Annotated in this window: 53 protein-coding genes and 2 tRNA genes (2 of these 55 running past the window's edge); 31 read left to right on the forward strand and 24 right to left on the reverse strand. The window is 67.3% G+C overall.

The features are described from left to right. Positions 1-385 carry the 3' portion of a TorF family putative porin gene (locus VIL42_06445; GenBank protein HEY8592489.1) on the forward strand. 323 nt of this gene lie to the left of the window's left edge, so the window shows 385 of its 708 coding nt (coding positions 324-708); the start codon falls outside the window, past its left edge; its stop codon occupies positions 383-385. 13 nt (positions 386-398) lie between these two features. On the opposite strand, the gene VIL42_06450 is transcribed toward VIL42_06445, so the two are convergent. From VIL42_06450 to rpsM, 4 genes are all read right to left on the reverse strand, one after another. Beyond that, a complete protein-coding gene (locus VIL42_06450) occupies positions 399-581 on the reverse strand; it encodes a phage terminase small subunit-related protein (GenBank protein HEY8592490.1) in 183 nt (60 codons plus the stop codon). Between the two features lie 104 nt (positions 582-685). Beyond that, entirely contained in the window at positions 686-1,759 is a 1,074-nt protein-coding gene (locus VIL42_06455; GenBank protein ID HEY8592491.1) for a DNA-directed RNA polymerase subunit alpha, read from the reverse strand. A 90-nt stretch (positions 1,760-1,849) separates the two neighbouring features. Beyond that, positions 1,850-2,239 carry a 30S ribosomal protein S11 gene (gene rpsK / locus VIL42_06460; GenBank protein ID HEY8592492.1) on the reverse strand — a complete coding sequence of 130 codons (390 nt, stop codon included), beginning with the start codon at positions 2,237-2,239 and terminating at the stop codon, positions 1,850-1,852. Between the two features lie 68 nt (positions 2,240-2,307). Continuing rightward, the gene (gene rpsM, locus VIL42_06465) at positions 2,308-2,676 is read right to left on the reverse strand and encodes a 30S ribosomal protein S13 (protein ID HEY8592493.1); all 369 of its coding nucleotides are present in this window, start codon (positions 2,674-2,676) and stop codon (positions 2,308-2,310) included. A 283-nt stretch (positions 2,677-2,959) separates the two neighbouring features. Between rpsM and VIL42_06470 the strand changes: the two genes are divergently transcribed. The 7 genes from VIL42_06470 to VIL42_06500 all read left to right on the forward strand — a co-directional run bounded on the left by VIL42_06470 (position 2,960) and on the right by VIL42_06500 (position 10,502). Beyond that, positions 2,960-3,892: a bifunctional riboflavin kinase/FAD synthetase gene (locus VIL42_06470; protein HEY8592494.1), complete on the forward strand. Its 933-nt coding sequence runs from the start codon at positions 2,960-2,962 to the stop codon at positions 3,890-3,892. A gap of 90 nt (positions 3,893-3,982) precedes the next feature. After that, positions 3,983-5,665, forward strand: coding sequence for a serine hydrolase domain-containing protein (locus tag VIL42_06475; protein ID HEY8592495.1), 1,683 nt, complete (start codon positions 3,983-3,985; stop codon positions 5,663-5,665). A gap of 53 nt (positions 5,666-5,718) precedes the next feature. Further along, on the forward strand, positions 5,719-8,583 hold the full coding sequence (gene ileS, locus VIL42_06480; protein ID HEY8592496.1) for an isoleucine--tRNA ligase: 2,865 nt from the start codon (positions 5,719-5,721) through the stop codon (positions 8,581-8,583). Next, positions 8,576-9,094, forward strand: a complete 519-nt coding sequence (gene lspA / locus VIL42_06485; protein ID HEY8592497.1) for a signal peptidase II — start codon at positions 8,576-8,578, stop codon at positions 9,092-9,094. Before ileS ends, lspA begins: the two co-directional genes overlap by 8 nt. Further along, complete coding sequence (locus VIL42_06490; protein ID HEY8592498.1) at positions 9,087-9,488, forward strand: DUF3035 domain-containing protein; 402 nt, start codon at positions 9,087-9,089, stop codon at positions 9,486-9,488. The genes lspA and VIL42_06490 overlap by 8 nt, the downstream gene beginning before the upstream one ends. A 28-nt stretch (positions 9,489-9,516) precedes the next feature. Next, complete coding sequence (locus VIL42_06495) at positions 9,517-10,068, forward strand: winged helix-turn-helix domain-containing protein (protein HEY8592499.1); 552 nt, start codon at positions 9,517-9,519, stop codon at positions 10,066-10,068. 74 nt (positions 10,069-10,142) lie between these two features. After that, positions 10,143-10,502: a hypothetical protein gene (locus VIL42_06500; protein ID HEY8592500.1), complete on the forward strand. Its 360-nt coding sequence runs from the start codon at positions 10,143-10,145 to the stop codon at positions 10,500-10,502. On the opposite strand, the gene VIL42_06505 is transcribed toward VIL42_06500, so the two are convergent. Next, entirely contained in the window at positions 10,495-11,322 is an 828-nt protein-coding gene (locus VIL42_06505) for a sulfurtransferase (GenBank protein HEY8592501.1), read from the reverse strand. The two genes, VIL42_06500 and VIL42_06505, sit on opposite strands and share 8 nt — an antisense overlap. A 48-nt stretch (positions 11,323-11,370) precedes the next feature. On the opposite strand from VIL42_06505, the gene queF reads away from it, so the two are divergent. Together queF and VIL42_06515 are read left to right on the forward strand one after the other, a co-directional pair. Further along, on the forward strand, positions 11,371-11,817 hold the full coding sequence (gene queF, locus VIL42_06510; GenBank protein ID HEY8592502.1) for a preQ(1) synthase: 447 nt from the start codon (positions 11,371-11,373) through the stop codon (positions 11,815-11,817). A 3-nt stretch (positions 11,818-11,820) separates the two neighbouring features. Next, positions 11,821-12,840: a 2-dehydropantoate 2-reductase gene (locus tag VIL42_06515; protein HEY8592503.1), complete on the forward strand. Its 1,020-nt coding sequence runs from the start codon at positions 11,821-11,823 to the stop codon at positions 12,838-12,840. Here the strand turns inward: VIL42_06515 and VIL42_06520 are convergent. The 6 genes from VIL42_06520 to hflK form a co-directional block, all read right to left on the reverse strand. Beyond that, on the reverse strand, positions 12,829-14,802 hold the full coding sequence (locus tag VIL42_06520) for an oligopeptide transporter, OPT family (GenBank protein HEY8592504.1): 1,974 nt from the start codon (positions 14,800-14,802) through the stop codon (positions 12,829-12,831). The genes VIL42_06515 and VIL42_06520 overlap by 12 nt on opposite strands. Before the next feature lies 1 nt (position 14,803). Beyond that, on the reverse strand, positions 14,804-15,205 hold the full coding sequence (locus VIL42_06525) for a nuclear transport factor 2 family protein (protein HEY8592505.1): 402 nt from the start codon (positions 15,203-15,205) through the stop codon (positions 14,804-14,806). Between the two features lie 72 nt (positions 15,206-15,277). Beyond that, positions 15,278-16,834, reverse strand: a complete 1,557-nt coding sequence (locus tag VIL42_06530; protein HEY8592506.1) for a helicase HerA-like domain-containing protein — start codon at positions 16,832-16,834, stop codon at positions 15,278-15,280. Positions 16,835-16,889: 55 nt separating this feature from the next. Beyond that, complete coding sequence (locus VIL42_06535) at positions 16,890-18,464, reverse strand: Do family serine endopeptidase (protein ID HEY8592507.1); 1,575 nt, start codon at positions 18,462-18,464, stop codon at positions 16,890-16,892. 93 nt (positions 18,465-18,557) lie between these two features. After that, positions 18,558-19,421 carry a protease modulator HflC gene (locus VIL42_06540; protein ID HEY8592508.1) on the reverse strand — a complete coding sequence of 288 codons (864 nt, stop codon included), beginning with the start codon at positions 19,419-19,421 and terminating at the stop codon, positions 18,558-18,560. Beyond that, entirely contained in the window at positions 19,418-20,521 is a 1,104-nt protein-coding gene (hflK, locus tag VIL42_06545; GenBank protein ID HEY8592509.1) for an FtsH protease activity modulator HflK, read from the reverse strand. The genes VIL42_06540 and hflK overlap by 4 nt, the downstream gene beginning before the upstream one ends. Before the next feature lie 73 nt (positions 20,522-20,594). Here hflK and VIL42_06550 point away from each other — a divergent pair, with 73 nt between their 5' ends. Both VIL42_06550 and VIL42_06555 read left to right on the forward strand, forming a co-directional pair. Beyond that, positions 20,595-21,533 (forward strand): Mrp/NBP35 family ATP-binding protein, encoded by a 939-nt coding sequence (locus VIL42_06550; GenBank protein ID HEY8592510.1) that lies wholly within the window; start codon positions 20,595-20,597, stop codon positions 21,531-21,533. A gap of 21 nt (positions 21,534-21,554) precedes the next feature. Beyond that, entirely contained in the window at positions 21,555-21,992 is a 438-nt protein-coding gene (locus tag VIL42_06555) for a CoA-binding protein (protein ID HEY8592511.1), read from the forward strand. Here VIL42_06555 and VIL42_06560 read toward each other — a convergent pair. Together VIL42_06560 and ubiA are read right to left on the reverse strand one after the other, a co-directional pair. Further along, positions 21,989-23,335: a TldD/PmbA family protein gene (locus tag VIL42_06560; GenBank protein HEY8592512.1), complete on the reverse strand. Its 1,347-nt coding sequence runs from the start codon at positions 23,333-23,335 to the stop codon at positions 21,989-21,991. The genes VIL42_06555 and VIL42_06560 overlap by 4 nt on opposite strands. 11 nt (positions 23,336-23,346) lie before the next feature. Continuing rightward, positions 23,347-24,261, reverse strand: a complete 915-nt coding sequence (gene ubiA / locus VIL42_06565) for a 4-hydroxybenzoate octaprenyltransferase (GenBank protein HEY8592513.1) — start codon at positions 24,259-24,261, stop codon at positions 23,347-23,349. Between the two features lie 367 nt (positions 24,262-24,628). Between ubiA and VIL42_06570 the strand changes: the two genes are divergently transcribed. From VIL42_06570 to pip, 3 genes are read left to right on the forward strand one after another with little or no spacing between them, the layout of a single operon-like run. Next, entirely contained in the window at positions 24,629-25,369 is a 741-nt protein-coding gene (locus tag VIL42_06570; protein ID HEY8592514.1) for a 16S rRNA (uracil(1498)-N(3))-methyltransferase, read from the forward strand. 57 nt (positions 25,370-25,426) lie between these two features. Continuing rightward, complete coding sequence (locus VIL42_06575) at positions 25,427-26,797, forward strand: glutamate--cysteine ligase (protein ID HEY8592515.1); 1,371 nt, start codon at positions 25,427-25,429, stop codon at positions 26,795-26,797. Then, positions 26,797-27,765 (forward strand): prolyl aminopeptidase, encoded by a 969-nt coding sequence (gene pip / locus VIL42_06580; protein HEY8592516.1) that lies wholly within the window; start codon positions 26,797-26,799, stop codon positions 27,763-27,765. Before VIL42_06575 ends, pip begins: the two co-directional genes overlap by 1 nt. Here pip and VIL42_06585 read toward each other — a convergent pair whose 3' ends face one another. Next, on the reverse strand, positions 27,766-30,012 hold the full coding sequence (locus tag VIL42_06585; GenBank protein HEY8592517.1) for a penicillin acylase family protein: 2,247 nt from the start codon (positions 30,010-30,012) through the stop codon (positions 27,766-27,768). A gap of 96 nt (positions 30,013-30,108) precedes the next feature. On the opposite strand from VIL42_06585, the gene VIL42_06590 reads away from it, so the two are divergent. Next, positions 30,109-31,182 carry an AI-2E family transporter gene (locus tag VIL42_06590; protein ID HEY8592518.1) on the forward strand — a complete coding sequence of 358 codons (1,074 nt, stop codon included), beginning with the start codon at positions 30,109-30,111 and terminating at the stop codon, positions 31,180-31,182. Here the strand turns inward: VIL42_06590 and ligD are convergent. The 6 genes from ligD to trpD form a co-directional block, all read right to left on the reverse strand. After that, positions 31,179-33,683 (reverse strand): DNA ligase D, encoded by a 2,505-nt coding sequence (ligD, locus tag VIL42_06595; GenBank protein HEY8592519.1) that lies wholly within the window; start codon positions 33,681-33,683, stop codon positions 31,179-31,181. The two genes, VIL42_06590 and ligD, sit on opposite strands and share 4 nt — an antisense overlap. A 91-nt stretch (positions 33,684-33,774) precedes the next feature. Further along, positions 33,775-34,704, reverse strand: coding sequence for a Ku protein (locus VIL42_06600; protein HEY8592520.1), 930 nt, complete (start codon positions 34,702-34,704; stop codon positions 33,775-33,777). Between the two features lie 34 nt (positions 34,705-34,738). Then, positions 34,739-35,509: a tryptophan synthase subunit alpha gene (gene trpA / locus VIL42_06605; GenBank protein ID HEY8592521.1), complete on the reverse strand. Its 771-nt coding sequence runs from the start codon at positions 35,507-35,509 to the stop codon at positions 34,739-34,741. Then, entirely contained in the window at positions 35,506-36,666 is a 1,161-nt protein-coding gene (gene trpB / locus VIL42_06610; protein ID HEY8592522.1) for a tryptophan synthase subunit beta, read from the reverse strand. Before trpB ends, trpA begins: the two co-directional genes overlap by 4 nt. Continuing rightward, positions 36,657-38,042: a bifunctional indole-3-glycerol-phosphate synthase TrpC/phosphoribosylanthranilate isomerase TrpF gene (gene trpCF / locus VIL42_06615; protein ID HEY8592523.1), complete on the reverse strand. Its 1,386-nt coding sequence runs from the start codon at positions 38,040-38,042 to the stop codon at positions 36,657-36,659. The genes trpB and trpCF overlap by 10 nt, the downstream gene beginning before the upstream one ends. Next, complete coding sequence (gene trpD, locus VIL42_06620) at positions 38,035-39,111, reverse strand: anthranilate phosphoribosyltransferase (protein ID HEY8592524.1); 1,077 nt, start codon at positions 39,109-39,111, stop codon at positions 38,035-38,037. Before trpD ends, trpCF begins: the two co-directional genes overlap by 8 nt. 252 nt (positions 39,112-39,363) lie before the next feature. Between trpD and VIL42_06625 the strand changes: the two genes are divergently transcribed. The 8 genes from VIL42_06625 to VIL42_06660 all read left to right on the forward strand — a co-directional run bounded on the left by VIL42_06625 (position 39,364) and on the right by VIL42_06660 (position 43,349). Beyond that, a tRNA-Gly gene (locus VIL42_06625) sits at positions 39,364-39,437 on the forward strand. A gap of 194 nt (positions 39,438-39,631) precedes the next feature. Further along, a tRNA-Tyr gene (locus VIL42_06630) sits at positions 39,632-39,717 on the forward strand. Between the two features lie 280 nt (positions 39,718-39,997). Continuing rightward, positions 39,998-40,603, forward strand: coding sequence for a helix-turn-helix transcriptional regulator (locus tag VIL42_06635; GenBank protein HEY8592525.1), 606 nt, complete (start codon positions 39,998-40,000; stop codon positions 40,601-40,603). Positions 40,604-40,666: 63 nt separating this feature from the next. Next, positions 40,667-41,008 carry a hypothetical protein gene (locus VIL42_06640; GenBank protein ID HEY8592526.1) on the forward strand — a complete coding sequence of 114 codons (342 nt, stop codon included), beginning with the start codon at positions 40,667-40,669 and terminating at the stop codon, positions 41,006-41,008. Between the two features lie 49 nt (positions 41,009-41,057). Further along, the gene (locus VIL42_06645) at positions 41,058-41,498 is read left to right on the forward strand and encodes a hypothetical protein (GenBank protein HEY8592527.1); all 441 of its coding nucleotides are present in this window, start codon (positions 41,058-41,060) and stop codon (positions 41,496-41,498) included. Between the two features lie 33 nt (positions 41,499-41,531). After that, positions 41,532-42,275, forward strand: a complete 744-nt coding sequence (rlmB, locus tag VIL42_06650) for a 23S rRNA (guanosine(2251)-2'-O)-methyltransferase RlmB (protein ID HEY8592528.1) — start codon at positions 41,532-41,534, stop codon at positions 42,273-42,275. After that, on the forward strand, positions 42,275-42,892 hold the full coding sequence (locus tag VIL42_06655) for a DNA-3-methyladenine glycosylase 2 family protein (protein ID HEY8592529.1): 618 nt from the start codon (positions 42,275-42,277) through the stop codon (positions 42,890-42,892). Before rlmB ends, VIL42_06655 begins: the two co-directional genes overlap by 1 nt. Positions 42,893-42,959: 67 nt before the next feature. Then, positions 42,960-43,349 (forward strand): hypothetical protein, encoded by a 390-nt coding sequence (locus VIL42_06660; protein ID HEY8592530.1) that lies wholly within the window; start codon positions 42,960-42,962, stop codon positions 43,347-43,349. Here VIL42_06660 and VIL42_06665 read toward each other — a convergent pair whose 3' ends face one another. Both VIL42_06665 and VIL42_06670 read right to left on the reverse strand, forming a co-directional pair. Further along, positions 43,350-44,573, reverse strand: coding sequence for a hypothetical protein (locus tag VIL42_06665; GenBank protein HEY8592531.1), 1,224 nt, complete (start codon positions 44,571-44,573; stop codon positions 43,350-43,352). Between the two features lie 134 nt (positions 44,574-44,707). Then, on the reverse strand, positions 44,708-45,400 hold the full coding sequence (locus tag VIL42_06670) for a pirin family protein (GenBank protein ID HEY8592532.1): 693 nt from the start codon (positions 45,398-45,400) through the stop codon (positions 44,708-44,710). A gap of 218 nt (positions 45,401-45,618) precedes the next feature. Here VIL42_06670 and VIL42_06675 point away from each other — a divergent pair, with 218 nt between their 5' ends. The 3 genes from VIL42_06675 to VIL42_06685 all read left to right on the forward strand — a co-directional run bounded on the left by VIL42_06675 (position 45,619) and on the right by VIL42_06685 (position 48,448). Then, positions 45,619-45,963: a hypothetical protein gene (locus VIL42_06675; protein HEY8592533.1), complete on the forward strand. Its 345-nt coding sequence runs from the start codon at positions 45,619-45,621 to the stop codon at positions 45,961-45,963. A 140-nt stretch (positions 45,964-46,103) separates the two neighbouring features. Then, on the forward strand, positions 46,104-47,516 hold the full coding sequence (creD, locus tag VIL42_06680) for a cell envelope integrity protein CreD (protein HEY8592534.1): 1,413 nt from the start codon (positions 46,104-46,106) through the stop codon (positions 47,514-47,516). A 32-nt stretch (positions 47,517-47,548) separates the two neighbouring features. Beyond that, positions 47,549-48,448 carry a TIGR00730 family Rossman fold protein gene (locus VIL42_06685; GenBank protein ID HEY8592535.1) on the forward strand — a complete coding sequence of 300 codons (900 nt, stop codon included), beginning with the start codon at positions 47,549-47,551 and terminating at the stop codon, positions 48,446-48,448. A 12-nt stretch (positions 48,449-48,460) separates the two neighbouring features. Here the strand turns inward: VIL42_06685 and VIL42_06690 are convergent, their stop codons facing one another. Both VIL42_06690 and VIL42_06695 read right to left on the reverse strand, forming a co-directional pair. After that, on the reverse strand, positions 48,461-49,186 hold the full coding sequence (locus VIL42_06690; protein ID HEY8592536.1) for a cytochrome c family protein: 726 nt from the start codon (positions 49,184-49,186) through the stop codon (positions 48,461-48,463). A gap of 70 nt (positions 49,187-49,256) precedes the next feature. Continuing rightward, the gene (locus VIL42_06695) at positions 49,257-50,249 is read right to left on the reverse strand and encodes an A/G-specific adenine glycosylase (protein HEY8592537.1); all 993 of its coding nucleotides are present in this window, start codon (positions 50,247-50,249) and stop codon (positions 49,257-49,259) included. Between VIL42_06695 and VIL42_06700 the strand changes: the two genes are divergently transcribed. The 4 genes in view from VIL42_06700 to smc are tightly spaced (at most 24 nt apart) and all read left to right on the forward strand, a layout consistent with a single transcriptional unit that may run on beyond the window. Continuing rightward, positions 50,250-50,825 (forward strand): DUF721 domain-containing protein, encoded by a 576-nt coding sequence (locus VIL42_06700; GenBank protein HEY8592538.1) that lies wholly within the window; start codon positions 50,250-50,252, stop codon positions 50,823-50,825. Positions 50,826-50,829: 4 nt separating this feature from the next. Next, positions 50,830-51,585 (forward strand): thioredoxin domain-containing protein, encoded by a 756-nt coding sequence (locus tag VIL42_06705; GenBank protein ID HEY8592539.1) that lies wholly within the window; start codon positions 50,830-50,832, stop codon positions 51,583-51,585. Next, a complete protein-coding gene (locus VIL42_06710) occupies positions 51,582-52,292 on the forward strand; it encodes a thioredoxin domain-containing protein (protein HEY8592540.1) in 711 nt (236 codons plus the stop codon). The genes VIL42_06705 and VIL42_06710 overlap by 4 nt, the downstream gene beginning before the upstream one ends. Before the next feature lie 24 nt (positions 52,293-52,316). Beyond that, positions 52,317-55,610, forward strand: the 5' portion of a protein-coding gene (smc, locus tag VIL42_06715; protein HEY8592541.1) for a chromosome segregation protein SMC. 129 nt of this gene lie beyond the right edge of the window; only the first 3,294 of its 3,423 coding nucleotides appear in the window; the start codon lies at positions 52,317-52,319; its stop codon lies off the right edge, out of view.

A 55,610-nucleotide genomic window follows, 5' to 3' on the forward strand; every position in this document is an offset into this window, starting at 1 on the left:
CAGCGCGGCAATGAAGCGCGCCATCGATCCGGCTCCGGGATCGGACAAGACGGCACTCGAAGTCGCCGGGTCCGCGTCGCGCAAGCTCGGGCGCCTGACGCCGAAGCTGTCGGCGGTGTGGAGCCCGGACGACGTGGGCAGCACTCGCCGCACGCTCTTCGTCGAAGGCGGCGCCAGCTACGCGATCGCAAAGCCGCTGTCCTTCAGCGCCGCGATCGGCCGGCGGGAACGCAGCGGCGGCGCGGATTATACGGCGTGGAACGCGGGCTTCGCCTGGACGGCGAGCAAGAACCTCGTCCTCGACGCCCGATATTACGACACCAACGGTGGCGACACGCAGCCGTACCGCGCTCGCGGCGTCGTTTCGGCGAGGCTGAAGTTCTAATCGCGTTGCGCGGCTAGCGCAGCTTGGCGATCTTCAGCTTGTCCTGCTTGGCTCGGTCCCTGACCGATTCCTCGCTGCGGGTGAGCGCCTTGGCGATGGCTTTCAGCGCCATGCCCTTGCCCGCGAGCAGGTGAAGCTTCTGGATCTCGTCCTGCCGCCACGGCTGGCGATGCCGTTCGAACTTGCTTTCCGCCATGGCCTCGCTCCTTCCTGGTGCTGCCTACCACGCCCGCCACGAACGAAAAGGGCCGCCCGTTTCCGAGCGGCCCTTCCTTGTTTCGCATCGACTGGAGCGGCTGGTTAGCCGAGCATTTCCTGCTCGAGCTTCTTGGCCATTTCCTCGATGTTCTCCGGCGGCCAGCCGGGGATGTCCATGCCGAGGCGCAGGCCCATCGAGGCAAGGACTTCCTTGATCTCGTTGAGGCTCTTGCGGCCGAAGTTCGGCGTGCGGAGCATCTCGGCCTCGGTCTTCTGGACCAGGTCGCCGATGTAGATGATGTTGTCGTTCTTCAGGCAATTGGCGCTGCGCACCGACAGCTCCAGCTCGTCCACCTTCTTGAGCAGGTAGCGGTTGAGCTGGTTGGTGTCGGTTGGCGTGTCCTGCGCCGCCATCGGCACGGCCTGCCCGATCATCGGCGAGCTCGGCATGCGGACCTGGCTGTCGTCGAAGTGGACGAACAGCTGCAGCTGGTCCTGAAGGATCCGCGCCGCATAAGCGAGCGCATCTTCCGGGGTCACCGTGCCGTCCGTCTCGATGGTCAGCGTCAGCTTGTCGTAGTCGAGCTCCTGGCCGACGCGGGTGTTTTCGACCTTGTAGGCGACCTGGCGAACCGGGCTGTACAGCGCGTCGACCGGGATCAGGCCGATCGGCGCGTCGACCGGGCGGTTGGCGGCGGCCGGCTGGTAGCCCTTACCGATGTCGGCGGTCAGCTCCATGTTGAGCGTCGCGCCTTCGTCGAGATGGCAGATCACCAGGTCGGGATTGGTCACTTCGATGTCGCCGCTGGTCGCGATCATGCCAGCGGTGACTTCGGTCGGGCCGGTCGCGGACAGGTGGAGGCGCTTGGGGCCTTCGCCTTCCATCTTCAGCGCCACCTGCTTCACGTTGAGCACGATGTCGGTGACGTCCTCACGGACGCCGGCGAGCGAGGAGAATTCGTGGAGCACGCCGTCGATCTTGATCGAGGTGACGGCGGCGCCCTGGAGCGAGCTCAGCAGCACCCGGCGCAGCGAGTTGCCGAGAGTCATGCCGAAGCCGCGCTCGAGCGGTTCGGCGACGAAGACTGCGCGGCGGCGGCTGTCGCCACCGGCCTGCTTCTTCTCCAGCGCGTTGGGCTTCTTCAGTTCCTGCCAGTTCTTTGCGTTGACGGCCATGTTCATCCCTTGGCAGAGCGGGGTCGGTTCAACCCCTTGTTACAATTCATTTTACCAGCTTCGCCCGAAGTACCACTTCAGGCGAAACCGTTAGACGCGGCGGCGCTTCGATGGCCGCACGCCGTTGTGCGGGATCGGCGTGACGTCCCGGATCGAGGTGATCGTGAAGCCGACCGCCTGAAGTGCACGAAGCGCGCTTTCGCGGCCCGAGCCCGGGCCCTTCACTTCGACTTCGAGGGTGCGAACGCCGTGGTCGGCGGCCTTGCGGCCGGCGTCTTCGGCGGCGACCTGGGCGGCATAAGGAGTCGACTTGCGGCTGCCCTTGAAGCCCATCATGCCCGCCGAGCTCCAGGCGATGGCATTGCCCTGCGCGTCGGTGATGGTGATCATCGTGTTGTTGAAGCTGGCGTTCACGTGGGCGACGCCGGCGGTGATGTTCTTGCGTTCCCTTCTGCGGAGACGCTGCGGTGCCTGAGCCATATTGAATTCCTATCATCCGGCCGCCCAGCGGAGTGTCGCGGGCGGCAATTGAACCTGCGAAAAGAAGCTTACTTCTTCTTGCCCGCGATCGGCTTGGCCTTGCCCTTGCGGGTGCGCGCGTTGGTGTGCGTGCGCTGGCCGCGGACCGGAAGGCCCTTGCGGTGGCGAAGCCCGCGGTAGCAGGCGAGGTCCATCAGGCGCTTGATATTCATCGCCGTCTCACGGCGAAGGTCGCCTTCGACCGTGTGGTTCTGGTCGATCGCTTCGCGGATGTGCAGGACTTCCTGGTCGGTCAGGTCCTGGACCCGCCGCTCCGGCGCGATGCCGAGCTTGGCGATGATGTCCTTGGCCGTCGTGCGGCCGATACCGTGGATGTAGGTCAGCGCGATTTCGACGCGCTTGTTAGTGGGGATGTTGACCCCGGCAATACGAGCCATTGATTACCCTTCTTTCAGCTCCACGGAGCGCCTGTCGCTCCATCTCGTCGCTAAAAACCGTCTCAACGAAAAAACCGACGCGCGCACGAGTGCGCCGCCGGAAACCGGTGTGACGGGATGAAGTGGAGATAAGTTTGCCGCCGGTGAGAGTCAAGGCGGCAGGGGGCGGTGTGTCGGCTTTGTCGGTTTCGCCGCCCCGTCCGCTCACATTCCTTGCCGCGGCAAACCCTATTTTGCCAGTCAATTTGCAGCCTCGGCCAAGCGCCGATAGACGCGCCGCACCATGCAGCGGCTAACCCTCGCCGGCGGCATCCCCGAGGAGCTCAAGGGGAGCATCGTCGCGCTCGGCAATTTCGACGGCTTCCACCTCGGCCACCAGGCCGTGGTCAGCCGCGCCATCGCGCGCGCCTTTCACGAGCGGCGGCCGGCGATCGTCGCCACCTTCGACCCGCACCCCGTTGCCTTCTTCAAGCGCGACCTGCCGCCGTTCCGGCTCACCAGCCTGGACCAGCGCGAGGCGCTGTTCGCCCATGCCGGCGCCGACGCGATGCTGGTGTTCGAGTTCAATGCCGCGCTCGCGTCCCTGGACGCCGAGGCGTTCGTCGCCGACGTGCTTGGCCGGCAGATCGGCGCGGCCGGCGTGATCACCGGTGACGATTTCAGCTTCGGCAAGGGCCGCAGCGGCGATGCGGCGCTGCTGGCGCGGATCGGGTTGATGCACGCAATCGGTGCCGAGGCCGTTCCGCAGGTTCTGCTTGAAGGCGAGCGCATTTCCTCGGGCCGCATCCGCGAGGCGCTCGTGGCCGGTGACACGGGAGGCGCAACCCGCATGCTGAGCCGCGACTTCGCCATCGAAGGCGTCGTGGAACGGGGCGACGCGCGCGGGCGCGAGCTCGGCTACCCGACCGCCAACCTGCGCCTCGGCGATTACCAGCGGCCGAAATACGGCATCTACGCAGTCCGCGTGCGGCTGGACGACGGCAGCGAGCGACCGGGCGTCGCCAGCCTCGGCGTGCGGCCGACCTTCGACCCGCCGACCGAGCTCCTCGAAGCGCATCTGTTCGACTTCGACGGCGATCTTTACGGCCGCAAGATCGAAGTCGCCCTTCACGCCTTCATCCGCGAGGAGCGCAAGTTCGACAGTGTCGAAGCCCTGGTCGCCGAGATGCGGAACGATGAGGCCAAGGCCCGGGAGCAGCTGGCGCTCCCCGCCTGAGGAGGATTTCAGACATTCCTCATTGAGCGCTCATGCCGCTCAGCGGAAGTGCGGCCATTCCCCTCTCCAGCTCATCTGGAGGGAACAGGAATGAACAAGTCCGCAGCTTCGATCTTCGCCATCGCACTGGCCGCCTCGGCCGCGCCGCTGGCCCTTGCGCCTGCAGCAGCGGCGCCCGCTGCAAAGGCACCGGCGACGTTGAAGGGCGACGCCGATGCGATCTTGAAAGCCGCTTATCCGGCGAACGGTCCGGGTGCGGCGGCGATCATCACACGGAACGGCAAGGTCGTTTACACCGGCGCGCGTGGCTTTGCGGATGTCGAGGGGCGGCGCGCGATCGGGCCCAACACCGTGTTCCAGCTCGGGTCGATCGCCAAGCAGTTCACGGCGGCGGTGATCCTCCAGCTAGTGGACGAAGGAAAGGTGTCGCTCGACGACCCATTGTCCAAATATTTCCCCGACTGGCCGCAGCCGGGCGCGAAAGCGACGGTTCGGCAGCTGCTCAACCACACGTCGGGCATTCGCGATTACAGCAAGATCCCGGGGTGGATTCAAAAGAACAGCGATCGCCAACTCGGGACGGCGGAGCTGATGGCGCTCACGAAGAGCCTGGGATCGCGCGCAGAACCGGGCGCGCAGTGGGAATATAATAATGGCGGCTATGCGATCCTCGGCGCAATCGTCGAGAAGGTCACGGGCAAGAGCTGGTTCGAGGCGATCGACGAGCGGATCGCAAAGCCGCTCGGCCTGACGACGCTAAGCTATGCGAGCGCCGCGAAGGGCAGGCTGGCGCGTCGCTATGCGATGCGCGGCGACAGCATGCAGCCGGTCGAGCCGATCAACATGAGCATCGCCGGCGCGTCCGGCGGGCTGGTCGCGAGCGTCGCCGACATGGCGAAATGGGCGGAGGCGCTGCACGGCGGCAAGGTCGTGAAGGCCGCGGTCTATCGGGAAATGACCAGCCCGGCGAAGCTCAACAATGGGTCGACCCGGCCTTATGGTTTCGGGCTCCATCTCCGCAAGCTGATGGGTCACCGAGCGCTCGATCATGGCGGCGCCGGGCGCGGCATCGATACGGCGAGCGTCTATTTCCCCGAGGACAAGCTGTTCGTCGCGGTGTTCGCCAACAGCGACGACCTGCCGAGTGACGCGAGCGTCGTGATGCGGCGGCTCGGGGCGCTGGCGCTTGGGTCGCCGATCCCGACGTTCAGGGCGGCCGAGATCGACATCAAGACGGTCGAGCCGGCATTCGGCGTCTATAAAGGAGAGCGCGGGCCGGACATGCGGTTCTTCGCGCGCAACGGCGACTATCTGCTCGGGCGGGGCGATGCCGAGCTGAAGCTGGTGCCTGCCGGCGGCGATACCTTTTACTCGGCGGACGATGGCCTGACCTGGATCAAATTGGTCCGCGACGCCGCTGGAAAGCAGCAGCTCGACCTTTACGGGATGCAGGACGTCGAGCCGCAGCGGTTCGTCCGCACCGGCGCTCTGACCGCGGATGCCGAGGTGCGGGTGCCGCTCGCCGTCCTCGAGTCCTATGCCGGCGAGTATCAGACCGAGACGTTGGCGGTCAGCGTCCGGGTGGAGAATGGATCGCTGGTCATGCAGGCCAAGGGGCAGCAGCCGATGCCGCTGCGCGCCGTCTCCGCGACCGATTTCATGCTCGACGGCAACAAGATGCGCGTCGTCTTCCACCCCGTGGACGGCAAGGTCGACAGCTTCACCCTCCACCGCGGCGCGCGCGAACTGCACGGCAAGCGCATCGCCAAGTGAGGGGATGGCGGGCGGTTTGCATTCGGCACACCGCCCGCTAGAGCCGCGCGGCAATGGCTGACGCGCCCGATAGACCCGACGTTTCCGAGAAGCAGGATTGGCGCCCGACCGTCTTCCTGCCCAAGACCGACTTCCCGATGAAGGCCGGCCTGCCGCAGAAGGAGCCGGCGATCCTTGCGCGGTGGGAGGAACAGGGCCTCTACAAGCAGCTGCGCGAGGCGCGCGCCGGGCGGGAGAAGTTCATCTTCCACGACGGCCCGCCCTACGCAAACGGCGACATCCACATCGGCCATGCGCTGAACAAGACGATCAAGGACATGGTCGTGCGCACCCAGACCCTGCTGGGCAAGGACGCGCCGTTCGTGCCCGGCTGGGACTGCCACGGGCTGCCGATCGAGTGGAAGATCGAGGAGCAGTACCGCAAGAAGAAGCTGAACAAGGACGAGGTGCCGCTGAAGGAATTCCGGGCCGAGTGCCGCGCTTATGCGCAGCATTGGGTCGGAGTGCAGCGCGAGCAGTTGAAGCGGCTCGGCGTCAGTGCGGACTGGGACAAGCCGTATCTGACCATGGCGTTCGATGCCGAGGCGACGATCGTTTCGGAATTGTTCAAGTTCGCCGAGAGCGGCCAGCTCTACCGCGGAGCGAAGCCGGTGATGTGGTCGCCGGTCGAGAAGACCGCGCTGGCGGAAGCCGAGATCGAATATGAGGACATTACGTCCACGCAGATCGATGTCGCGTTTGAGATCGTCGAGAGCCCGATCGAAGAGCTGGTCGGCGCTCATGCGGTGATCTGGACGACGACGCCGTGGACGATCCCGGTCAACCAGGCGATCGCTTATGGGCGGGACGTCGATTACGTCCTGCTCCACGTGAATGCCTTTTCCGGCGAGTTCCGGGTCCCGGCCAGCCACATTCTGGTAGCAGCTGAGCTTGCCGACGAGTTTTGCAAGCGGGTCGGTGTGCATTCCGAAGCGACCGACTGGGAGGGCAAGGGCTCCGACCTTGCCGGCACCGTCGCCCGTCACCCGATGCACAAGCTCGGCGGCTTCTTCGCCAAGCCGCGGCCGTTCCTGCCCGGCGATTTCGTGACCACCGACCAAGGCACCGGCCTCGTCCACATGGCGCCCGACCATGGCGAGGACGATTTCGAGCTTTGCCGCGCCAACGGCATCGATCCCGTTTTCGCTGTCGATGCGGGCGGCATGTACCGCGCCGACTGGGCCTGGCTCGGCGGGCAGGGCAGCGTCATCAACAACAAGTTCAACGCGCCGGACGGGCCGATCTGTTCGGACTTGCGCGAGGCCGGCGCTTTGCTGGCCGCGGGCGAGTTCCGGCACAGCTACCCGCATTCGTGGCGGTCGAAGGCCAAGGTCATCTACCGCTGCACGCCGCAATGGTTCATCGCCATGGACCGGCCGCTGCCGGTAGAGCATTGCGAGAGCCTCGCTGAGCAGCGCTGGGACAATGAAGGCGGCGCGATCGAGCGGACGCCGACGCTTCGCCAGCTGGCGATGCAGGCGATTGCCGACACCCGGTTCGTGCCGGAGAAGGGGCGCAACCGGCTCGCCTCAATGGTCGAAGGCCGCCCCGACTGGGTGATCAGCCGCCAGCGCGCCTGGGGCGTGCCGATCGCCTTGTTCGTGCACAAGAAGAGCGGCGAGCTGCTGGTCGATGCAGAGGTCAACCGGCGCATTGTCGATGCGATCCGCGCGGGCGGGGTCGATGCGTGGGATGCGGAGAATGCTTCCCGCTTCCTTGGCGCCCACAATCCCGACGATTACGAGATGGTCACCGACATCCTCGACGTCTGGTTCGACAGCGGCTGCACCCATGTGTTCACGCTGGAGAGCGGGCGCTGGCCGGAAGAAAGCTGGCCCGCGGACATCTATGTCGAAGGGTCGGACCAGCACCGCGGCTGGTTCCAGTCGTCGCTTCTGGAAAGCAGCGGCACGCGCGGGCGGGCGCCCTATGACACGCTGCTGACCCATGGCTTCACGATGGACGCCAAGGGCATGAAGATGTCCAAGAGCCTCGGCAACACGATCAGCCCGCTCGACCTGATGAAGGAATATGGCGCGGACATCCTGCGCCTGTGGGCGCTGAGCGTCGACTTCACCGAGGACCACCGGATCGGCAAGGAGATCCTGGCCGGCGTCGCCGACCAGTATCGCAAGCTTCGGAACACCTTCCGCTATTTGCTCGGCGCGCTCGCCGACTTCGGCGAGGCGGACCGGCTGGACGACGTCGCGAGCTTCCCGGAGCTTGACCGCTACATGCTCCACCTCGCGTCCAAGCTGGATGCGCGGCTGCGGCGGTCGATCGAGGCTTACGACTTCAACGATTATGTCCGGGCGCTGACCGACTTCTGCAACGAGGATTTGAGCGCCTTCTATTTCGATATCCGCAAGGACAGCCTCTACTGCGACGTCAATGCGCTGAGCGGCAAGGAGCACGAGCGGCGGCGGGCGTACCGGACGGTGCTGGACCATCTGTTCCACGCGCTGGTGCGCTGGGCGGCGCCGGTGCTGGTGTTCACCAGCGAAGAAGTCTGGGGGACGCGCTATCCCGATGGAGGGTCGGTGCACTTGCTCGAGTGGCCGGAGCTTCCGGCTGTTGAAGCGGACGAGGCGAAGTGGAGCGAGCTTCGCGCGCTTCGCGAGCGGGTCACCGAAGCCATCGAGCCGCTGCGCCGCGAGAAGGTGCTGGGGTCGAGCCTGGAAGCCGAAGTGACGGTGCCGGCCGCCGGCGACGCGGCCTTCCTCGCCGAGCTGTTCATCACCTCGACAGTTCGCCAGGGCGAAGAGATCAAGGTCGCCAAGACCGACCAGCACAAGTGCGGGCGTTGCTGGCGCTATCTGCCGGAGGTGGACGAGGATGGCGATTTGTGCGGCCGCTGCGAGGATGTGGTGAATGGGTAGATATGGCCGCGGCTATGGCGTCGCGCTGATCGTCTTTGGGGTCGACCAGCTGGTGAAGTGGCTGGTGACGGGGCCGCTCGGCGTGAAGCGGCTCGGCGACCAGATGGTGCTGACGCCCTTCTTCAACCTGACCTACACCGAGAATAACGGGATCTCGCTGGGGCTGCTGAACGCGAGCAGCTCGACCGGGCGCTGGATGCTGGTGGCGCTGACCGGCGCCATCGCGATCGGCGTCGCGGTGTGGATCGGCCGCGAGAAGAACCGCACCGACCAGCTGGCGCTCGGCATGGTGCTGGGCGGCGCGCTCGGCAATATTCTCGACCGCGTCCGCTTCGGCTATGTGGTGGACTTCGCGGACCTCCACTTCGGGGACTTCCGCCCGTTCCTGGTGTTCAACGTCGCCGATGCGGCGATCAGCATCGGCGTCGTCATCCTGTTGCTGCGCGCGTTCCTCGCCCGTAAAGACAATGAAGAGGGCGAGACGCCCAAGGAGACCATCGAACATGCGTAAAGCCCTGACCGCCGTTCTCGTGGTTGCCGCCGTGACGGCGAGCGGCTGCGCAGGCCGGCGCGCCGCCGCGGACGAGTCGCTGATCGGCCGCAATTCGCCGCTGATCATCCCGCCCGACTTCAGCCTGGCGCCGCCGGTGGCCGGCACCCAGGGCCTGAGCGCCGGCGAAGCGCAGCAGCAGGCGATCGACACCTTGTTCGGCGGCCCGGCGCCGCGCTCGGCAGCCGAAATGAGCCTGCTCGAGCAGGCCGGACGCGCCGACGCGCCGATCGGCATCCGCTCGACCGTTGCCGACCCCGACACGCGGATCGTCGACAAGGGCCAGACGACCCGCGCGATCCTGGCGGCGCCGGCGACGAACAGCAGCGTCGCCTCCGCGCAGGCCGGCCGCTGAGCGGCGCGGCTCCGAGGCCATAAAAGACATGGCGGAACAGAACCTTTCCGGCCGGCTGGTCGAGATCGAATCCATGCTCGACCGTTCGCGGCGCAGGTTCGACGAGGGCACCCGGCTGGTCGAGGAAGCGCACAAGCTGCTCGCCGACCTCCAGCAGGCGCTGATCGGAAGCCCGCGCGCCGTCTCGCCGGAGGATAGCGAGGAAGCGGCGTCCAAGCTGCTTCAGTCGCTGAAGTCGAGCGGCGGCGAAATGCCGGAATCGCTGTGCGGCGGCCGCCTGGCGGTGGACCAGGTGCAAAGGCTGATCCGGATCGACGGCCATCCGATCGGCATCACCGAGATGGAATATCGCGTGCTCGAGCTGCTCGCTTATGCGCGCAACAATGTCGTCACGCGGGCGATGCTTCTGAAGCATCTGTACCGCCGCGCCGACGACCAGCCGCAGCCGAAGATCATCGACGTCTTCATTTCCAAGCTGCGCAAGAAGCTTCGCAATGCGTCGGGCGGGGCGGAGTTCATCGAGACGATCCCGCAGCGCGGCTGGATCCTGCGCGACATCGACGCGAAGAGCGGGGCGTAAAGTTCACCCCACAAAGTGGTACTTTGTGGGGGCCCGATAACCATTCATTAGCCCTGTTCGCTTAACCCGGGGCAATGCTTCACCTTTTTCCGCAGTCGAGTCCCGAGGATGTGCCGCTGGCCTATGCCGAGGCGGTGTCGCGGCTGGCGAGCGTTCGCCACGCGCTGCGGCTGGTGGAGCCGTTCGGCGCCGGGCCCGCTTCGGACCATTCGGAGGACGAGGCGATCGCCGCGGCGTGGGACGATGCCGGCGAGGCGCGGCAGCGCTGCTTCGACCGGCTGTCGGGCCGGCTGGTCGGGACCGCGGCAGCCGGAGTCGAAGCCCTGCTCGCCGAGCGGCAGGAGGGGCGCGAACCAAACCGCGCCGCAAGCCAGGCGCTGGTTGAGGAAATCCGCCGGGAGCTGCGCGACGTCGCGGGGATCGTGCTTAGCTAGCCGGACCGGTTGCTTTGGGCGTCGCCGGGTCGGCGCCCCACTCACTCCAACTGCCGTCGTAAAGCCGGTTATCGTCGTTGCCGAGCAGGTGCGCGGCGAAGATCAGGCTGTTCGCCGTTACGCCCGATCCGCAGGTCGCGGTGAAGGGCTGACCGGGATCGACTCCCGCGTCGTCGAACAAGCGGCGTAGTTCGTCCACGGGCTTGAACGTGCCATCCTCATTATAGAGCGCCGCGTAGGGCAGGTTGCGCGCGCCTGGGATGTGACCGGCGGCGACGCCCGGGCGCGGATCGGCCTCGCTGCCTTCGAACCGCGCCTTGCCGCGCGCGTCGAGCAGCTGCGGATAGGAGCCGGTTAGCAATTGCTGCTTGGTGACGAGCTCGTCGCGCTCATGAGCTTCGAAGCGGGCATCGCCAGCATGCGGTTCGCCGCATTCGGTCTCGCGGCCTTCGGCCACCCACTTCTGGAACCCGCCGTCGAGGATCGCCACCTCGCGTGCGCCGAAGTGGCGGAGCATGAACCAGCCGCGGGCGGCCGTTCGTAGCGGCGAATTGTCGTAGACGACGATGGCGCTGTCGCTGCCGATGCCGAGCCGCCCCATTGCCGTTGCGAAGCTCGCCTCGTCCGGCAGCATGTGGGGCGCCGGATGTATGGTGTCGCGAACTTCGTCGATGTCGAGGAAGCGCGCGCCGGGGATATGCGCCTGCGCAAATTCCGCGCGGCCGTTGCGGCCGGTTGCCGGCATATGCCAGCTCGCGTCGACGACCGTCACTTCGCCCATGTGCTCGGCGAGCCATTCGGTCGAGACCAGCGAGTCCATGGCCGCGAGAATAGGCTTGGCCGGCGAGTGCTGCTAGTCAGCGCCGCCATGGAGACACGCCATCTTGGCCAGACCAGCGCGCTTCCCGCTTCGCCCGAGGAAGCGGTGCTCGATTATGTGCCGAACCCGCGCCCGGGATCGCTCTACCTCGTCCGCTTTGCGGCGCCGGAGTTCACCTCGGTCTGCCCGGTGACCGGCCAGCCGGACTTCGCGCATATCGTCATCGACTATGCTCCCGGCGAGACGATCGTCGAATCGAAGAGCCTGAAGCTGTTCCTCGGCTCGTTCCGCAATCATTGCGGCTTCCACGAGGATGTGACGGTCGGCATCGGCCAGCGGCTGTTCGACGAGATGAAGCCGCAGTGGCTGCGCATCGGCGGCTATTGGTACCCGCGCGGCGGCATGCCGATCGACGTCTTCTGGCAGTCGGGTGCGCCGCCCGAAGGATTGTGGCTGCCCGACCAAGGCGTGCAGCCCTACCGCGGCCGGGGATAAAAGATGGCCGGGGGGCAGAAGATCGTCGTCCTCGGCGCCGGATCGATCGGCTGCTTCGTCGGCGGGGCCTGGCAGGCCGCCGGGCTCGACGTCACGTACATCGGCCGCCGCAAGCTGGCGCGAGAAGTCGACGAACATGGGCTAACGCTGACCGACTATAGCGGCTGGCGGGTGCATTTGCCGCCGGGCGAGGTCGACTATCGCTGCGGCCCCGAAGCGCTTGGCGAAGCCGACGTGATCGCGCTGTGCGTCAAGAGCGGCGATACCGCCGAGGCGGCGCAGCAGATCGCCAAACATGCCCGCAAGGGGGCCACGGTCATCAGCTTCCAGAACGGCGTCAGCAATGTCGAGGTGCTGGAGCAGGGGCTTTGCGGGCGGCTGGAGATCGCGCGCGGGATGGTGCCGTACAATGTCGCGGCGCTTGGGAGCGGCAAGTTCCACAAGGGCGTCGCGGGCGATCTGTTCGCCGATCGCCGGGAGGCAACGCGCGCGCTTGCCGACCAGCTCGGGGTGAGCGGGCCGGCGGCGCTGAAGCTGTCGGACAAGATGCTGGAGCTCGCCTGGGGCAAGCTGCTCATCAACCTCAACAACGCCGTCAATGCGCTGTCAGGGCGAAGCCTGATCGAGGAGCTTCGCGCGCGCGATTACCGGCGCGTGTTCGCCGCCTCGGTGCGCGAGGGACTGCACTTGCTCAAGCGCGCCGACATCAAGCCCGCCGCCGTGGGGTCGGTGTCTCCGGCGATGCTGCCGCGGGTGATCGGCGCGCCCGACTGGCTGTTCAACAATGTGTTCCTGAAGAAGTGGAAGATCGACGCCAAGGCGCGCTCGTCAATGGCCGATGACCTCGCCGCCGGGCGCAAGACCGAAGTCGATTATTTGAACGGCGAGCTGGTGCGGCTGGCCGAGCGGCTACAGGTGGACGCGCCCGTCAACCGGCGGATCGTCGAGCTGGTGCGCAAGGCCGAAGGCGGCGCGAAGCCGCTCGGCCCACGCGAACTCCGGAACGCTGTCTTAGGCGCCTAGCGGCTCGGCGGCCCGGCGGCGGGTCCAGCCGTAGAGCAAGGCGATCACCGCCGCGAAGGCGAGCAGGCCGAGCGGCATCTGCCACCATTGCGGCTCCAGCATTGCCAGCACCTCCGGATCGTCGGAACCGGCGACGAGACCGGCGAAGGCGACGTTGAACAGGCTGTCGCCGACGATCAGGCCGGTCGCGGTGAGGACGCCCAGGCGCTCGGCGAAGGCGGGGTTCGCCTGGCGTTCCGCCCAGCGGTTGTAGAAGTGGCCGAGCACCGCGCCGACGATGATGAGCCCGGTGACCGCGAACGGCAGATAGATGCCCATGCCCACGGCGAGCGCCGGGAGGGCGCCGCGCTTGGTGCGCCGAAGCAGCTCGTCAATGACGATGACGCCGACGCCGATCAGCGCGCCAAGGCCGAGCAGGTCCCATTGCAGCGTGCCGCCGAGAACGCCCTGAGCAAGGGTCGAGATCAGGGCCGCCTGCGGGGCCGCGAGCGCACCTTCGCCGGCGCCCGGCGCGCCCTGGAAGCCGAAGGTGCCGTTGAGCAGGTCGAGGACCGGCGGGATGACGAGCGCGCCGAACAGGACGCCGAAGATCAGCGAGAGCTGCTGCCGCCACGGGGTCGCGCCGACAAGCTGGCCGGTCTTGAGGTCCTGAAGATTGTCGTTCGAAATGGTCGCGACGCCGAAGACGAGCGCGGTCACGAACAAAGCGAAGGCGATGAGCGCCTGCGTGGACGCGCCCGAAGCGGTCGGGAACAAAGCGGCCAGCAGCAGCGAGATGCCCAGCACGGCAAGGATGCCGACGCCCGAAATCGGGCTGTTCGACGCGCCGATCAGGCCGGCCATGTAGCCGCAGACGGCGGCGATGAGGACGCCCGCAACGAGGATGTAGAGGACGCTGACGGCAAGCGTGGTGCCGGTCGCGCTGGAGATCGGCTCGGCATCGCCGAAGGCGGCGAGCAGCGCGGCGATCGGAATGACCGACAGCAGGATGGTGCCGCCGACGATGGTGATCGGAAGGTCGCGTTCGGTGATCGGGAGGCTCGCGCCTTCGCCGGCGCGGCGCGTGCGGTTGGCGGCAAGCGCGCCCTTGAGCCCGCTGACGATCGGGCCGAGCACTTTCAGCAGCGTCCAGATGGCGGCGACGCCGATCGCGCCGGCGCCGACCAGCCGGACCTGGCTACGGAAGGTGGTCGCGACGAAGTCGGCGAGCTCCGTCCCCGCGGGCGCGCCGCCGGCGGTGAAGATCGGCAGCAGAACGAGATAGCCGATGACCACGCCGACCAGCATCGCCAGGCCGACGGTGATGCCGATCAGGTGACCGACGCCGATGTAAGCGAGGGACAGGCCGGCGGTGAGCGTGGTCGCGCCGGAGCCGAGCTTGAAGGTGGTGGTCGCTTCCTCCGCGAACAGGCGCATCTTGGCGAGCAGCACATAGCCCGCGGCGACCAGCGAGCCGAAGATGATCGCCGCAAGACCGCGGCGGTTTTCTTCCTCGCCGCCGACGCCGCCGCCGACCTTGAGCACTTCGGCGGCCGCGACGCCTTCCGGATAAGGAAGGGTCGAGCCGGTAACGAGCGCGCGCCTCAGCGGCACCGAATACATGACGCCGAGCACGCCGCCGGTGGCGATCACGGCGACCGACAGCCAATAGGGGAAGCCGGTCCACCAGCCGACCATGACGAGACCGGGGAGGACGAAGACGATCGCCGACAGCGTGCCCGCGGACGAGGCGATGGTCTGGACGATATTGTTTTCCTGGATCGTTGAATCGCGGAAGGCCTTCAGCACCGCCATCGAGATGACGGCGGCGGGAATCGAGGTGGCGAAGGTGAGGCCGGCGCGAAGGCCGAGATAGACGTTCGCGGCGGTGAAGAGGATTGTCAGCAGGGCGCCGAGGATGACGCCGCGCAGCGTCAGTTCCTTGACATTGTCGCCGGTGCGCAGCGGAGCTTCGCTCGCCATCTTACTCCCCCTTCAGATTGTTGCATTCGCCCGCTGCCGGCGTCGAATGGCGGCGGATCGCCAGCCAGCGGTCGCCCTCCCGCACCCAAACGTCGGTCAGCAGCACGCAGTCTTCGATGATGCGGCCGAGATATTTCAGGCGCCACCGCGCGTGGACGGTGCCGATCAACACATTGTCGAGCGCAGTGGCGTCGAGCACGTTGAACTCGATCGTGTCGACCTCGCGCCGCTGAATCGCTTCGATCCAATCGTCGCGGTGCATCATGAACGGCCCGGTCGAACGGGTGCCGATGAGCACGAAATCCCGGTGCACCATCGCGCTCAGGCGCTCCACGTCCTTGCTGCACAAGGCGTCGCGCCAATCGCGCTCGAGCTGTCCGATCACCTCACAAGTGTCAGCCACACATGCTCCTCTCCCGCAGCTTCTTTACGGCTGCACGCGCACAAAGCGAATCCTCGTTCATGACCCCCGCCATCATCGGCCGCGCAGCAGTCCCCCAAGAATGCCGCGAAGCAGCTGGTTGCCGAGCTGCCGGCCGATCGAGCTCGCCGCAGCGCGGCCGGCCGACTGGATCATCTTGTCGGCCATCGACGGCTTGGCGGCTTCGCGCCGCTGCTGGGCATCGAGCTTTGCCTGTTCCTTGGCGGCCTGGGCGTCGCGCTTGGCCTGCTCTGCCGCGGCCTTGTCGGCTTCGGTCTTCGCCTTTGCCGCAGTCTCGGCGGCGGCGGCTTCCGCGGCCTTGGCGCCGAGCAGCTCCTTGGCCGATGCATTGTCGACGCGCGTGTCGTACTTCGCACCGACCAGGTCGCTTGCGGTCAGCACCTGCCGTTCCTGCGCGGACAGCGGCCCGATGCGGCTCGACGGCGCCTTGATCAGCACCCGCTGAACCGGGGCGGGCGCGCCGTCGGGCTGAAGCAGGGACACGAGCGCTTCGCCAATGCGGAGCTCGGTGATCGCGCTTTCCACGTCGATCGCCGGGTTCGGGCGGAAGGTGTCGGCCGCGGCGCGGACGGCTTGCTGGTCGCGCGGGGTGAAGGCGTTGAGCTTGTGCTGCACGCGGTTGCCGAGCTGCGCCGCGACCTTGTCAGGAATGTCGATTGGGTTCTGGGTAATGAAGTAGACGCCGACGCCCTTGGAGCGGATCAGCCGCACGACCTGCTCGACCTTTTCGAGCAGCGCCGGCGGCGCGTCGGTGAAAAGGAGGTGGGCTTCGTCGAAGAAGAAGCAGAGCTTGGGCACGGCGACGTCGCCGACTTCCGGCAGGTCCTCGAACAGCTCCGAAAGCAGCCACAGAAGGAAGGTCGAATAGAGCCGTGGGCTCTGCATCAGCCGGTCGGCGGCAAGGATGTTGACGATGCCGCGGCCGCTGTCGTCGACCGTCAGGAAATCAGCGAGGTCGAGCGCGGGCTCACCGAAGAAATGGTCGCCGCCCTGCGCGCGAAGCTGCAGCAGCGAACGCTGGATGGCGCCGACGGACTGCTTCGAAACATTGCCATATTCGAGCGTCAGCTCGTTCGCGCGCTCGCCGACATTGACCAGCATCGCCTGCAAATCGTCGAGGTCAACGAGCGCCAGATGCTCCTTGTCGGCGACGTGGAAGGCGATGTTGAGCACGCCTTCCTGCACGTCGTTGAGGTTCATCAGCCGCGCGAGCAGCAGCGGGCCCATTTCGGTGACGGTGGTGCGGACGGCATGGCCCTGCTCCCCGAACAGGTCCCAAAGCTGGACCGGGCAATCGGCATATTGCCAGCCGGCCTGTCCGATCTCCTCGGCGCGGGCCTTGAAGATGTCGTGGGTCTTGGCGGTCGGCGAGCCCGGCATGGCGAGGCCGGCAAGGTCGCCTTTAACGTCGGCGACGAAGGTCGGGACGCCGGCGGCGGAGAAGCCCTCGACGATGCCCTGGAGGGTGACGGTCTTGCCGGTGCCGGTCGCGCCGGCGATCAAGCCATGGCGGTTGGCGCGGCCGAGCTCCAGCGATTGCGGGTTCGCTCCGCCGGCTTCGGCGCCGATGAAAATCCGGCTGTCGGTCACTGCTTCACCTCCGCCGCCGCACTTTGCCTAGCGGCGGCGAAGGCGCAAGAGCGGCTTAGCGGGTGCCGATGCCGATCGCGACGAAGGCTTCCGGCGAGTTGCCGCGCTTGATCAGCAGGAGCGCGCTCGAGCGGCCTGCCTTGCGTGCGGCATCGACGCCGGCAATGACCTGGGCCGGCGCAGTCACCGGCTGGTTGTTCACCGACATGATGAGGTCGCCGCGGCGGAGGCCCTGTTCGGCGGCGTCGCTGTTCGGGTCGACCGCGGTGATGATCACGCCGCGCGCGGTGGCCGGCAGGTTGGCCGAACGCGCAAGCTCCGGAGTCAGCGGCGCGAGCGAAAGGCCGAGCGTCTTCTGCGCGCTGACCGCGCTATTGCCCTGCTCGCTCGAACCCTGCTCGCCGCCGGCGATGCGGTTGAGCGCTTCTTCCGTCGGACGGTCCGCCAGCGTGACCTGCAGCGTCATCGGCCGGCCATTGCGGATGATCTCGAGCGGGATGCGCGAGCCGACCTTGTTGTTGGCAATGAGGTAGGAAACCGTCTGCTCGGGCGTGACCTGCTCGCCATTGACCTTGGTGATCACGTCGCCCTGCTGAAGCCCGGCGCGCGCGGCGGGGCCGTTGGGGACGATCGTGCGGACGAGCTCGCCGCGATCCTTCTGGATGCCGATCGCGGGCGCCAGATCCTCGTCGACCGACTGCAGGCCGACGCCGAGGTAGCCGCGCTGCGGGCGCTGGCCGCGAACGAGCGAATCGATGACCGGCTTCGCGGCTTCCGCCGGGATCGCCAGGCCGATGCCGACGGATGCGCCGTTCGGCGAGATCAGCGCCGAATTGACGCCGATGACATTGCCGTTGAGGTCGAACATCGGACCGCCGCTATTGCCCATGTTGATGGCGGCGTCGGTCTGAATGTAGCGGTCGTACGGGCCGGTCCCGGTAATGCCGCGGTGAAGCGCGGAAATGATGCCGGCCGTCACCGAGCCGCCGAGGCCGTAGGGATTGCCGATCGCCAGGACCCAGTCGCCCACGCGCGAGCGGGTGCTGTCGCCCCACTGGACGAACGGCAAGTTGCGGCCGTCGATCTTGAGCACGGCGAGGTCCGAGGTCTCGTCGCGGCCGACGATGCGGGCGCGATATTCCTGGCCGTTGGTCATGGTGACCGTCACCGTGTCGACCGTCCCCGTGCCGCTGGCGCTCTGGATCAAATGGTTGTTGGTGACGATGTAGCCGTCGGGCGAAATGATGAAGCCGGAGCCGAGCGAGCCCGCTTCACGGGTGCGGCCCTGCTGCTGCTGGTTCTCGTTCTGGCCGCGTCCGCGGGGATCGTTCTGCGGCTGCGTCGGGTCGAACTGGCGGAAGAATTGTTCGAACGGGTCGGCCGATTGCGAGCGGACGGGCACGCGCTGCTTGGTCGAGATATTGACCACTGCGGGGCTCAGCCGCGCGACGAGATCCGCGAAGGACATGGGCGCGCCTGGGCGCGGCGCCATCGCCTGGATGCCGGGACCGTTCTGCGCCACCTGCGCGCCGGCCTGGCCGGTCGCGAGCGAGAACGTCGTTCCGCCGAGAAGCAGGGCCATGGCGACCCCGTAGGCATAGCGCACTTTTCCTGACTCCTTCGAGCTCATCGATACTCCATCAATCTTCTGGCGACGCAAGGCCGGATCGGCCCTGGCGCGCTAAATGTCCCCACCCGCTTAACGGTGATTGAACGCGAAAGATCATCGCGCCGGGGCCGTGAATTCCTTCAGATATTCGTTCTGCGGCGACAGGATGATGTTGGTGGGCGGCGGCTTGTCGCCGCCATCGCCGACGAAGGTGGTCTGGTACGACTGCATCGCGCGGTAGAAATTGTAGAATTCCGGATCCTTGCCGAAGCTCGCCGCATAGGTCTTCGCGGCGTCGGCGTCGGCCTGGGCGCGGATGATCTGCGCCTGCTTCGCACCTTCGGCCAGGATCGAACGCGCTTCCTGTTCACGCGCCGTGCGCATGCGGTCGAACGCGGCGTCGAGCGGCGCACCGTCGGGAAGGTCGGTGCGCTTGATCCGGACGTCGAGCACCTCGACGCCATATTGGCGCGCGATCTTGTTCAGCGACGTGCGGACGCTGTCCATGATGCCCTGCCGTTCCGGGGTCAGCAGCGAGGCGAAGTCGATGCGGCCAAGCTCGTTACGGACTTCCGAGCCGAGGATCGGACGGAGCTGTTCGGTCAGCTGCTGCTCGTTGCCGGCGCGGATGTACATCAGCATCGGATCAACGATGCGATAGCGTGCGAAGGCATCGACCTGGAGGCGGCGCTGGTCGGTCGACAGCACCTGCTGGCGCTGCATGTCGACGTCCTGGACTCGCTTGTCGATCCACACCAGCTGCTCGGCGAAGGGCAGGCGGAAGTTGATGCCCGCCCCTGCGGCGCCGATCGGCCGGCCCGGCTGGTACTGGTTGTAGATGCGAACCGGCTTGCCGAAGCGGACGACGACCGCCTGCTTCGTTTCCGGAATGATCGGGAAACTGCTGACCAGAAGGAGCAGGAGGAGGAAGCCGACAATCGCCGCGGCGAGCGGGCGTCTGCGGATCAGGCCGATCATTGCGCCGACCCTCCCTGCGACTGCCCCTGCGGCTGGTTCTTCAGCGTCGGCAGCGGCAGATAAGTGGTGACGCCGGGCGCCTCGACGATCGTCTTGTCGACCTTCGAAAGCACCTGCTCCATCGTTTCGTAGTACATGCGGCGGCGGGTGACTTCCGGCGCCAGCTTGTACTGCTCGTAGACCTTCTCGAACGCCGTCGCCTCGCCCTGCGCCTTCTGGCGCAGCTGAAGCGAATAAGCGTTGGCATTGTTGATGTAGGACTGCGCCTGCTGCTGTGCGGCCGTGACCTTCTTGAAGGCCTCGATGACCGCGGCGGGCGGGTCCGCCTGCTTGATGGCGATGCCCTGCACCTGAACGCCGGCGCGATAGGAATTGAGGATCTGCTGCATCTTCTCGGCAACCTGATTTTCAATTTCTGCGCGGCGGTCGCCCATGGCGTCGTTCAGCGTCACCTGGCTGATGACCGAGCGCATGGCGCTTTCCGCGACTTCGCGGATAGTCTCGTCGGGCTGCGCGAGCTGGTACAAATAAAGCTCCGGCGTGCGGATGTTCCAGCGAACGGAATAGCCGAGGTTGATGAGGTTCTGGTCGCCCGTCAGGATCAGGTCGTCGTCGCCCGACGAGCCGAGGTCGACGGTGCGGATGTTCTCGACGTCGATCTTGGTCACGCGGTCGATCGGAGAGGGCAGGGTCATGCCGACGCCGGGCCCGAGCGTGTAGCTGTAGCGGCCAAGCCGGCTGACGACGCCGCGCTGGCCGGGCGAAATGACGTGGAAGCTGCTGAAGATCAGCCACAGGAGGAAAAGCGCAAGCGCACCCCAAGCGATCAGCGAAGCGTCGGGACGCCCGCGGAAGCCGCCACCGCCACCACCGCCGCCGAAGCGAGCGCGGCTGCGGCGCAGAAGCTCATCGAGCTGGGGAACGTTGGGCCGGGAGCCGGCCGGCCGGCCGCCGCTCGGCGGAGGACCGCCCCACGGGCCGCTGCCATGGTCGTGACTGCCACTCGGCTCATCACCGGTGCTTCCGCTCGGGCCCCAGGGACCCTTATTATCGGCGAACAGGCCGTGGAAACGGCCGCCCCACCCCAAAATATTGCTCATCAACTGTGATTATAGGGAGCGGCCTGCCCGAAAAACAGTGGCAAGCGGTACGGGCCTTCTTATGTGGCTGCCGATGGCAGACGATAATGACCCGCTTGCAGAATTGCCGCACGACGAGCGGATCCGCTCCCGGAAGCTGAACGGCGGCGTCGCGACGCTGATCGTCGAGGCGACGGGGCTGAGCGCCGGCGAGCGGGAGGCGGTCGAGAAGGAGCTTCGGTCGGCCCTGCTCGCAAGGAGCGGTGTCGAAGACGCGAGGATCGCGATGACGGCGGCAGAGCCGTCGCGGACATTGATCGCGATTGGCAGCGGCAAGGGCGGCGTCGGCAAATCGACCGTGTCGGTGAACGTCGCCATCGCGCTCGCTCGGATGGGCAAGAAGGTCGGGCTGATCGACGCCGACGTTTACGGACCGTCGCAGCCGACTTTGCTCGGTACTTACGCCAAGCCGACGGCCGAGGGCGAGCAGCTGATCCCGGTGGACGCGCATGGCATCAAATTCCTGTCGGTCGGGCAGCTCGTGTCGCAGGGGCATGCGCTCGCCTGGCGCGGGCCGATGGCGACGGGCGCTTTGGCGAAGCTCGTCGACGCAGATTGGGGCGACGCCGAGATCCTGGTCGTAGACATGCCGCCCGGGACCGGCGACGTGCAGCTGTCGCTGATCCAGCGGTCGCGGCCGGCGGGCGCGGTCATCGTGTCGACGCCGCAGGACCTGTCGCTGATCGACGCGCGGCGCGCGGTCGACCTCTTCAACAAGACCAGCGTCCCGGTGATCGGCCTGATCGAGAATATGGCCACTTACGCCTGCCCCCATTGCGGCGAGGTCTCGCACCCGTTCGGAAGCGGCGGCGCGGAGCATGCGGCCGCCGAGATGGGCGTGCCGTTCCTCGGCCGCCTGCCGCTGTCGCTCGACATTCGCGAGGCGTCCGACGCCGGGCGCCCGCCGGCAGCGGAGGGGTCCGACCTGTTCGATGCAATCGCCGCGAAACTGCTGGAGGCGGTCGCGCATTGACGGCGGCAAAGGAGAGGGAAGATGCCGCTGACGCGTGACGAGGATATTGCCGATTTGCTGCGCAATGCGCGCACCATCGCCATCGTCGGCGCTTCGGACCGGCCGGACCGCGCGTCCAACGGCGTGATGAAGTTCCTGCAGGATTGGGGCTATCGGGTGTTGCCGGTAAACCCGCAGATCACCGGCGAGCATATTTACGGCGAGTTCGTGTGGCGCGAGCTTTCGCAGATCGGCGTGCCGATCGACATCGTCGACATCTTCCGCCGTCCCGAGATGGCGCTCGAAGCGGTCGAACAGGCGATCTTCGTCGGCGCCAAGGCGGTGTGGATGCAATTAGGCGTCATCAACGAGGAAGCAGCCGCGCTGGCCGAGAACGCCGGGTTGAAAGTCGTGATGGACCGCTGCCCGAAGATCGACATTCCGCGGCTTGGGGTGCCGAGGATCGCGGCCGAGGCCTAAGCGGCGGCGACCACCATTTCAGGAACGAGGATGGTGGGGGCGTCGATGCCGCGCCGGAATTGGAGGTCGGACGCGGGCTCGAGGCTTGCGAACATGTCCAGCAGATTGCCGGCGATGGTGATCTCCGCCACCGGCTCCGCAATCTCGCCGCCGCGGACCATGAAGCCGGCGGCGCCGCGCGAATAATCGCCAGTGACGCCGTTCACGCCCTGGCCAATCAGCTCGATGACCATGACCGCTTCGGGAACGCTCGCGAGCAATTCGGCGCGGCTGCGGCTGCCGGCGTCCATGTAGAAATTGCTCGGCGCCGCGCCCGGCGAGCCGCCGGTGCCGCGCGAGGCATTGCCGGTCGGCGCAATGCCGAGCTGGCGCGCCGAGGCGCTGTCCGCCATCCAGCCGGTCAGGATCCCGTCATCGATCAGCGCTCGCCGAGCGACGCGGACGCCTTCGCCGTCGAACGGGCGCGAGCGCATGCCACGCCGGCGCAGCGGATCGTCGATGATTGAGACGCCGCGCGCGAAGATCTGCTCGCCGAGCTTGTCGCGCAGGAAGCTCGTCTTGCGCGCGACGGACGCGCCGTTGGTCGCACCGGATAGATGGCCGAGCAAAGTGGCGGAGACGCGGCTGTCGAAGATCACCGGGTACGTGCCGGGCTTCGGGCGCGACGGGTTGAGCCTGGCGGCTGCGCGCTCCCCGGCGCGGCGGCCGATCTCGGCGGCAGGTTCGAGGTCTTCGAGATGGCGGGCGCTGTGCCAGGCATGGTCGCGCTGCATCGACGCGCCTGCGCCGGCGATCACCGCGGCCGAACAGCCGTGGCCGCTGGTCCGGTAGGCACCGGCAAAGCCGCCCGAAGTTGCGAGCGCGATCGTCGTTCCCGATGCGCTTGCTCCGGCGCCGCTCGAATTGGTGACGCCCGCGACGGCGAGCGCCGCTTGCTCGGCCTCCAGCGCGCGGGCGCGGAGTTCGGGCGGGTCGGGCTCGCGCGGGTCGTCGCTGTCGAGGAACGGCGGATCGCCAAGCTCCAGCAACTCGGTCGGGGCGAGGCCGGCAAAAGGGTCTTCGGGCGCCTGGTCGGCCATGGCGAGGCAGCGCTCGACCAGTACGGAGAGCGCCTCGTCGGACAGGTCCGACGAGGCGACGGTGGCGGAGCGCTGGCCGATGAAGAGTCGCAGGCCGATTTCCTCGCCTTCGGAACGGCCGACATTCTCGAGCTCGCCGAGCCGAACTTCGACGCTGGACGAGCGGTCGGCGGCATAGAGCACATCGGCGGCACTGGCGCCGGCGCGGGTCGCGCGCTCGACGAGGGAGGTGGCGATATCGCGGGCTTGGTCGGGGGTTCGCATCGCCAGCGCGACTAGCGCGCTGAAAGCCCGACGACTAGCATCGCGAGCGCGACCAGCAGGCCGCAGCTGCGGTTGGAGCGGAACAGCTGGAGGGCGAGTGCGCCGTCCTTCGGATCGGCCCGGAGCGCCTGGTTCGCGAGATGGAGGGCGGCCGGGATCAAGGCGACCAGCGCCAGCCAGTCTGGCCGCACGCTCCAGATCGCTGCGCCCCACAGCAGCAGGGCGATCGCGTAGAAGCCGCCGACGCCGAGCGCGGCCTTGTCTCCCAAGCGCCGGGCCGAGGATTTCACGCCGACCAGTGCGTCATCCTCGATGTCCTGGATCGCGTAGAGCGTGTCATAGCCGACCACCCAGGCGATGCTGCCGAGCCACAGGAGAAAGGGCGTCCACCCGAGGCTGCCGGTCACCGCGGGCCAGCCGACCAGCGCGCCCCATGAGAAGACGAGGCCGAGCCAGGCCTGCGGCCACCAGGTGATTCGCTTCATGAAGGGGTAAGCGGCGACGGGCGCGATGCTGGCGAGCGCGACGAGGGCGGCGGTGGGGCTGAGCTGCACGAGCACGAGCAGCCCGATCGCGCATAGCAGCGCGATCAGCAGCCACGCGGCGCGCAGCGACACGCGCCCGCTCGCCAGGGGCCGCAGGCGCGTGCGCTCCACCTTTCGATCAAGGTCACGGTCGACGATGTCGTTGTAGACGCAGCCGGCGCTGCGCATCGCGAAGGCACCGAGGCCGAGCCAGAGGAACAGGTCCCAGCGGCCGCCGACGCCGGCAAGCGCCACGCTCCACGCGCACGGCCAGTAGAGCAGCCAGCTGCCGATCGGGCGGTCGATCCGCATCAGCGACGCGAATGGCCGAAGCCGCGGCGGCAGCGCGCCGATGAAGCCGCGCCGCTCGCTGTCCGGGACGATGTCGCTGGCCGCGGTCATGCCAAGCCTGTGCCAGCGCGCGCGGTGCGGCTCAAGCAGCCGAACTCTCTCCGGATCGGATTCACATTCCGCCGATGATTCCGGAACGGGAATAATCTTAAGAAGATCGAATGAAACCAGCGCTGTAAGTGGGCCGCATCAAACGAAAGGAAGCGATGGCAGCAGCGGAGGTGCGTTGATGTATAGTGGTTACTTCAGGCAACGCCTGATGGAGGCGCTTTTGTCGGCAGAGCAAGCTCGAAGCGAGCAGGAGCGGCTCATCCACCTTCGCACGTCGCGCTATTACCGGGACCTCTTCGAAGCGTCGGCCCGGCGCGGCTGACGCCGCGGCATAGCCGAGCAGCGCCGCACGGGTTAAGCGGGCGCCATGCCCGCGACGCCCGCCTGGCCGCCGAAAAGCCTGCCGCGCCTGTTCGTGCGCGATGCGCTGTCGCAAGCCGCGCGCGTCGAACTCGACGCGAACCAGGCCAACTATCTGGGCAATGTGATGCGGCTCGGGACGGGCGCGCAGGTGCTGTTGTTCGATGGCCATTCGGGCGAATGGCTGGCCACGGTCGCCGATGCCGGTAAGAAGCGCATGACCCTCGCCGTCGAGCAGCGGACGCGCGAGCCGGAGACGATCCCCGACGTATGGCTGGCCTTCGCGCCGGTGAAGCGCACGCAAACCGACTGGCTGGTCGAGAAAGCGACCGAGCTGGGCGCGGCGCGGCTGGTCCCGGCCATCACCCAGCGCACCATCGCTGAGCGGGTGCGGCTCGACCGATTGCAGGGGATCGCCATCGAAGCGGCGGAGCAGTGCGGCCGCACGCGGGTGCCGGAAATTGCTGAGCCGGTCAGTCTCAAGCAGTTGCTTCAGCAGTGCGCCGAGCGAAGGCTCTACTTCGCCGACGAGACGGGTGGCGAAGAGGCCGCGGGCGCCTTCAAACCCGGACCCGCCCTGATCCTGACTGGCCCAGAAGGCGGGTTCACGGACGAGGAGCGGGCGCTGGTTCGCGCTGCGCCGAACGCGGTTGCGGTGTCGCTGGGCCCGCGAATCCTTCGGGCGGAGACCGCCGCCTTGGCTGCGCTCGCCGCCTTCATGGCGGTGGCCGGCGACTGGCGCTTATAGGCCGATAAAGCAAAGCTGCTGGCGCGAAGCGGGAGGCGACGCTACGCCGCTCGGCCAATGACTACGCGCACTGACGACAGCTATTCGCGCCCGATCGAAAGCCGCGCCGATTTGCTCGCGACCTTCTCCGGCGGCGAAAAGCCCCGCGAGAATTGGCGGATCGGCACCGAGCACGAGAAATTCGTCTATCGCACGCAGGACCATCGCGCGCCCGCTTATGACGAGCCCGGCGGCATTCGCGACCTGCTGATGGGGCTGACGGAGTTCGGCTGGGAGCCGGTGATCGAGAACGGCAATGTTATTGCGCTGGCCGGTCCCGACGGCACGATCAGCCTCGAACCCGCGGGCCAGTTCGAGCTGTCCGGCGCAGCGCTTCAGAACCTCCATCAGACCTGCTCGGAAGCGGCTCGGCACCTCGACCAGTGCAAGACGATCGGCGAGCGGCTGGGGCTCGGGTTCCTCGGCCTCGGCATGTGGCCCGACAAGGCACGAAGCGACCTGCCGATCATGCCCAAGGGCCGGTACGCGATCATGCTCAATTACATGCCCAAGGTCGGAAGCCTCGGGCTCGACATGATGCTGCGCACCTGCACCATCCAGACCAACCTCGATTATTCGAGCGAGGCTGACATGGTGAAGAAATTCCGCGTCGGCCTGGCGCTGCAGCCGGTGGCGACGGCGCTGTTCGCCAACTCGCCGTTCACCGAAGGCAAGCCGAACGGCTTCAAGAGCTTCCGCAGCCATATCTGGGAAGACACGGACGCCGACCGCACCGGCATGCTGCCGTTCGTGTTCGAGGACGGGTTCGGGTACGAGCGCTACTGCGACTATGCGCTCGATGTGCCGATGTACTTCGTCTACCGCGACGGCCGGTACATCGACGTCGCCGGCGAAAGCTTTCGCGCTTTCATCGACGGCAAGCTGCCGCAACTGCCGGGCGAGAAGCCGCGGCTGACGGACTGGACCGACCATTTGTCCACCGCCTTCCCGGAAGTGCGGCTCAAGAGCTTCCTCGAAATGCGCGGCGCCGACGGCGGCCGCTGGAGCCGGATCTGCGCGCTTCCGGCTTTGTGGGTCGGGCTGCTCTATGACGACCAGGCGCTCGATGCCGCGTGGGAGCTGGTGAAGCATTGGACGATCGAGGAGCGCGAGAAGCTTCGCCACGAGGTGCCGCGGCTGGCGCTCGAAGCGGTGACGCCCGACGGCGAAAGCCTGCGCGCCTTTGCCGGCCGTGTGCTCGATGTCGCCGCCGACGGGCTGACGCGGCGCGCTGAGCTCAACAGCGCCGGCGACAATGAAGGCGGCTTCCTCGATCCGTTGCGCGATGTCGTCACGACCGGCATGACGCCCGCGGACCGGCTGCTCGCCAAATATCAAGGCGAGTGGGCAGGCGATCTGTCACGCATCTACGAGGAGTTCAGCTTCTGATGGATACGACCGGCCGGCGCACGCTCTATCCCGAGTTCGAGCCATACGAGACGGGGATGCTCGACGTCGGCGACGGTCATCTTTTGTATTGGGAGCTTTCCGGCAATCCGGGCGGCAAGCCGGTGGTGTTCCTTCACGGCGGACCGGGCGGCGGCACCAGCCCCGCGCACCGGCGGCAGTTCAACCCGGAAAAGTACAAGATCCTGGTGTTCGACCAGCGCGGGGCGGGCAAGTCGACGCCGCATGCCGGCCTCGAGGCGAATACGACCTGGGACCTGGTCGACGATATCGAAAAGCTGCGCACGCAGATCGCCAAGGTCGACAAATGGATGGTGTTCGGCGGTAGCTGGGGATCGACCCTGTCGCTCGCTTATGCGCAGACCCATCCCGATCGTGTCACCGAGCTGGTGCTCCGCGGCATCTTCCTGTTCGATCCCTACGAGCTCGACTGGCTCTACCAGCCGGGCGGCGCGTCGAACCTGTACCCGGACGCCTGGGACGAGTTCGTCAGCGTGATCCCGGAAAGCGAGCCCGGCGATATGGTCGAGGCCTATCGCAAGCGCCTGACCGGCGACGACAAGGACGAGCAGCTGCGCGCCGCGAAAGCGTGGAGCGCGTGGGAAGCATCAACCGTGACCTTGCTGCCGAGCCCGGAGACGCACGAGCAGTTCACGTCGCCCGATCTGGCGATCGCGCTGGCGCGGATCGAGAACCATTATATGGCGCACCGCGGCTGGCTGGAGGAAGGCCAGCTGCTGAGGGGCGCGGCCGAAAAGCTGCGCGGCATCCCGGGCGTGATCGTCCAGGGGCGGCACGATTGCTGCACGCCGCCGATGGCCGCGTGGAAGCTCAAGCAGGCGTGGCCGGAGGTGGAGCTCAATATCGTGCCCGACGGCGGGCACCTGTTCAACGAACCGGGGATCCTCGACGGCCTGATCCGCGCGACGGACAAGTTCGCGGATCGTTGATTACTCGCCGGGGCGGTACACTCGCTCCGTATGGCCCTTCAGCTGGTCCGGGGTGAGATAGACCGGCCGCAGATTGCCGGATGCGTAGCGGCCCGCCTGGTCGTTGAAGTGCGGCGACTTGGGGTCGCCGCTTTCCCCGCCGGCGGTAACGGCAATCGCCTGGACGCCGGACGGCTTGAACTCGACCGCGGCGACGAAGCTGTTGCCGCTGGTGCCGTACCATTTCTTCGTGCCGGGCTTCTGTGACGCGCCGAAGGAGGCGAGCGAGCCCCACCGCGCCGAGCTGAACGGTACGGGGATGCTCGGCCCGGCGTCGCTGAACGGATGGTCGATCGCCGGCGAGATCCGTTGGAAGCGATTCACTTCACCCCAGGGCACATCCCAGCGGCCGAAATCGCGGACGAGTCGCGCGACCGCTTTGTCCAGCGCGCCGAGCTTTGCGTCGGGCTCAACGCGGTTGAGCCGTTCGTAGACGGGCAGGCCGTCGTCCCACTCATTGGTCGTCGCAAGCTTCCACAGCTCTTCGCCCCAAAAGTTCGCGACCGTGTTCGGGATCGAGGCGGCGCTCCAGCGATGGTCCCAGCTGCGCAGCGCGGACACGGGTCCGCCGAGGCGCTGCTTACGCGGGTCCGCGGTAGGCAAGGCATCCCAGGCCTGGATCAGGCCGGGCAGAAGTTGGGCGAAGCCCGGCTGGTCGGGATCGAAGGCCGCGGCGCGGAGCTTTTCGAGAGTCCAGCCGCTGCTTCCGGTCAGCAGATTGGTCGCATGAATGCCGCGCGGGTTCTCGCCGAACATGTCCATGTAGCGCGGGTAATCGGCCTGGCGCGCGCTGTACGGGCCAGCCGCGGAATAGGGCCAGTTATTGGTGTTCATCGCCCAACCGGTCGGCGGGTTGATCACGCTCGGCAGCTCGGCGAGCTTGTGCAGCGGGCCCCAGTCGGTGCTCGGGTCGCTGCCGTTCACCGTCTTCGTATAGTCGAAACGATTGTCGCGCTTCGGCATGAATTGCGGGATGAGGAAAGCGATCTCGCCCTTGCTGCTGGCGAAGAGCGTATTGTTGGAGCTGTTCGCCTTGAAGCGGTCGGCGAGGTCGAGGAAGGACGTCAGGTCCTTCGCCTTGGTGCGCAGGAAGCTTTGCTGAAGCGCCTCGACTGGCTTGTCCATCATGGCGAAGGCGATCCAGCAGACTCGCCGGTCTTCCGCTCCGCCGGCGATGGATATGGTCTTCGGCTCGGGCGCGCAGGCCGAACTCGTCTCGCTTCGGACGATCGGCCCGCGATGGGTGTGATAGGTCGTGAAGGTCCGCGGCTTCAGCCTGCCGTCGGGCTGGCGCACGCGGATGGTCACCGGTCGCTTGCTGATTGCGCGCCAGTCGTTGCCCACGAGATAGCGCAAGCCGAGCTCCGGCCGGTCGATCTGATAAGCGAATTCATCGACATTATCGACGCCGCTCGACGTGTGCATCCAACCGACGTGGCGGTTGAAGCCCTGGTAGATGAAGAACTGGCCCCAGGTTGAAGCGCCGTATGCGTCGAGGCCCTCGTCGCTGCGCATCTGCAGCTCGGACCGGAAATAGAAGCTGGTGTGCGGGTTGATCAGGAGCAGCGCGCCGGTACCGGGCGCGGTGATCTTCGGCGCAATGGCGATGCCGTTGGACCCGCGCGGTTCGTTGTCGTCGTAAACGGACGCGACCTTCTTGATGGATACAATCTGAGGTTGCGCGCCGTAGAAGTCGGCGAGCTGCTTGAGATCGATCCGTTCGATGTCGCCGCCGATGCTGCCTTCGGTGAAGCTCAGCGCCATCCACGGCTCGAAGCGCTTGAGCACGCGCGGTTTCACCTGCGGGTGCGTCGCGAGATAATAGTTCAGACCTGCGGCCCAGGCGTCCATCAGCCGCCGCATCGCTGGTGGGCTCTTGGCATAATAGGCCTTGAGCTGCGGCTCGCTGACGTAGAGCCGGGCGCGCAAATCCTGCCAGATCGCCTTTTCGCCGTCCGCTTCGGCGGTACGGCCAAGCGCGGTCAGATAATTAGCCTCGATGCGCGGGAAATCGTCTTCGGCCTGCGCGTAGATCGCGCCGAACACCGCGTCCGCGTCCGTCTTCCCATGCACATGGGCGATGCCCCAATCGTCCCGGGTGATCGTCACTTGGCTGGCCTGCGCGCGCCATCGCGACAGCTCGGCAGGTGCAGCGGCAGTGAGGAGGAAGAGGAGCGGGGCGAGGGCGGCAGCCGATCTCTTGTGCATGCGCAAGGGCTAGGCCGCCGCCGGTGAAGCCGCAAGCGGTGGAAACGCGCGGCTCCCTGTGCTCAGGTGAGCGGAGCTAAGGTCGGGGGAACAGCAATGCGGAGCAGCAAGAGCGCGGACGGCGGCGAGCAGCGGGGGCTGATCCTGTTCCTCGCGTTGATCACGCTCGCCTTTCTTTATGTCGCGGCGCCGTTCGCCTCGGCGCTTTTGTGGGCGGTGGTCGCCGCGATCATGTTCCAGCCGATGTATCGATGGATGTTGAGCAAGGTCGGCGGGCGGGAGAACCAGGCGGCGATCCTGACGCTGCTGGTCATCACCATCGCCGTCGTCATCCCGGCGCTCGCGATCGGCAGTGCGGTGGTCGACCAGCTTATGCAGATCTATTTGGGGTTCCAGGGGCAACGGATCGGCGCGGAAGGCTATTTCGACCAGCTCCACGACAGCCTGCCGGCGAGGCTTCAGGCCATTCTCGACCAATCGGGATATGGCGAATTCGCCGTGCTGCAGGCGCGCGTGTCGCAATTCCTCAGCCAGAGCGCCGGCCTGCTTGCGCGCCACGCGGTCAACCTTGGCGGCAATGCGGTCGCGTTCGTCCTTTCCTTCGCGGTCGGCCTCTACGTCACCTACTTCCTGCTGCGCGACGGGCGACGGATCGGCCCGGCGGTCAGGGACGCACTGCCGCTCGACAAGGCCGTCGCCCAGGATCTCAGCACGCGTTTCGTCGCGATCGTGCGTGCGACGATCAAGGGATCGGTCGTCGTCGGTCTGGTGCAAGGTGCTCTGGGGGCGATCACTTTTTGGATCGTCGGTATTCCATCAGCGCTGCTGCTGGGCGTGGTGATGGCGATCCTGTCGCTGCTTCCGGCCGTGGGTCCGGCGATCGTCTGGGTGCCCGTGGCGGCCTATCTGCTGGTGACCGGGAGCATCTGGCAGGGGGTGGTCGTGATCATCTCCGGCGCGATGGTGATCGGGCTTGCGGACAACCTGCTGCGGCCGATCCTCGTCGGCCGCGATACCGGCATTCCCGACTGGATGATCCTGATCACGACCCTCGGCGGCATCGCCGCGTTCGGCTTCGGCGGCATCGTCATCGGCCCGCTCGTCGCCGGCCTGTTCCTGGCGAGCTGGTCGATCTTCCGCGACCAGCGGCCCGCGGCGCCGGCTGCTTAGGCGTTCGGCAGCGCCTGCTTGGCTTCGCCCCAGCCTTTGAGCAGCTTGGAGTTCGCCCGCTCGAGTAGCTCGTCGGCGTCGCGGATCGTGAAGTGATTGCCGCCCTGGTATTTGTCGAGCTCGCCCCACGCGATCGGCGCCGACACCGGCGCGCCTTCGCGCGCGCGCGCCGAATAAGGCATGACGGCGGTCGATCCGCGCTGGTTGCGCAGCCAATCGAGGAAGATGCGCCCCTTGCGCTGCACCTTGCGGATGTTGGCGGTGAACATGTCCGGCTCCGCTTCCGCGATCGCGCGGCTGAAGCGCTCGGCGAAGTCTGACACCTTCGGCCAGTCCGCCGACTGGTCGAGCGGCGCAACGACGTGCAGGCCCTTGCCGCCGGACAGAAGCGGGAAGGTTTCGAGTCCCAAGTCTTTCAGCAGGCCCCGCAGCTTGACTGCCGCTTCCTTGACCTTGGCGAAATCGAGCCCCTCGTCGGGATCGAGGTCGAAGACCAGCCGGTCGGGATGCTCGACATCGTCGCTGCGGCTGCCCCAGCCGTGGAATTCGATCGTGCCCATCTGCACGCAGGCGAGCAGGCCGCGGATGTCGTCGAAGAACAGATAGTCCTGGACGATCCCCTTCCGCTCCTTGATCGGCACATGCTTGACGTGCTCGCCGAACGAGCCGGTGTCGTGCTTCTGGAAGAAGCACTTCTTGGACCGGCCCTGCGGGCAGCGGATCAGCGTCATCGGCCGCTTCGCGGCGTCGACCATGATCAGGTCCTGCAGCGCCATGTAGTAATTGGCGAGGTCGCCCTTGGTGAGGTTCGCGTCGGGGAAGATGATCCGTTCAGGGTTGCTGATGGCGATGCCGAGACTCTCCGGCGTGGCAGCGGGCTTCTTAGGCTTCTTCGCGCCGGGCTTCTTCTTCTCGGCGGTCAGATGCGCCGGCTTTTCGACGACGACCTGTGACGCGGGCTTGTCCTCGCGAAGGCCGATGAAGCTCGGGTGGCGAAGGATGCCGTCGCCGGTGAATTCGGTGAAGGCGATCTCCGCGACCAGTTCGGGCTTGATGAAGTGCGCGCCCTTGCGGTCGGCGCGCGGCACCTCGACCGGCGCCTTGTCGACCTCCAGCGGGCGCATCCGCTCCATCATCTCGTCGATCAGCTTGGCCGAAAAGCCCGTGCCGACCTTGCCGACATAAGTGAGCTTGCCCTTGTCCTTGGCGGCGAGGAGCAGCGAGCGGAAGCCGATGCGCTTGTCGCTTTCAGACCAGCCGACGATCACGAATTCCTGGCGCTGGATGCATTTGATCTTGAGCCAGCAGCGGGTGCGCGTGCCCTTGTAGGGTGCGCTCGCTTTCTTCGCGATGATCCCTTCGCCGCCCTGCTTGCAGATCTGCTCGAGCAGCGCCTCGCCTCTGCCGATCACATGGTCGCCGTAGACGATCGGGGCATTGACGCCGGCAAGAAGCGACGCGAGCCGGTCCTTGCGTACGACATTGGGCAGGTGGCGGATGTCCTCGCCCCGGTCGATCAAAAGGTCGAAGGCGTAGAAGACGAGGTTGGCGCCTTTTTGGTCCTTGAGCGTCGACTGAAGCAGCTGGAAACTCGGCTTGCCGTTCTCGTCGAGCGCGGCGGCTTCGCCGTCGAGCAGGCAGCCGGCGGGCAGGTTCGCGGCGGCCTTGGTCAGCGCCTTGAACTTGTCGCTCCAGTCCTTGCCGTTGCGCGTCCAGGCGGTTGCGACCCCGTCGCCGACGGACAGCAGGAGCCGGTAGCCGTCATATTTATATTCGTAGAGCCAGTCGCTGCCCGTGGGGACATCGTCGACCAACGTGGCGAGCTGCGGCTCCTGAAACGGGGGCGGCGCCTTGCCCGCCTTCTTCTTGCCGCGCCCGCCCTTCTGGCCGCCGCGGTTGGAGCGCCACACGTCCTCGCCGGCCGCGATCTCCGCCATGGTCCGGCCGGTGGTGACGCTGGTGGTGCCTTCGTCGACGAGCGCGGTGCCGTGCTCGGGATCGGCATGGTCGTCCGTCACCTTCTTGAGCATCCACGGCTCGGCCTTCTCGCCGGGGCGCGGGTTGAGGCGGAATAGCACCCATTCGCCCTTCATCCGCTCGCCCTCGAGCGTGAAGTGGAGGTGGCCTTCCTCGATCGTCTTGCGGGGGTCCTTGCGCGGGTCGGGGATCCACCGGCCATGATCCCAAAGCATCACCGTGCCGCCGCCATATTCGCCGGCCGGGATGATGCCTTCGAAGTCGCCATAATCGAGCGGGTGGTCCTCGGTCCGCATGGCGAGGCGCTTGTCGCCCGGATCGACGCTGGGGCCCTTGGGAACGGCCCAGCTCTTGAGGACGCCGTCCATCTCGAGGCGAAAGTCCCAGTGCAGCCGCGAGGCTTCGTGCTTCTGGACGACGAAGCTGTCGCCCGAGCCCTTGAGCTTGCGCCCGCGGGGCTCCTTCGTTTTCGAGAAGTCGCGCTTCTCGTTGTAAGTATCGATGTCGAGTTTTTTGCTCGGCACGAGCTAGCCCCTCGCGCTCTCGTTGAGCTTGTCGAAACGCGAGCGCTCGCCCTTCGACAGGCTCAGGGTGAGCGCGGATAAGGAAGGCATGTCAGCGCTTCCGTCCGCCCGAAGCGGCTTTCTTGGCGGGCGCTTTCTTGGGCGCGTGGCGCGGGGCGGGCTTTTTGGCCGCGCTCGTTTTCTTGGCGCCGCTTTTGTTCTCGTTGGCCGACTTGCCGTCGCCCTCGTCGGCATTGCCGAGGCTGCGCTTCAGCGCCGCCATCAGGTCGACCACGTTCGACCCCTTGGGCGGCGGCGCGTCGGCGTCGGGATCCTGGATCACCTTTTCGCCCTTGGCGCGCTGCTTTTCCTCGATCAGCTCGTGAAGCGCGTCGACATAGCGGTTGTGGAACTCGCTGGGATCGAACTTGCCGGTTTTCCGCTCGATCAGCATCGAGGCCATGTCGAGCAGGTCGGCGTCGGGCTCGCGGTCTTCGATCTCGCGGAAGTAGGTCTGCGAGCGATGGACTTCGTCCGAGTAGCGCAGCGTTTCCAGAAGCATGCCCCGGCCGCAGGGCTTCAGCGCCACCACATGTTCCTGCCCGCGCATCGCCAGCTGGCCGACGCCGATCTTCTTCGACGCGCGCAGCGCATCGCGAAGCACCACGAACGCCTCTTCGGCGAGGTCGTCCGCGGGCACGACGTAATAGGGCTTCTCGTAATACATGGCGTCGATCTCGTTCACGTCGACGAACTGGACGAGGTCGAGCGTCTTGCGGCTTTCGAGCTTCACGCTTTCGATCTCTTCGGGGTCGAGCAGGACGTAATGGCCCTTCGACACCTCATAACCTTTGACGATCTCGTCGCGGTCGACCGGGCCGATGCCGGGCACGACCTTTTCATATTTGATGCGCTTGCCGGACGGCTCGTGAACCTGGTGGAACTGGATCGACGCCCCGCTCTTGGTCGCGGGGAACAGTTCGACCGGAATCGACACCAGCGCCAGCCGGATTTGCCCTCGCCAGATCGCGCGCGCGGCCATGAACAAAGTCTCCCTTCTTGCGAGGAGACTCAAATCATTGCGGCGACGACTCGTTCCCTGTCGCTGACTTGAGCGAGCGGATGAGCGCCGCGACGTCGGCGTGCCTGTGGGCAGCATCGACGATGGCCGATCCGCAGATGACCCCTCGCGCTCCGGCAGCGAGGGCAGCGCGGACGTGCTCGGGCTTTGAGATGCCGAAGCCGAAGACCGGCGGCGGCGCTCCGGCGCGGTTCAGGCGCTCGACCAGGCTGCGGTCGAACTCGCCGCTCGAGTGAGTGCCGGTGATCCCGGCGCGGCTGACGCAATAAGTGTAGCTTTTCGACAGCCGGGCGATGCGCTGGAGCGCGGCGTCCGGCGTATTCGCGGCGGCGATCAGCACCGGTTCGATGCCGGCCTGCTCCATCTCCCGGGTGTAGGGCTCCGCCTCCAGCGAAGGAACGTCGGCGATCAGCAGGCTGTCGGCGCCGGCTTCGGCCGCACCGCGCATGAAGCCGGCGCGAGCGGCGACGATGTTTGCATAAGTCAGGATGCCGACCGGCACGTCCGGGTGACGGCCGCGGAAGTCGCGGATGAGATCGAGGCAGTCGCCGACGCGGACGCCGGCGCCAAGCGCGCGCTGCGCGGCAGCCTGGATCACCGGGCCGTCGGCGACCGGGTCGGAAAATGGAATGCCGACCTCGATCATGTCGGCGCCGGCTTCCACCAGCAGGTCGAGCGGCGGCGCGGCCGGGTCGCCGAGCATGAGGAAGGCGCCGAACGCACCCTCACCCCGCAAGCGATCGAACATGGCGGCATAGCGGCTCATGCCGAGGGGCCGATCAGCTGCTGCGCCTGGCCGACGTCCTTGTCGCCACGCCCTGAGAGACCGACGAGAATGATGCTGTCCGGCTCGGCTTGAGCAAGCTTCAGCGCATAAGCGAGGGCGTGCGCGGATTCGAACGCGCACAATATGCCCTCGTTCTTGGCGAGCGCGGTAAACGCCGCGAGCGCTTCGGCGTCGGTGACGCCGACATAATCGGCGCGGCCGCTTCCCTTCAGGTGCGCGTGCTCCGGGCCGACGGCGGGATAGTCGAGGCCGGCGGACACCGACCAGGTGTCGGCGACCTGCCCGTCCTCGTCCTGCAGCACCAGCGTTTCCGCGCCGTGCAGGATCCCGCGTGTGCCGCGCAGCAGGGTTGCGCCATGTTCGCTGCCGTCGAGCCCCTTGCCCGCGGCCTCGACGCCGATCAGCCGCACCGGATCGTCGATGAAATCGGCGAACAGGCCGATCGCGTTGGACCCGCCGCCGACGCAGGCGACGGCCGCATCGGGCAAGCGCCCGACCTGCTCGATCATCTGCGCGCGCGCTTCCTTGCCGATGATCCGCTGGAACTCGCGGACGATGGTCGGGAAGGGGTGCGGGCCTGCTGCTGTACCAAGCAAATAATGCGTATCGGCAAATGTTGCCGACCAATCAGCAAGCGCTTCGTTGATGGCGTCCTTGAGCGTCCGTCCGCCGCGCTCGACCGGCACGACCTTCGCCCCCATCAACTGCATGCGGAAGACGTTGAGCTGCTGCCGCTCGACGTCCTCCGCGCCCATGTAGATGATTGTCTCGAACCCGAAGAGGGCGCCGACGATCGCGGTGGCGACGCCGTGCTGGCCGGCGCCGGTCTCGGCGATCAGGCGCGTCTTGCCCATGCGCTTGGCGAGCAGCCCCTGTCCCAGCACCTGATTGGTCTTGTGCGCGCCGCCGTGGAGCAGGTCCTCGCGCTTCAAATAGATATTGTCCGGCAGGTTGCGGCATTGCGTGAGTGGGGTCGGACGGCCTGCGTAGTTCGCCAAAAGGGAGCCGAGTTCCACCGCGAACGCAGGATCGTCCTGCGCGTCGAGGAACGCCGCCTCGAGCTGCTCGAGCGCGGGGACGAGGATTTCGGGAACATAGCAGCCGCCGAAGCGCCCGAACCGGCCGTCTAGGCGCATGCACTGAGCCGTCGTCGCGCGGGCGGGCGAAGCGCCTCGAACAAGGCGGCGATCTTATCCGCGGACTTGCGGCCCGGCATCAGGTCGACCGACGATCCGACGTCGATCGCAAATGCACCGAGCCGTTGCGCACCGCGGGCGTTCCCGGCGCCGATGCCGCCGGCGACGATTCCCTGCCCAAGCTCCGGATGCCCTTCGATCGCGCTCCAGTCGAAGCTGCGGCCGCTGCCGCCATCGCCATTGTCGAACAGCAGCCGGTCGCCGCCGCGGCTCTTCAGCGGCTCGCGTCCGACGCTGAGAGCAGTCCAGATTTCGCAGCTCGGCGGCACTTCGCGCCGCACCCGGCGAATATAATCACTGTCCTCGCGCCCGTGCAGCTGGATCGCGTGAAGGTTCATCAGCACGGCGATGTCGCTGAGCGTCCTGAGCGGCGCGTCGCGGAACACGCCGACCGGGAGCATGCCGGACTGTCGGGCCATGCCGGCGAGCGGTGCCGCTTCCTCGGCCGTGACGTGACGGGGGCTGCCGGGCACGAAGACGAATCCGGCATAGGACGCGGGAGCCGCGGCGCGCAGGTCGCCGGAGCGGTTGAGGCCGCAGAGCTTGGTGCGGCCGAACACCAGCTGACGCGCCGCCTGCGCCGGATCCGCGGCGTGCATCAGCGCCGACCCGATCAGGAACCCGTCGACCAAAGGCGCGAGCCGGTCGACGTCGGACCGGGTGGAGATGCCGGACTCCGACACCAGCACTGCGTCCGGCGCCATGCGGGCGAGCCACTCGGTGGTCGCGAGATCGATGGAAAGGTCGCGCAGGTCGCGGTTGTTGATGCCGATGAGGCTTGCGCCGAGCGCCTTCGCGCGCAGCATCTCCTCTTCGTCATGAACCTCGACCAGCGCGTCCATGCCGAAGCGCCGAGCTTCGGAGATCATCTCGCGCGCTGCGCGACCGTCGAGCAGCGACAGCATGACGAGGATCGCGTCGGCCCCGGCGATCCGCGCCTCGGCGACCTGGCGGAGGTCGATGAAGAAATCCTTGGCGAGGACGGGCCCGTCGAACTCCGCGCGCGCGGCGGCGAGGTCCTTGAGCGACCCGCCGAAGAACGGGCCATCGCACAAGACGCTGAGCGCATCGGCGACGCCGGCATAGCCGCGGGCGAGCTGCGCGGGGTCGGCATTGGGCCGGATCGCTCCGGCTGACGGCGAGCCCTTCTTGATTTCGAGGATGAAGCGGGCGCCGTCCTGCGCGAGCGCGGCCGCGAGGCTGCGCCGCGTCGGCTTGGCGCGGCCGCGGAGGCTGTCGAGCGAAACGCCTTTGTAGCGCCGCTCCAGCTCCTCGCGCTTCGACGCTTCGATGCGGCCGAGGACGCCCTCAGCCACGGCTCGCCTCCACATAAGCGCCGAGCACCTTGCCGGCAGCGCCGGACAACAAAGCGTCGCGGGCGAGGACCGCGCCGTCACGCAGGCTCGCGGCTTTCCCGGCGGTGAGCAGGAGCGCGCCGGCATTGAGGATGGTCATGTCATTTTCCTCACCGCTGCCGCGGCCGGCCAGCAGCTGGCGAAGCCGCTGGGCATTCTCTTCCGGGTCGCCGCCGGCAACGGCGCTGAGCGGCGCGCGCTCCACGCCGGCGTCCTCGGGGCGGATCTCGATCTCGCGCATCTCGCCGCCGGAGAGCTGGATCGCGCGGGTGTCGCCGTGAAGCGCGATTTCGTCGAGCCCGGAGCCGTGGACGACCAGCGCTTCGCGCACGCCGAGCGCGTTCAGCGTCTGGGAGATGCGGCGGAGCATTTTGGGGTCGGCGACGCCGAGCAGCTGGACGGGCGGCCGCGCCGGATTGATGCAGGGTCCGAGCAGGTTCATCACCGTGCGGACTGAAAGCTGCCGCCGCACCAAGGCGGCATGCTTCATCCCTGGATGATAGGCCGGCGCGAACAGGAAGCAGAAGCCGGTCTCGTCGAGCACGGCGCGGGCGCTTTCGGGCGAAAGCTCGATCCTGGCCCCGAGCGCTTCAAGCACGTCCGCCGATCCGCACCGCGAGCTGACGCTTCGGTTGCCGTGCTTGGCGATCGGCAGCCCTGCGGCCGCGGCGACGAACGCGGTTGCGGTCGAAACATTGATGATGCCCGACGAATCGCCGCCGGTGCCGCAGCAGTCGGCGAACAGATAATCGGGCCGCTCGAACGGCAGCGCCGCGGCCGACAAGGCATGGGCGGCGCCGATCATCTCCTCGGCCGTCTCCCCCTTCATTCGAAGCGCGATGAGCATGCCGGCGATCTCGGCCGGCTCGAGGCGGCCGAGGACGAGCCGTTCGAACAGATGCTCGGCATCCTCGGTCGGCAGGTCCTCGCCGGCGAGCAGGCGCGGCAGGGGATTGGGGACGGGGACGTCGGCCGGGACGCCGTCCTGACTGTTGGCGGGAAGGTCGGTCTTGAGGAGGGCAATGGTCATGAAAAGGTCACCTGAAACAAAAAAGCCCGCCGGGTGGCGGGCGGGCAGTCGAATGATCGTGTTGGCTAAGTCGATCAGTCGCGCCATCGCGCCGCATGGGTCCGCGATCCGTGCCACCAGCGGCGAACGGTCAGGGAAACGGCGATGGCATTCAGGTGCGTCATCAAGGGCTTGAGTAGGCGAGATTTTCTGTTGCCGTCAACCGGGTCTGTTGACGGTATCGGCGCCGTGGTGGCATTGGCGGCCGGCAGAGCGGGTGTAGCTCAATGGTAGAGCAGAAGCCTTCCAAGCTTACGACGAGGGTTCGATTCCCTTCACCCGCTCCAGCCTAGCCAGTTCGGGGGACTGGCGTAGGGCTGGAGCGCCCGAGCGCCAGCGAGGGGCGACAACCGTCATGCCGGGGGCATGTCGAAGTTTTGGAGCGCTCGTGAGGCGTTCGGCCGAACGAGGCGACTGCAGCGCTTCACTTCCGTTGACACAGCGGACCCGCGCCGCCATTTGGCGCGCCTGCCGAGCACCTGGAGAGGTGGCCGAGTGGTTAAAGGCAGCAGACTGTAAATCTGCCCGCGCAAGCGTACGCTGGTTCGAATCCAGCCCTCTCCACCACAGCATCGCCGTCGCGGAAGCGCTGCTTTTCCGCCGAAGCGCTCTGAAGGGAGGCGGTTTCTTCAGCATCGCCGAAGTGCGCGACGCCAAGAGCGCAGGTCGTGGGGTACAAGGGCGACAAGAAGATCGAGCCGAAGTGTAACGCAAGTTGCATTTGGCGAGAGCCGCGCCGGTTTAGCTGACAGCAGTGCAAGTAGAAATCGCGGAAAACTGCTAAAACTGGCTAATCCCTAGACTTTGGCTTAAGGACTTCGGACTCGTTGCTCGGGAGTTGCGTTGGATGTTCGCGGTGCAAGCCTCATCAGAGGATACGAATAGCTTGCCGGAGGTTGGCGGTGGTATGCCTTACGGCGGATCAGACGATGTTGCAGCCCGTGTGGCGCGGCTGACGCCCGGCCAGCTGGACTGCCTGCGCCTTGTCGACCAGCATATGAGTTCCAAGGAAATCGCGGTCGAGCTCGGCATTTCGCCGCACACCGTCGATCAGCGCATCCGCCAGTCGCTACAGATTCTCGGCGTCGAGCGCCGGGCGCAGGCGGCGCGGCTCGTCGCCCGCACCAGCGGCCCATATCAACGGTTGATACATCAAGCGCCGCACATTCCCGCCGATCCGCAATCCGGCCAAACCGAAGCCGCGGTCAGTCATCAGATTCGGCACGCTGACCGTGCAGGGGAGGTCGGGGGAACTGGTTTCCAAACCGAGCAGAGGGCCGTTTCATTCCGGCCTTCCCTGCAACCGCCGTTCGCAACCAGGAGCAACCCGCGGAATGAGATGAGTGTCGGCCAGAGGCTGTTCTGGGTCGCGGCAATCGCGATCGGAGCGGCATTCTCGGCGGGTATGTATCTCGCCGGGCTGGAAAGCCTCGCAAGGCTTCTGGGCAACTAAGCCGACAATCACCGCCAGACCGCAGCAACTCCGGGCGCCACGCGCGCCGGAGAAGGAGCAGTCATGCGCAAACAGATGATCGAAGACGCCGCTTTCGAGGTCGCAACCCAAGTCCGCGTGGTCGAGGACACGATCGACGCGGCAATGGCCGAGATCGCCGAGCTTCAGGCCCGCATCATGCGCGCCAATGCCGTCGCCCGCGTCGGCTTCGGCGCCGCCCATCCTTCGCTCGAACAACTCGCTTCGGCGGTCAGCGGCCTGGTCGCGACCCGCGGCGCGATGGTCGAATGCCATGCGGCGCTGGCGGACGCCAAGACCAAGGTCCCGGGCCTTCGCACGGTCGCCATCGGCGACGAGGAATGCCCGCCGAAGGTCGCGCGGACCGACCTTCGCGTCGTCGCCTAGAGAAGAGCTTGCGGCACGGCACCTGCTGTGCTGCGTGGGCCGGGACGACATGGCGCCCATCCTCTTTCGCATCCTCCTCGCGTGCGTCGCGGTGGCAGCCTTCCTGTGGGGCCGCCGTGACGAACGCGTGGCGGGTGCCGTCCTCGTACTTGGCGTGATCGCCACCCACCTCGTCATCTCGCCACTCGCCAGCCGGTTCCATGGCTTCGAGACGAACGTGCTGGTGGTCGACCTGCTGGTGTTCGCCGGCTTCCTGTGGGTGGCGCTGCGTTCGGACCGGTTCTGGCCTTTGTGGATGGCGGGGCTGCAACTGACGGCGATCCTCGGCCATCTCCTCAAGGCGGTGCACGTCGACCTGTTCTTCAAGGCCTATGCCGCGGCGATGGTGTTCTGGAGCTATCCGATCGTCATCATCCTCGGCGTCGCCACATGGCGCGGCTATCGCCGCCGCCGGGCAAGCTCCAACTTTTCTGCCGCGACCGCCGTCTAGACTCGCGGCGCAAGGCAGCTAAGCGGTGCAGCGATGTCGCGCCGCAAGAGATCCCACCAAAGTCACGGCACGCCGAGCCGCCCGCGCTTCTGGGGCAAGCACGCGGTCGCCGCCGCGCTCGACAATCCCGATCGCAAGGTGCTGCGCGCCTGGGCGACGCGGGAGACCGCCGGCTTCATGCAATTTCCAAAGGACGTGCCGCTGACCCTTGCGGAGGCGCCGGACCTCGCCCGGCTCGTGCCCGGCGACGCGCCGCACCAAGGCGTCGTGATCGAAGTCGAGCCGCTGGACGATGTGTGGCTCGACGGCATCCTGTCCGAAGCACCTGACCGCGCGATCATCCTCGTGCTGGACCAGGTCACCGACCCCCACAATGTCGGCGCGATCCTGCGTTCCGCCGCCGCATTCGGCGCGATCGCCATCGTTACCCAAGACCGCCATTCGCCGCCGGAGAGCGGGGTCATCGCGAAAGCTTCGTCCGGCGCTCTCGAGCGCGTGCCGTGGGTGCGGACGGTGAACCTGGCCCGCGCCCTCGACGAGATCGGCGAAGCCGGCTTCTGGCGGATCGGGCTTGCCGGCGACGCGAACGCGGACCTGCGCGAAGCCTTGGGGCCGCAGCGCGTCGCTTTGGTGCTCGGCGCCGAAGGGACGGGAATGCGGCCGAATACGCGGGAGCATTGCGACGCGGTGGCGCGGCTGCCGATCACCGACGCCATCGAGAGCCTCAACGTGTCCAACGCCGCCGCGGTCGCGCTCTACGCCGCGACCGTGGCCTGATGGTCCGCACTTCAAGCAGCATTCGCGATCATGTCGAAGCGCTCGCCGCCCGCGAGCCGGCCTTCGCCCGCGTCGTCGAACGGCACGGCATTCCGGAGCCGCGGAGCAGCGACCCGGGGGCTCACACCTTGCTGCGGACGATCGTCGGCCAGCAGGTCAGCGTCGCCGCCGCGCGGTCGATGTGGTCGAAGCTGGAGGCCGCTTACGGCGCGCCGCCGGACCTCGCCGCGATTCTCGATGCGAGCGACGACGACCTTCGGCTTGCGGGCATTTCGCGGCAGAAAGCAGGATATGCCCGGAGCCTTGCCCAGCTCGTGCTCAGCGGCGAGCTCGACCTTCATGCCCTGCCCGAGGACGACGAAGAAGCGATAGCGCTGCTGACCCGGATCAAGGGGATCGGCCGCTGGTCGGCGGAAATCTATTTGCTGTTCGCGGAAGGGCGGCCGGATGTGTGGCCGGCGGGCGACCTCGCCGTGCAGATCGAGATTGGGCGGCTGTTGGAGTTGTCCGGCAAGCCGAGCGAGAAGCAGTTGCGCGAGCTTGCGGAGGGCTGGCGGCCCTATCGCGGCGCGGCCGCGATCCTGGCCTGGCACAGCTATAATTCGGCAGTGCTCTGAGACAGATTTTTTGCTTGCGGCAGCTTCGCCGCATGGCAAGCTGAACCACATATCGGGAGGGGAGCCCATGAAACGCGTAGACGTCTATTTCCTGCTGCTTGCGACGATCCTGCTGGTCGTCGGAGCCGGCCTCGGCATCGTCATGGGCGCGAGCGAGGATTTCCGCCTGACGCCGGTGCACGCGCACCTGAACCTCGCCGGGTGGGCATCGCTCGGCCTCTTCGGCCTTACCTATCGCGCTTACCCGCAGCTCTCGGCAACGCGGCTCGCACCCCTTCACCTCGTCCTTTCAGGAACCGCTTCGGTGCTGCTGCCGATCGGCATCGGTCTTGCGGTCCTCAGCGCGTCGCCCGGGCTGGCCATCGTCGCATCGATCCTGTGGCTTGCCGGCGTGCTGATTTTCCTGGCGCAACTGGTGCGCCTTCTCGGCCGCGACCATCCGGCGGCTGCCGAATAGCTAGCGGCGCGCGGCCAGCTGCAATTGCCGCGCATGAAGGCCGCGAAAAATGCGCGGGCCAGCGTCGAGCCGGAACGGCCGCAGCTTGTCGCCCTCGCCTTCGCGGCCGAGCAGGAAGCTGGCGGAGGTCTGACCCTCGCCTGAGCTCCAGCGGTAGAGCACGGTGAAGGCGACCAGCGGCACGAACACTTGCTGGCCGCCGAGGTCGTACGGCTGGAGCATATCGCGCGGAATCGCCAACTGGAGCTGAAGAGCCGTTCGCTCGAGCGGCGGAAGCAGATCGATCCGCTCCCCCTGGTCGCGCGGGCTGCCGATGAAAGCGCCGATCTGCTCGTCCTGTGACGGGCCGGCGTTGAAAGCGGTGATGTCCACAGCGATGTCGCGAGCAGGCATGCTCCCCGAGTTCGATAGTTCGACGGCAACCTCGATCGTGGCGCGCTGATCGTCCAGAACGCAGCGAAGCGGGCGGAAAGCCACGTCGATCCAGGGACGCAGGCGCGTTGAAACGACGCCGGTGGACTTTGCCGGATCGGCGCCCCGGGGCTCCAAAGCGGGAGGTGGCGGTGCAGGAGAAAGCGGCGCAGGCTTGAGCGCGGCGGGGGGTCCGCGGCTCGGTTCGAGTTCGGGTGCGACGAACGCATCCATTTCCGGCCCGCCGGCGAGCGCCTCGCGTGATCTGCTCCGGTGGAACAGGAAGGCGCCACCGGCGCCGAGCGCGACGGCCGCGAGCAGCCAGGGGAGAAGGCCCAAACCGCCGCCGCTATCGTGAGTTGGGCGCGCCGGGCTCGGCGCGGCGCCCTCGGTGAATGACGGCGTGGGCGCTTCGACCGTCCCTCGTCCGCTGACGGGCGGGGTGGTAAAGCTCGGCAGAGCGGTCGAGGGAGTAGGGGTCGCGGTCGACGGAGCCGCGCTGGCGGATTGTTGCCGCCGCGGCTCAGGGGCCGGCGCGGGCCGTTCGCTGCGAAGCACCGGACGGGGGGCAGCTGTTGCAGGCTGGGTGGTCTCCGGCTGCGGCTGCGGTTGCGTCGGCTGGGCGGTTGCTGCGGGTTGATCGGCTCTGCGGGTGACAGTCCCCGGCAGGTTGAAGTTGCGCAACTCGCGCGGGCCGACGGTCTCGGGCGCAGGCGTGTTGGTGGCGGGCGCTTCTTGCGCGCCAGCCATTGCCGGAGCGAGCGCAAGCACTGCTGCAGCCAGAATTTGCCCCACGCGCGAAAGCGTCTTCATCCGGTCCCGATTCTCATGTGCTGGGCGCGCTCGCTTCCCTGCGGCGCGCCAGCCCCATGCCTTCGACAGGCGGCGGTTTCAAGCATGGCCGGGATGAACAGGCCCGGAATTGCCGACGACCGGAGGCGATATGGTCAGCGGGCGTCGACCAGCACCAGCTCCGCGTCATCGTCGGCCTCGATGCGGACATGCTCTTCGCCGGTGATTGCGACGCCATCGCGGGGGCCGGCCTCGACGCCGTTCACCCGCACCCGGCCGCTCGGCACGAGATAGAGGTGGCGGTCCGGGGCCGCATCGATGGCGATGCTCTCCCCGGCCTTCACGGTCGCGCCGAGCACCCGGGCGTCGGCGTTGATGGTCAGCGCGCCATCGTCGGGATCGCCGCTCGCAAGCAGCTGGAACGCGCCTTCGCGGCTGTCCTTCGGGAAGGGCTTCGCGCCCCAGCTCGGCGGCGCCGACGGACGGTCAGTCTCGATCCAAATCTGGAACAAGGTCGTCCGCTCGTCCTCGAGATTATATTCGGCATGCACCACACCGGTGCCGGCGCTCATCACCTGCACGTCGCCAGCGCCAGTACGGCCCTTGTTGCCCATCGAATCCTGGTGAGTGATTGCGCCCGTGCGGACATAGGTGACGATTTCCATGTCGCGGTGCGGATGGGGCGGAAAGCCGCTCTTGGCTGCGATCTGGTCGTCGTTCCAAACGCGAATGCGCCCCCAGCTCACGCGCTTGGGGTCGTGATAGCTCGCGAAGGAGAAATGGTGGCGGGCGTTGAGCCAGCCGTGATCGGCGTGGCCGAGCGTGTCGAATTTGCGGATGTCGATCATGCTTCCAAGGTGGCGAAGTGCCCGGCGCCTTCAAGTGTCATCGATGTGCCTCCGGGAAATGTCGGCTCGTCGACACGACATGGCAGCCCACCGCGTCTGAACCGTTGTTCATGCGCATCTTCACTGCTCATGCGTTGGGTGCGGGTTCCCTCAAGAGGAGGGTGCTTTGCGCTGCTTGTGCGGCGCATGCCTACCAAACTCAGAGATGGAGAATATGTATGCGTAAACTCATGATCGCTGCAAGCATTGCAGCCGCGACCGCCGCCAGCCCGGTCGTTGCCCAGAACGTCGACCTCAGCCAGGGTCTGGTCAACGTCACCGTCCGGGACGTGTCGGTCCTCAACAACTTCCTGAACGACACCCAGATTGCGGCGCTGAACAACCTCAATGTTCCCGTCACCGTCCAGGTGCCGGTCGGCATCGCCGCCAACGTCTGCGGCGTGACCGCCAACGTCCTCGCTTCGCAGAAGAAGGCCGGCGATGCGGCGTGCAACGCGACGTCCGGTTCGGGCGCCCTCGCCCGCGCCGTCAACGATCAGCTTCTTTCGCAGAAGAAGAAGTAAGCAACTCCGCTCGCAAGAGCAGGGATCGGGAGCCCGGCTGGAAACGGCCGGGCTCTTTTCATTGATCGCTCATGGCTTGCTCATGATTGACGCAGGCCCCGCATGCCATGAGGCTGCCCGCACCAGCGGGAGATGGGATCGTGATCAGATTTGATGGAGAGCGGAGCGCCGGGTTCAAGCTCGCACTGACGATCATCGTCGGACTGGTGCTCACCATCCCGCTCTTTTCGGTCTGGCTGCTCGTTTACGACCGCCAGTCGCAGCAGGAGCAGGCGCAAAGCTCGATCACCGCAGGCTGGGGCGGGCCGCAGGCGATCGCCGGACCCGTTCTCGTCATCCCGTACCGCACCACCGCGAGTCAAACGGTCGTCGAGAATGGCGCCAGCGTGACGCGGACCAGCGAGGTAGCCAAGGAGCTGACGCTTGCGCCCGAAGTGGTGAACGTCGCGACCGACCTTCGCCCGGACGTCCGCCGGCGGTCCATCTATGAGGCGGTGGTCTATGCGGCGTCGGTCAGCGGGCATGCGCGCTTCCGCCTGCCGCAGGACCTTGCCCGCAGCGGCGTCGATCTGGCGCGGATGGACCTCAGCCGCGCCGAGCTCCGCTTCTCGCTCAGCGATCCGCGCGGCCTCGGCGAGAACCCGAAGGTCTCCGCGGCCGGCAAAGCGCTCAGCATGCTTCCGGGGAGCGGCAGCGGGGGCGGCCGCGGCTTCTTCGCCTGGCTCGATGCAACGGGGCTTCAGGCGCAGCCGCTGTCGGTCAATTTCAGCTACGGCCTCCGCGGCAATGCGGCGATCAGCCTCGCGCCGCAGGCCGGGGATACGCGCTGGCTGGTCAAGTCGTCCTGGCCGAGCCCGAGTTTTGGCGGCGACTTCCTGCCGCAGAGCCGGTCGGTGACGGACAAGGGCTTCGAGGCGGGCTACCGGGTCGGCAACCTCGCGCTCGGAAGGTCGCTCGTCAGCACCGGCGATGCCGGCGCGCCCGGCATTGCCGAGCGCATTCCGCCGCCGTCGCGCACTACTCCGGCTGTTGAGACGACGGGGCCGGCCGGGGACATCGGCCCGGTGCAGACCGCCTCGATCAGCCTGATCCAGCCGGTCGACGTCTATTCGCAGGTCAACCGCGCGACCAAATATGGCTTCCTGTTCATCGGCTTCACCTTCCTTGCGCTGCTGATGTTCGACGTGATCGGCGGCGCCCGCGTGTCGGCGGTCGAATATCTGCTGATGGGCGCCGCGCTCATCCTCTTCTTCGTGCTGCTGCTCGCGCTTGCCGAAGTGATCGGCTTCACGCCCGCTTATTTGATCGCTTCGGCCGCCATCGCCGGGCTCAATACCGCTTATTCGGCCGCGGTGCTGGGCAGTTGGCGGCGGGCGGCGATGATCGGCGGGTTGCTGTTCGGCCTTTATGCCGTGCTTTACGTCCTGCTCAGCCTCGAAGCCTATTCCTTGCTGATCGGATCGCTGCTGCTGTTCGCGGCGCTTGCTGGGGTCATGTACGCGACGCGTCGGATCGACTGGGGAGCGGCCAGAAGCGAGCGCGCTGTGGCGTGACGCTGCCCGGGTTTGCGGCTAGGCGGCTGGTCATGAACGATCAGCCGCTACCCCCCAAACGCATTTTCCCCTCGTCCAAGGTCGACGCCATTTCGGCCGAACATGTGCCGTCGATTCCCCAGACCGAAAGCTCGGCCTACAAGCTGGCTTTCCAGGATACCGACTTCCTGCTTCGGGAGGACCTGCGCCCTGTCCGCTTCCAGCTCGAGCTCTTAAAGCCCGAGCTGCTGCTCAACGAGGCGAACATCGCCTCGACCTTCGTCTTCTACGGCTCAGCGCGAATCCCGGAGCCCGCGGCGGCCGACGCGCTGATCGCCGCCGCGACCAATCCGCAGCAGCGGGCGATCGCCGAGAGCTTGAAGGCGAAGTCGCATTATTATGACGTCGCGCGCGAGCTTGCGCGGCTCGCCAGCCGCTACGGCGCGGACGAACAGGGGCAGCGCCACTTCGTGGTCTGCTCGGGCGGCGGTCCGTCGATCATGGAGGCGGCCAACCGCGGCGCCGATGACGAGGGCGCCGAATCGATCGGCCTCAACATCGTGCTCGCGCACGAGCAAATGCCGAACCGCTATCTGACCCCCGACCTGAGCTTTCAGTTCCACTATTTTGCGCTTCGGAAGATGCACTTCCTGCTGCGCGCGCGAGCGGTCGCGGTGTTCCCGGGCGGCTTCGGGACATTCGACGAGATGTTCGAGCTTCTGACCCTGGTGCAGACGGGCAAGGTGCGGCCGCTACCGATCCTGCTGTTCGGCCGCGATTATTGGAACCGCGTGGTCAATCTGGAAGCGATGGTCGAGGAAGGCGTGATCGCGCCGCACGACCTCGACCTCATCCACTGGAGCGAGGATCCGCACGAGGCCTGGGACTTCGTGAAACGCTTCTATGCCGAAAATCCGGCCCCGGCGCGGCAGCAGAGCGCCCCGCCCGAATAAGGCGGGGGCCGCTTAGCGGTTCGTGTCGCCGGTCTTCTTCATGCCGTCGCCTTCGCCGCCGCTGGTCTGCGGAAGCTTGCCCGAGGCGGCGGCGGGCGGCGTCGGCTCGGTCTCGGCCTTTTGCGCGCCGTCGTTGGTCCCGGCGCCGGGCGCCTTGCCGGCAGCAGCGGGCTGCGCCGCGGCATCCGCGGCTGCAGGCGCTCCCGCCGCCGGTGCGGCAGGAAGCGGCTTCGGCGCATCGCTGTGCGCGTTCAGGAAGGCGATGACGTTCGCACGATCCTGCGGGTTGCTGAGGCCGGCAAAGGTCATCTTGGTGCCCGGTGCGAAGGCCTTGGGGCTGTTCAGCCACGCGTCCATCGTCTTCCAGTCCCAGGTGCCGCCCTTGCCGGACAGCGCGGGCGAAAAGGCGAAGCCGTGGCCCTTGCCGATCTCTTCGCCAATCACGCCCCAGAGGTTCGGGCCAAGCTGGTTGGCGCCGCCCTTGTTGGCGTTGTGGCAGGCGGTGCACTTGTTGAAGACCTGTTCGCCCTTGGCGGGATCGGCCTGGGCCAGGTAGAATTCAATCGGCTGCTCGGCGGCGCCGCCGCCTTCGCCTTCCTCGACCACGCCCTCGATCGGATAACCCATCTTTTCCGGACGGCCGCTGTGGAAATATTCGCCGGCGACGATTGACGAGCCGAGCGCGACGATCCCCGCGAACAGCACCCAGCCGGCGATGGTGTTGAAGCGATCGTCCATATTTTCCCTGCAGCGATGGAGAAGGTCGGTGGAATTTGGTGCCGCTTCTTAGGGGCGGTTCCGCGCTTCATCAAGCGGCCAGCCGCGCCTCGCTCATCAACTGCGCCGCCCTGGCGTAAAGGGTCGGAAGCCCGGCCTCGGAAAGCATGCCGATCGGCTGCCACCAGCCGTCGCCGATGGGCGCGCAGCGCGGCTCGATCGCGAGGTCGAGGCTGAAATGAGTGAAGATATGGCGGACGCTCGCGGCTGGCCGGCCGGCGGACGGCGCCGTTTCGGTCCACTCGGTGCCGGGCAGGGCCGCCATGCCGCCGAGCAGGCCTTTGGCCGGGCGGCGGACCAGCCAGACATGACCGTCGCGCTCGATCCACCAGGCGGTGCCATAGCGGTGAGGCCGGACCTTGCGTTTGCGCGGCGCGGGGAACGCTTCGGGCTCGCCGCTTGCGAGGGCGGCGCAGTCCTCGCGCAGCGGACAGGCGCCGCAGCGCGGCTGCCGCGGCCGGCACAGGCCGGCGCCCAGGTCCATCTGCGCCTGGACGACGTCGCCGGGGCGCTGCCCGTCCATGAGCCGCAGCAGATGCTGCTCGATTTCGCTCCGCTTCGGCTCGGCAAGGCCGTGGACCCGCGCCAGCACCCGCTCGACATTGGTATCGACGGCCGGCGCAGCCTCGCCGAACGCGATCGCCGCGATGGCGGCCGACGTATAGGCGCCGATCCCCGGCAAGGTGCGAAGTTCCGCAGCCGTTGTGGGGAAGCCGCCGCGCCGCACGACCTCGCGGGCGCAGGCGATCAAGTTGCGGGCCCGGGCATAATAGCCGAGCCCCGCCCACTCACTCAGCACCTCTTCATCGGCGGCGGCCGCTAGCGCCTCGACCGTTGGCCATCGCTCGATGAAGCGCGCGAATCGCGGGGTCACCGTTGCCACGGTCGTCTGCTGAAGCATGACTTCGCTGAGCCAGACGCGATACGGCTCGGGCGGCGGCGCTCCCGGCGGCGAACGCCATGGCAGCACCCGCGACTTATCCACATAATGTTGGATCAGGCGGGTCGAGGCGTTGGCGGTCACATGGCGGCTATGGCATGCTCCGCCGCCATGGCGAAGGGGAAGAGCGACAAACCGGAGGCGGAGCGCAGCTGCCGCCCGCGCAGTGCGGGCGAGCTGGTCGGCGCGATCGGCGATCCGTCGTTCCGCCGCTTCGGCTTCGTCCAGAGCTCGATCGTCAGCCGCTGGCCGGAAATCGTCGGGGAGCGCTATTCCAAGGTCTCGTCGCCCGAATCGATCCGCTTCCCGGCGGGGAAGAAGTCTGGCGGAGTCCTGACCCTGCTGGTCGAAGGCGCGCATGCGCCGCTGGTCCAGCATCTCGCGCCGATGATCATCGAGAGGGTCAACCGCTTCTTCGGCCATCCGGCGATCGACCGCATCGTCTTCCGCCAGGGCAAGGCGCCGAGCCCGGCGCCTCCGCCGGCCCGGCCGCAGCTCGCTCCCGTGCCCAAGGAGCTCGGCCAGGGGCTTCGCGAGATCGCCGATCCGGAGCTTCGGGCATGTCTGGAGTCGCTTGCGGGGCGAATCGCCGCTAGCAGTGGCCCGCCCGCGCTCGATGAGGGCGCCAAACCCATTCCCGTCATCAAGGGAGCGAAGTGAACTGATGAACCCCCGTGTTTTCCTCGCCTGCGCCGCGGCCGCGCTGGCGCTTGCCGGCTGCAACAAGGACAAGGGTCAGGCAAGCGGCTCGGCCGCGCCCGAAAGCGACGTGAAGATCACCATGGCCAGCCCGCCGCCGGGCGGCACCTGGGCCGATGTCGCCAACGCCACGACCGACGGCATCATGATGGGCAACCCCAACGCCAAGGTGAAGCTGGTCGAGATCGGCTCCCTGTTCTGCCCGGTCTGCAAGCGCTTCGAGGAAGAAGGCGTCCCGACGCTCATCAACAAATATGTGAAGAGCGGCGACGTCAGCTGGGAATTCCGCCCGTACCTGATCCACGGCGCGGTCGACATGGCGGCGAACCTCGTTGCCCGCTGCAACGGCCCGAAGACCTTCTTCCCGCTGTCGCAGGCGCTTTATGCCGACCAGGAAAAGCTGCTGTCTGCCGTCCAGGGTGCGCCGCAGGAGAAGGTGACGCAGATCCAGAACCTGCCGACCAACCAGGTGTTCGTCGAAATGGCGAAGCTGATGGGGCTGCAGGACTGGGCCGCCGCGCGCGGCGTTCCGGTGGCCAAGAGCAACCAGTGCCTGAGCAACGAACAGATGATCAACCGCGAGGTCGAGATCACGTCGAACGTCAACAGCCAGTATCCGGAGTTCAAGGGCACGCCGTCGTTCATCCTCAACGGCAGCTTGCTTCCCGAAACATCGAACTGGGCGACGCTTCAGCCGAAGCTGGATGCCGCGCTGAAATGATCAGGGCAGCCGCTGTTGCTGTAGCTGCACTGGCGTTGGTGCCGATGGGCACGGCGGCGGTTGCGGCTCCGTCTAAGGCAGCCGCCGCTCGCGATTGGTCGCGGACGGTGGCCGTCACCGGCGCCGGCGGGGTGCGCATGGGCAATCCCGCGGCGCGCGTGAAGCTGATCGAATATGCTTCGCTCGCCTGCCCCCACTGCCGCCATTTTCACGAGACCGGGTTCGATCCGCTGGTCCAGCGCTACGTGCGCTCGGGCAAGGTCAGCTACGAATATCGCAACCTGCTGATCAACGGGCCGGACGTGTCGATGGCGGTGCTCGCCCATTGCGCGCCGACGGGGCAGTTCTTCGCCTTCGCGGACCGCGTCTATGCGACGCAGCCGCAGTGGCAGAAGCGCGTGCAGGACGCGAGCCAGAGCCGTGGGGCCGAGCTCGAGGCGATGACCGACCAGCAGCGCGTCCTTCGCTACGCGCAGCTCGGCGGCTTCGCCCAGATCGCTGCGCGCTTCGGCGTTTCGCCCGTGCGCGCACGCCAGTGCCTGTCCGATCCCAAGCGCGTCGAGCGGTTGCTCGCCGTTGTCGAAAAGGCCTCTGAATTCGGGATCAACCGGACGCCGACGTTCGTCATCAACGGCAAGGTCAGCGGCGCGGCGACGTGGGAAGACCTGGAGCCGCAGCTCAAGAACGCGCTCGGCGGGCGCGGCTAGCGCCCGGGGCGGGGGGAGGAAAAGTTGAGGATCCGGCGGCTCAAGCTGAGCGGCTTCAAGAGCTTCGTCGAACCAGCGGAGCTTCGGATCGAGCCGGGGCTTACGGGTGTCGTTGGCCCGAACGGCTGCGGCAAGTCCAACCTTCTGGAAGCCATCCGCTGGACGATGGGCGAATCGAGCCCCAAGTCGCTGCGGGGCGGCGGCATGGACGACGTCATCTTCGCCGGCACCGCCAGCCGTCCGCCGCGCGACTTCGCTGAAGTCTCGATCCTGCTGGAAGTCGACACCGTCGGCGAGGAGCGCGGCGTTGGCGAAAGCGAAGTCACCCGCCGCATCGAGCGCGGCGCCGGATCGGCCTACCGGATCGACGGCCGCGACGCCCGCGCCAAGGACGTGTCGCTGCTGTTCGCGGATGCGGCGACCGGTGCCCATTCCCCGGCTTTGGTCAGCCAGGGCAAGATCAGCTCGATCATCTCCGCCAAGCCGACTGAGCGGCGGCAGCTGCTCGAGGAAGCGGCCGGCATTTCCGGGCTCCACGCGCGGCGCAAGGATGCGGAACAGAAGCTTCGTGCCGCCGAGGCCAATCTCACGCGTCTCGACGAGATCCTGTCCGAACAGGAACAGCGCGCGGCGCAGCTTCGCCGCCAGGCCCGGGCCGCGGAACGCTACCGCAAGCTCAGCGACCAGATCCGCGTCGTCGAAGCGACGCTGCTTCACGCGCGCTGGGCCGAGGCGGAGGCGGCTGCCGAGCGCGCGACTGCGGAAGCCAAGGCCGCGGCCGAAGAGGTCGAAAAGATCCAGGAGGCGATCGCCGAGGCGCAGGCTGCGCACGACAAGGCCGCCGAGGAGCTGAACGCGAAGCGTGCCGCCGTCGCTGAGCTCCGCGAGCAGGGCCATGCGCTGGCGCACCAGCTCGCCACTGCGCGTGCGCGGCGCGACACGGTGACGCGGCGCCTTGCCGAGCTCGACCGGCTCGACGCGTCGCTCACTGCCGACCTCGCCCGCGAAGAAGCGCTGCGGAGCGATGCGTCGCGCGCGATCGAGGCACTGGAGCAAGAGCGCGAAGCACTTGGCCGGCGGCTCGAGGATGCCGAAGGGCAGGCCGCGCGAATCGCGACCGAGCTGACCGCCGCGGAAGCCGCGTCGCGCGAAGCGGAAGCGGCGCTTGCCGAACTGCTCGCCCGGCAGGCTGCGATGCGGGCCGAGCGGCGTGTGGCTGAAGCGGCGCTGGAAGCGGCGCGCGCGCAACTGGCGCGGAGCGAGCAGGAACAATCGAAGCTGCGCGACCAGCTGGCGGCGCTCGGCGACGGAAGCGAGCAGGCCGAGGCCCGCAAGCAAGCGGAAGCCAAGGGCGCGGCGGCCGCCGAAGCACTGAGTGCCGCGGAAGCGACGCGCGTCGAAGCGGAGGAGGGCCGCGCTGCCGCCGCCGAACAGCGTGACGCAGCGGAGACGGCGCTGGCAGGAGCGCGTGCGGCATTTTCGGCCGCCAAGTCCGAACATGATGCGCTCGGCGCCGCGCTCGAACATGGCGGCGGGTCGGCGATCGCCAGCCTGTCGGCGGAGCCGGGCTACGAACGCGCGCTCGCCGCAGCGCTTGGCGAGGATGCCGATGCGGCGGTCGGCGGCGGGGATTCGCCGCGACGCTGGGCCGGAAGCGACGCTCAGGCGGGCGACCCTGGGCTCCCGTCGGGAACCGAATGCCTCGCGGATCATGTGCGCGCGCCGGCCGAGCTGATGCGCCGCTTGCGGCAGATCGCCGTCGTTGAGGAGGATGCGGGGCAAGTGCTCGCCGTCGGGCAGCGGCTGGTCACGCGCGACGGGATCGTTCGTCGGTGGGACGGCTTTGTCGCGAAAGGCGCCGGCGCGGCGGCGGCGGAGCGGCTGCTTCGCGCCAACCGGCTCGCCCAGCTCGGGGGCGAGCTGCCGGCGCTGCAATCCACGGTGGAGGGTGCAGCGGCGAGCCGCGACGCCGCGCTGCAGAGAATGGAGCAATGCCGCGCCGCAGCCGAGCGGGCGCGCCATGCGGCGCTTGCCGCTGAACGCGACGCACGGGATGCCGCTCGCGCTGCCGACGCAGCGGCTGCCGCGCTCGAGCGGATCGAGGCGCAGCGCAATAGCCTCATGCAAAGGCAGGCGGATTTGGACCCGGTACTCGCGGCATCGCGCGACGCGGTTGCGACGGCGGAGCGTGCGCTTGCCGCGCTGCCCGACCCGGCGGCGCTTGAGCACGAGGTAGAGGCAGCGCGAAGCCGCGCCGCTACGGCGGCGTCGGCGGTGGCGGACAAGCGCGCCGAAGCGGCGACGCGGGCGCGCGAGACGGCCGCGGACCGCGAGCGGCTGACCGCCGCGGCGCGCGAGGAAAGCGAATGGCGCAAGCGGCGCGAGAATGCCGAGGAGCGGCTCGCGCTCGGCAGCGAGCGCCAGAAGCAGCAGGCGAGCGAGCGCGACGAGCTGGCGAAGGAGCCCGGCGAACTCGACGCCAAGATCGCCGATCTCGAGCACCAGAATGACGGCAGCCAGGTCCGCATCGGCGAGGCCGCGGCTGCCGAGCGCGGCGCGGAGGAGAAAGTGGTCGCCGCCGCGCAGGCGGTCTCGGCGGCCAATGAACGCTCCGCCGATACGCGCGAGCGCCGGGCCGCCGCCGCCGTGCGTGCCGAAGCCCAGCAGGCGCGCAGCCAGGAGTTCGCCCGGGCGAGCGTCGAGAAGTTCGAATGCCTGCCGCACCGGCTGCCGGAAAAGCTCGGCTTCGATGCCGAGGAGCAGCGCAATGGCGACGAGGAGCAGGCGACGCTCGAGCGGCTGAGCGCCGAGCGCGAACGGATCGGGCCGGTCAATCTCGTCGCGGAGCAGGAGCTTGCCGAGCTCGACGAGGCGCGCGGAAAGGGCGCAGAGGAAGCCGAGGAACTGACGCAAGCGATCCACCGCCTGCGCGGATCGATCGGCAATCTCAACCGCGAAGGGCGGATCCGGCTGCTGGACGCCTATCGGCAGGTCGACACCCACTTCCGCCGCCTGTTCACGACCCTGTTCAACGGCGGCGAGGCCCACCTCGAACTGGTGGAAAGCGACGACCCGCTGGAAGCCGGGCTCGAGATCATGGCCCAGCCGCCGGGCAAGCGTCTGTCGACCCTGACCTTGCTGTCGGGCGGCGAGCAGGCGCTGACCGCGATTGCTTTGATCTTTGCCTTGTTCCTGACCAACCCGGCGCCGATCTGCGTGCTCGACGAAGTCGATGCGCCGCTCGACGACGCCAATGTCGAGCGCTTCTGCGACCTGCTCGACAAGATGACGCAGGAGACGGACACCCGCTATTTGATC

This window comes from Sphingomicrobium sp. (assembly GCA_036563485.1).
Lineage (GTDB): Bacteria > Pseudomonadota > Alphaproteobacteria > Sphingomonadales > Sphingomonadaceae > Sphingomicrobium.

What these genes read in the sequence shown, in the direction of transcription:
- pip (HEY8592516.1), top strand. Translation starts at nt 26,797, where the DNA reads ATGGATACGACCGGCCGGCGCACGCTCTATCCCGAGTTCGAGCCATAC.
- VIL42_06700 (HEY8592538.1), top strand. Translation starts at nt 50,250, where the DNA reads ATGGCGGCTATGGCATGCTCCGCCGCCATGGCGAAGGGGAAGAGCGAC.
- VIL42_06705 (HEY8592539.1), top strand. Translation starts at nt 50,830, where the DNA reads ATGAACCCCCGTGTTTTCCTCGCCTGCGCCGCGGCCGCGCTGGCGCTT.
- VIL42_06645 (HEY8592527.1), top strand. Translation starts at nt 41,058, where the DNA reads ATGGCGCCCATCCTCTTTCGCATCCTCCTCGCGTGCGTCGCGGTGGCA.
- VIL42_06450 (HEY8592490.1), bottom strand. Translation starts at nt 581, where the DNA reads ATGGCGGAAAGCAAGTTCGAACGGCATCGCCAGCCGTGGCGGCAGGAC.
- VIL42_06500 (HEY8592500.1), top strand. Translation starts at nt 10,143, where the DNA reads ATGCTTCACCTTTTTCCGCAGTCGAGTCCCGAGGATGTGCCGCTGGCC.
- rpsK (HEY8592492.1), bottom strand. Translation starts at nt 2,239, where the DNA reads ATGGCTCAGGCACCGCAGCGTCTCCGCAGAAGGGAACGCAAGAACATC.
- hflK (HEY8592509.1), bottom strand. Translation starts at nt 20,521, where the DNA reads ATGAGCAATATTTTGGGGTGGGGCGGCCGTTTCCACGGCCTGTTCGCC.
- VIL42_06550 (HEY8592510.1), top strand. Translation starts at nt 20,595, where the DNA reads ATGGCAGACGATAATGACCCGCTTGCAGAATTGCCGCACGACGAGCGG.
- ileS (HEY8592496.1), top strand. Translation starts at nt 5,719, where the DNA reads ATGGCTGACGCGCCCGATAGACCCGACGTTTCCGAGAAGCAGGATTGG.
- VIL42_06475 (HEY8592495.1), top strand. Translation starts at nt 3,983, where the DNA reads ATGAACAAGTCCGCAGCTTCGATCTTCGCCATCGCACTGGCCGCCTCG.
- VIL42_06585 (HEY8592517.1), bottom strand. Translation starts at nt 30,012, where the DNA reads ATGCACAAGAGATCGGCTGCCGCCCTCGCCCCGCTCCTCTTCCTCCTC.
- VIL42_06505 (HEY8592501.1), bottom strand. Translation starts at nt 11,322, where the DNA reads ATGGACTCGCTGGTCTCGACCGAATGGCTCGCCGAGCACATGGGCGAA.
- VIL42_06640 (HEY8592526.1), top strand. Translation starts at nt 40,667, where the DNA reads ATGCGCAAACAGATGATCGAAGACGCCGCTTTCGAGGTCGCAACCCAA.
- ubiA (HEY8592513.1), bottom strand. Translation starts at nt 24,261, where the DNA reads ATGACCGCGGCCAGCGACATCGTCCCGGACAGCGAGCGGCGCGGCTTC.
- VIL42_06685 (HEY8592535.1), top strand. Translation starts at nt 47,549, where the DNA reads ATGAACGATCAGCCGCTACCCCCCAAACGCATTTTCCCCTCGTCCAAG.
- VIL42_06575 (HEY8592515.1), top strand. Translation starts at nt 25,427, where the DNA reads ATGACTACGCGCACTGACGACAGCTATTCGCGCCCGATCGAAAGCCGC.
- trpA (HEY8592521.1), bottom strand. Translation starts at nt 35,509, where the DNA reads ATGAGCCGCTATGCCGCCATGTTCGATCGCTTGCGGGGTGAGGGTGCG.
- trpB (HEY8592522.1), bottom strand. Translation starts at nt 36,666, where the DNA reads ATGCGCCTAGACGGCCGGTTCGGGCGCTTCGGCGGCTGCTATGTTCCC.
- VIL42_06665 (HEY8592531.1), bottom strand. Translation starts at nt 44,573, where the DNA reads ATGAAGACGCTTTCGCGCGTGGGGCAAATTCTGGCTGCAGCAGTGCTT.
- VIL42_06455 (HEY8592491.1), bottom strand. Translation starts at nt 1,759, where the DNA reads ATGGCCGTCAACGCAAAGAACTGGCAGGAACTGAAGAAGCCCAACGCG.
- VIL42_06660 (HEY8592530.1), top strand. Translation starts at nt 42,960, where the DNA reads ATGAAACGCGTAGACGTCTATTTCCTGCTGCTTGCGACGATCCTGCTG.
- rlmB (HEY8592528.1), top strand. Translation starts at nt 41,532, where the DNA reads ATGTCGCGCCGCAAGAGATCCCACCAAAGTCACGGCACGCCGAGCCGC.
- VIL42_06560 (HEY8592512.1), bottom strand. Translation starts at nt 23,335, where the DNA reads ATGCGAACCCCCGACCAAGCCCGCGATATCGCCACCTCCCTCGTCGAG.
- VIL42_06590 (HEY8592518.1), top strand. Translation starts at nt 30,109, where the DNA reads ATGCGGAGCAGCAAGAGCGCGGACGGCGGCGAGCAGCGGGGGCTGATC.
- VIL42_06655 (HEY8592529.1), top strand. Translation starts at nt 42,275, where the DNA reads ATGGTCCGCACTTCAAGCAGCATTCGCGATCATGTCGAAGCGCTCGCC.
- VIL42_06535 (HEY8592507.1), bottom strand. Translation starts at nt 18,464, where the DNA reads ATGAGCTCGAAGGAGTCAGGAAAAGTGCGCTATGCCTACGGGGTCGCC.
- VIL42_06490 (HEY8592498.1), top strand. Translation starts at nt 9,087, where the DNA reads ATGCGTAAAGCCCTGACCGCCGTTCTCGTGGTTGCCGCCGTGACGGCG.
- VIL42_06670 (HEY8592532.1), bottom strand. Translation starts at nt 45,400, where the DNA reads ATGATCGACATCCGCAAATTCGACACGCTCGGCCACGCCGATCACGGC.
- VIL42_06470 (HEY8592494.1), top strand. Translation starts at nt 2,960, where the DNA reads ATGCAGCGGCTAACCCTCGCCGGCGGCATCCCCGAGGAGCTCAAGGGG.
- queF (HEY8592502.1), top strand. Translation starts at nt 11,371, where the DNA reads ATGGAGACACGCCATCTTGGCCAGACCAGCGCGCTTCCCGCTTCGCCC.
- rpsM (HEY8592493.1), bottom strand. Translation starts at nt 2,676, where the DNA reads ATGGCTCGTATTGCCGGGGTCAACATCCCCACTAACAAGCGCGTCGAA.
- VIL42_06520 (HEY8592504.1), bottom strand. Translation starts at nt 14,802, where the DNA reads ATGGCGAGCGAAGCTCCGCTGCGCACCGGCGACAATGTCAAGGAACTG.
- trpD (HEY8592524.1), bottom strand. Translation starts at nt 39,111, where the DNA reads ATGACCATTGCCCTCCTCAAGACCGACCTTCCCGCCAACAGTCAGGAC.
- VIL42_06515 (HEY8592503.1), top strand. Translation starts at nt 11,821, where the DNA reads ATGGCCGGGGGGCAGAAGATCGTCGTCCTCGGCGCCGGATCGATCGGC.
- VIL42_06600 (HEY8592520.1), bottom strand. Translation starts at nt 34,704, where the DNA reads ATGGCCGCGCGCGCGATCTGGCGAGGGCAAATCCGGCTGGCGCTGGTG.
- VIL42_06710 (HEY8592540.1), top strand. Translation starts at nt 51,582, where the DNA reads ATGATCAGGGCAGCCGCTGTTGCTGTAGCTGCACTGGCGTTGGTGCCG.
- lspA (HEY8592497.1), top strand. Translation starts at nt 8,576, where the DNA reads ATGGGTAGATATGGCCGCGGCTATGGCGTCGCGCTGATCGTCTTTGGG.
- VIL42_06555 (HEY8592511.1), top strand. Translation starts at nt 21,555, where the DNA reads ATGCCGCTGACGCGTGACGAGGATATTGCCGATTTGCTGCGCAATGCG.
- VIL42_06495 (HEY8592499.1), top strand. Translation starts at nt 9,517, where the DNA reads ATGGCGGAACAGAACCTTTCCGGCCGGCTGGTCGAGATCGAATCCATG.
- VIL42_06690 (HEY8592536.1), bottom strand. Translation starts at nt 49,186, where the DNA reads ATGGACGATCGCTTCAACACCATCGCCGGCTGGGTGCTGTTCGCGGGG.
- VIL42_06675 (HEY8592533.1), top strand. Translation starts at nt 45,619, where the DNA reads ATGCGTAAACTCATGATCGCTGCAAGCATTGCAGCCGCGACCGCCGCC.
- VIL42_06540 (HEY8592508.1), bottom strand. Translation starts at nt 19,421, where the DNA reads ATGATCGGCCTGATCCGCAGACGCCCGCTCGCCGCGGCGATTGTCGGC.
- VIL42_06635 (HEY8592525.1), top strand. Translation starts at nt 39,998, where the DNA reads ATGTTCGCGGTGCAAGCCTCATCAGAGGATACGAATAGCTTGCCGGAG.
- VIL42_06570 (HEY8592514.1), top strand. Translation starts at nt 24,629, where the DNA reads ATGCCCGCGACGCCCGCCTGGCCGCCGAAAAGCCTGCCGCGCCTGTTC.